The sequence below is a fragment of the Acidimicrobiia bacterium genome (assembly GCA_041676705.1).
Classification (GTDB): domain Bacteria; phylum Actinomycetota; class Acidimicrobiia; order Acidimicrobiales; family SKKL01; genus Actinomarinicola.
In genome coordinates this window covers 1-57,671 of record JBAYRL010000003.1, presented here as the reverse complement: position 1 = coordinate 57,671, position 57,671 = coordinate 1, and the positions used below count along the sequence as shown (strand labels likewise).

The window sequence follows — 57,671 nt, the reverse complement described above, 5'->3', positions numbered from 1 at the left end:
TGATTTCGCGTGAGCTAGACAAACTAGAACGCAACCTGGGCGGTATCCGTTCCATGGAACGACTGCCCGACATTATTTTCATTTTGGATACCAAGAAAGAACACATCGCAGTTACCGAAGCGAACCGACTTGGTATTCCCATTGTGGCAGTGGTTGACACCAACTGTGATCCAGATGTGATTCAGTACGTGATCCCCGGCAACGATGACGCCATTCGCTCCGGTGAGCTGATCTGTCGAGTGGTCGCCGATGCCGTCGGTGAAGGTCGCTTTATCCGTTCCCATAGCGGTGCCGACGAGGGCGCACCTCAAGCTCGACGTAGCCTTCGTGAAGAAGACGAAATTGCGGCACAACAGGCCGAAGCCCGTCGCCAAGCAGCACTAGCCGCAGCTGAGCGCGAGGCTCGTATCGCCGCTGCGGCTGTCGAAAAAACAACTGAAGCATCGGCTGAGCCTGCTTCTGAACCTGCCCCTGAAGCCCCAGCAACGGGCGAGACGACCGAGGAGTCGCAAGCTTAATGTCTAATTTCAGCGCTAAAGATGTACAGGCCCTTCGCCAGGCAACTGGTGCTGGGATGATGGATGCCAAAGCCGCTCTCACCGAGAACGATGGTGACTTCGAAGCCGCTACGAAATGGCTACGCGAAAAGGGTCTGGCCAAGGCAGCTACTCGCACCGATCGCGAGAACGACCAAGGTGCGGTGGCACTGGTCGAACGCAACGGCAATTTTGGCTTGGTTGAACTGAAATCTGAAACCGACTTTTCGGCCAAAGCTGATGACTTTGTCCAGGTTGCCGACGATCTAGCGGTCGCGGTAGCTGAGCGAGGCGAAGCGGCGGTAGCCGAGCACGCCGATGCTGTCGATCAGCTGACACTATCGAAAAAAGAGAATATTGCGGTCGGTAAGGTGGTGCAGTGGACCCCTGGTGATGGCACCATCATCGACTCTTATCTACATCGCCAAGACGGTCGCGGCGTAAATGCCGTATTGGTCGAAGTTCAAGGTGGAACCGTAGAGCTTGCTCATGATATTGCCGTCCATATTGCCTTTGCTAAGCCCAAGTTCCAAGCCCGCGAAGACGTTCCAGCCGAAGCGGTAGAGACCGAACGGGAAACTTTGGTGGGTATCACTAAGGCGGAAGGCAAACCCGAAGCGGCTATCGACAAGATTGTGGAAGGTCGTTTGAACGGTTGGTTCAAAGAGCGGGTGCTTCTTGAGCAAAGCTTTGTGAAAGATGAAAAGCTCACTGTTGCTCAGCTGCTAGAACAAGCTGGCGCAACACTAGTACGCTTTGAACAGGCCGTAATTAACGGTTAGACGCTTTATCCTCAGCCAAAGGAGCGAGAATGTCGCAGAATGCGGGACGTCCCGCTCGGTGGTCCCGGGTTGTTGTCAAAATCTCCGGGGAAGCATTTGCCGGGGGTGCCGAGTTCGGTATTGACGGCAATACTGCGAAACGCATCGCACAAATTTTGGTTGACGTAAAAGCAGAGTTTGACGTTGATATTGCCGTTGTCGTAGGCGGCGGCAATATCTGGCGTGGTATGACCGGCGCTGGTGCTGGCATGGACCGAGCCCAAGCCGACTACATGGGAATGTTAGCTACCGTCATGAACGCGCTAGCTCTCCAAGACGTGCTCGAGCAGCTAGGTTTGCCCACCCGAGTCCAGTCAGCCATACACATGCAACAGGTTGCAGAACCCTACATCCGCCGTAAGGCCATCCGACATTTAGAGAAGGGTCGGGTCGTCATTCTTGCTGGTGGAACGGGTAACCCCTTCTTCACCACCGACACGCCAGCGGCTTTGCGTGCCGTGGAAATTGGTGCCGGTGCGTTGCTCAAAGGCACCCATGGCGGCACCGATGGTATCTACACTGCCGACCCCAGGGTTGATCCGAGTGCTGTGCGGCTCGACGAGATTTCCTATCTCGATTTCATCCAGCAAGGTTTGCAAGCCATGGATCCAACCGCCATTACCTTGTGTATGGAGAACAATTTGCCAGTGGTTTATTTCGACCTTTTGGGTGAAGGAAATCTGAGATCCATACTCGCGGGCGAATCGATAGGTACTCTGGTTAGGTGATGTCTTGTGAGCGATGAACTTTTCGGTCTGGTACTCGATGAAGCCGATGAAAAAATGGCTAAGGCTATAAACCACGCGCGTTCTGAATTTTCAACCATTAGAACGGGCCGTGCCGCACCAGCCTTGGTTGAACGATTGGCAGTCGAAGCTTATGGCGAAGAAATGCAGCTAGTGCAACTTGCCAGTTTCACAGTTCCCGAGGCTCGCCAGTTAGTTATCACCCCGTTTGACAAAGCCAACCTAGGTCCCATCGAAAAAGCGATTCAACATTCCGATCTGGGATTAAGCCCGAGCAGTGACGGAAATTCACTGCGGCTTATGTTTCCCCCTCTCACTGAAGAGCGACGTAAGCAGTTGGTCAAGGTAGTGCGAAATATGGCTGAAGAGGGCCGAATCGCAGTGCGCAACCTACGCCGCGACGCTCGTAAAGAACTCGATACGCTCAAGCGCGACGGGGACATCTCTGAAGATGACTTGCAGCGGGCGGAAAAAGAGTTGGATCAGCGAACTCAGCGTCAAGAAGCCGAGATTGACAAAGCGCTTGAACTTAAAGTTTCCGAGCTGTTGGAAGTCTGACCTATCTAGCTAGCGGTATCGTACTGCTACGCACTAGGAGCTCCGAATATGGACGATCGCCCGCAATCAGAACGCAACGAAGAACCTTCTTCGGATGTGCAGGGCCACCACGAAGACCTCGAGTCGACGCCGCCTGGCGACGAAGCCACATCTTGGGGTGAGCCTGACAACGGCGATGATCTCAACAAGCCCGGCCAAGCGTCCGACGGGGGCGACCCGGCTGAAGGTTCGAACCGGTCGACCTCGGGAACCATTTTGCCTCACTGGACCGAGCCGGCCACCGGTGAAGTACCCAAGATTTTTGCTCGAGAATCCACTGACGACGATCCGTTAGCAGCGTGGTCTACCTTGGCCTCGGCACAGCCACGATGGCGTGACCAGGCTTCTGACTGGGATGATGACGAGCTTTCAATCTTGGCCGAAGGATTGCCAAGTATTGAACCTCACGGTGATCCAGGTGAAGCTCGAATGTTTTCTTTTGACGATTTAGCTGAAGGCGAACCGACTGCTGTGACCGGCGACGAGAACTACGAAACTTCACCGCAATACGACGAGTACTACGCCACAGAAACTGCCTACCGCGGCGATGAATACGCAGACTACGGTGATTATGGCGATTACGCTGATGCCCCGTCGTCTGGGCGCAACATGGGTCAGGCTGTCGGTGTTGGGGTAGCCCTGGCAGCGGTGGCGCTCGGTGCTTTTTATATGGGTCCCAAATATGCCATGGCGCTAGTGGCCGTGGTTCTGGTGTTCGCCGCCATGGAATTCTTCGCCGCTATACGAGAAGCTGGTTATCGACCGCCAGCGCTGGTCGGTGTGGCCGCGGCGGCTTTCATTCCACTAGCCGCTTATTGGCAGGGCGAGGCCGGTGTGGTGGTGGCGCTAACACTTACTCTCTGGGTGGGATTGTTGTGGTATTTAACCGATGTGGGCGGTGAACATGTTGTTCCTAACCTGGGCGTCACCCTCTTGGGGGTTATATACGTTGGCGTCTTTGGTTCCTTTGCGGCTCTGCTGTTGCGCGCTCCCCACGGCATTGGGCTTTTGGCGGCAGCCATTATCGGCACCGTCGCACACGATGTGGCTGGTCTCTTTGTAGGTCGGGCCATGGGACGTTCGCCCCTTAGTGCCGCGAGCCCAAATAAGACCTTAGAAGGTACCATTGGTGGAATGGTGGCAGCTTTGGTAGCCACCGTAGTTATCACCGGTCGTATCCATCCCTTTAACTCGTTTGGGCACGTGTTGGTTCTCGGCTTGGTGATTGCAGTGGTGGCCCCCTTAGGAGACCTGTGCGAATCGAGATTGAAGCGTGATCTTGGGATCAAAGATATGGGAAGTATCCTGCCAGGCCATGGCGGCCTACTCGATCGCTTCGACGCCTTACTCTTTGTTTTGCCAGCTACTTATTACGTGGCCCGAATCTTGCTCTAGTGAGCCCGAGGCGTGATGTCGACGCCGTCAAAAGTAGCAATTCTTGGTTCGACTGGTTCGATTGGTACTCAAACCCTCGACGTAATAAACAGCGCTCCAAACGATTATGAAGTTGTGGCCCTTAGTGCCCATTCTTCGGCGGAAGCCCTGGTGGCTCAGGCCCAACGTTATAAGCCGGCCCTGGTCGTTGTTTCCGATGAAGAAGTAGCTTCCAGAGTTCGCGGACAACTTCCCAGCCAAACTGAGATCATGCTGGGTACCGAAGGTTTCGCTGAAGCGGCCCGCTTATGTGATGTGGTGGTTAATGGTGTGGTGGGTTTTGCTGGTTTAGCGGCCACGATTGAGACGCTTCGAGCTGGCAAACGCTTGGCTTTAGCCAACAAGGAATCACTAATTGCGGGTGGACCTGTCGTTAGGGCGGTCGCCCAAACTCCGGGTGCCGAAATTGTGCCTGTTGATTCTGAACATGCCGCGGTGCATCAGTGTTTACGCTCAAGCGACCGGTCGGAGGCCTTAAGACGAATTGTGTTGACCGCTAGCGGTGGCCCTTTCCGGGGCTTTTCGGCCGAGCAGTTAGCGGCGGTTTCAGTTGAAGAAGCCCTAGCGCATCCGACTTGGTCAATGGGTCCGAAGATCACTATCGATTCCTCGACCATGATGAATAAAGGGCTAGAGGTGATCGAAGCTCACGAGCTTTTTGATGCTAGTTACGACCAGATAGAGGTCGTCATCCACCCTCAGTCCATCGTGCATTCAATGGTGGAATGGAGCGATGGCTCGACGATCGCACAAATATCCGAGCCCACCATGTGCTTACCGATTGCTTATGCTTTGGCCTATCCAGATCGTCACGATACGGCTTTTGGAGCCATGGATTGGCGTAACCCAACCACTCTAGAATTTTTCCCGCCAGATTTAACGGCGTTCCCAGCCCTCGGCCTTGCCTATGAAGCAGGTCGCGCGGGTGGAAGCATGCCAGCGTGGTTAAACGGCGCCAACGAAATAGCTGTCGCTGCATTTCTCGGTGGTTCAATTAGGTGGATAGACATAGTTGAGGTCTGTAAACGCGCCATGGCCCGGCATGATGGGGGAGAAGCTGATTCTCTCGAAGCTGTAGTCCATGCCGACCGACAAGCCCGCCACGCCGCCCACTCAGCGGTACAGGAGCTTTCATGACAAGCGAAACCCATTCTTCTAACAACCCGTCCGTGCCCAGTGATGAAGGCGACATGGTCGAAGTTCGCTCGAGTTGGTTACCACTAGTGGTGTTGGCGGCGGCCATTGCACTGCTTGGTGTATGGGCGGGGCTTTCAGCGGTCATTGTTGTGGCGGCCATTGTGGTCATGATCTTCCTCCACGAGCTGGGTCACTTTGTCACGGCCCGTGCAGCGGGCATGAAATGCACCGAGTTTTTCATTGGCTTTGGACCCACCATTTGGTCGTTCACCAGAGGTGAAACCACCTATGGGATCAAAGCCATACCGGCTGGTGCCTACGTGAAGGTCATTGGAATGACCAACTTGGAAGAGGTCGACCCGGCTGATGAGGCCCGTACCTACCGACAGAAGCCGTATTGGCGTCGCATGTCAGTGGCGTTGGCTGGTTCTGCCATGCACTTCGCCCTGGCGCTTTTGTGCTTGTTCGTGATTCTGGTGGGGTTTGGAGAATACCGGGACGAAGCCTGGACGGTTGGTCGCTTGGCAAGTATTGACGCTGGAGCGCCTAGTCCTGCCAGCCAAGCCGGTATTGCCCTTGGCGATCAGGTCGTGGCCATCGACGGCACTGATGTGGCGACCTTTGAAGAACTCCGTGATCAAATCTTGTCGCATAACCCGGGCGATGTGGTCACAGTTGAGGCCGTGAGCGGTACGCAAAGCCGCATGGTTTCCGTTGAGCTTGGTGATAACGGCGTTGGTGGTGCGTTTCTCGGAGTTGGCCCAGAATACGCATTGCAACCGGTTTCACCCGTCGAGGCGGTACCTCAAGCGGTGGGAGATTTTGGGCGTTACGCCTGGGAATCAACACGTTCGTTGGTCAGCTTCTTTTCGCCTTCGGGCCTGAAGAGTTTTGTGTCGATCGCCTTTAATGACACCAGTTCGGGCACTTCTAGCGAAGTGGTACCTGGTTCAACGAACAGCCCTGATGAAGTAGAAGGCCGGGTGATCTCTATCTATGGAGCGGCTCGAATCGGGGCCCAAGCCGCTGACACCGGTGTGGTGCCGTTGCTCGGGTTCTTGGCACTGATCAACATCTTCATTGGAATCTTCAACCTGGTCCCTCTCTTGCCACTCGATGGTGGACATGTGGCGGTGGCTACCTATGAACGCCTGCGCGAGCTAATTAGTCGACGACCCAATCGATACCATGCTGATGTGGGCAAACTTATGCCACTTACATATCTGGTGGTATTTGTGCTCATTAGCATCGGGTTGCTTTCTCTGTATCTCGATATCGCAAACCCCATTAACCTCAACTAGCAATCTCAAATGTAAAGGTACGATCCAATGGACGCTGGTTCAATTACCTTTCCGCGGCGCCAAACCCAACAGATCAAGGTGGGTTCGGTTCTCGTAGGTGGCGGGGCTCCCGTCACGGTTCAGTCGATGACCACCACCAAAACGGCTGACGTGGAAGGTACCCTGCAACAAATTTACGCTTTAGCTGCGGCGGGCTGCGATATCGTGCGCTGTACTTGCAATGAACCCGAAGCCGCTGAAGGTCTTGCACGCATAATTCCACGTTCGCCAGTACCGATTATTGCTGACATTCACCACCAATACCGCATGGCTTTAGCAGCCCTTGAAGCTGGTGTTCATGGTTTGCGTCTGAACCCGGGCAATATTCGTCGAGAAGAGCACATTAAGGCGGTGGCGCGTGAAGCTCGCGACCGCGGAGTGTCGATACGTATTGGGGTTAACGGCGGCTCATTAGACCCGGCACTGTATGAAAAATACGGTGGCCGTGTTACCCCCGAGGCCATGGTGGAATCGGCCATGATCGAGCTCGACTATTTCAATCAGGTTGATTTCAACGACGTCAAAATTTCGGTCAAAGCTTCGAATGTGCCGCTAATGATCGAGTCATACCGCCAATTGGCCGACGCGACCGATCATCCTTTGCACCTTGGTGTTACCGAGGCTGGACCACCACCGGCGGGCATTGTTAAAGCGACCGCTGGTATCGCCACCCTGTTGGCGGAAGGCATCGGCGACACGATTCGCTACTCGCTTACCGCCGATCCGGTGGAAGAAGTCAAAGCGGGCCGGGCGCTCTTGGAAGCGATGGGCTTACGTGAACGCAAAAACGTTGACTTGATTGCGTGTCCCAGCTGTGGCCGCGCCGAAGTCGACGTGATTAAAGTTGCGAACGATGCTTTGGCGGCGTTTGGTGAGCGGGAGATTCCGTTGCAAGTGGCGGTGATGGGTTGCGTAGTAAACGGACCGGGCGAGGCGCGCGACGCTGATTTGGGTATTGCGGCCGGACGTCATCGTGGTCATCTGTTCGTGAAGGGCCAAAACGTGGCGGTTGTGCCCGAAGACGAGATGGTCGATGCCTTGGTGGAGTGGGCCGAGTTCATTGTGGAGCACGGCACCGATGCCGCCTTGGCTCGTGTCGATACCGAAAAAGCGCAGCGTGAGGCCGAAGCGGACCGTAATGCGCTGATAGGCGAAAAGGGTCCCGATGTCAATGCCAGTGAGGCTCGGATCCAAACGATCCGTACTATCACTCGCTAATTAATTTCCACTGCTGGCAGTTCTTCGGTGTCAAAGCGGGGCTGATCATCTTCATCCCACGCTTGGGGGTCGAGAGTAGCTACAAGTACTGATGATTCAGCCGGATAGCTGGCGTAGGTTGATTGGTCTTCTGGCGCGATTGGTGCCCTCTTGGACATGCGATACATGGCGTAGGCCGCGATGGCAATGTGCACCCATGCTAAATACCAGAAATAGCCACTTGGCCCTACTTTGGCCATCGCCGCGGTTACCAAGATGGGGCCAGCTACCGAGCCGATACCGTTCACAAATATCAGCTGACTGCCAGCGCCAACCACATCTTCGGGTGCCATGAAATCGTTGGCGTGGGCGTTTGCTAACGAGTACAGCGGAAAAATGAATCCACCCATGGCAACCGCCAGAACATAAAGCATGGCACCGCTCGGGAAGACGATTCCTAGCATGCAGACCCCGGCCGAGAAGAAGGCGGTAATGGCGATCATCTTGCGGCGGTCCATTCGATCCGACAAGGCACCGATCGGCCATTGCAGCGCAGCTCCGCCAAGAATTATCAACATCATGAAGATTGAGGTCTGGGCCAACGTGAAACCAGCGAGCTGCGTGTAAATAACGCCGGCACCAAATACGGCACCAGCGGCAGCGCCAGCCACTAGGGAACCCACGACACCAAGTGGCGCGGCCGCATAAACCGAAGCTAACGACACCTTCTTTGGCTGGAATAATTGTGGTGAAGAAGTGGCTGAAAGTGAGGTCGGTACGAGCGACAACGAAAACAAAATTGAAACGATGAGGAAAAGGCGGGCGGTGGCCGGATCACCGATATTAAGTAGTAGTTGACCTGCGGCCATACCACCGTTGGCTACCACCAGATAGATGCTTAACACACTGCCTCGGCTTGAGTTGGTGATGTCGCTGTTGAGCCAGCTCTCAGCCACCACAAAAAGCCCGGCTAGACCAAAACCAGTGGCCAAGCGACCGACAATCCAGACACCGGGATGGACCACTAGCAGATGTACCAGCGCCGATGATGATGTGATGGCAGCTAGTGCTGCGAAGGTGCGGATGTGACCCACGTTGGCCACAAATCGAGGTGCTTGCTTGGAACCGATAAGGAACCCTAGGTAATACGAAGACATGACCACGCCGGTGGTGGTCGTGCTGAAGCCTTCGAGGGCGGAGCGCAGCCCCACCACACTGTGCAAAAGGCCAGAGCCGACCATGAGCAAGCCCATGCCTACGAACTAGGCCCATTTTTCGTTTACAGTGCGGCGCAGCTCGGTGGGTTGGTCAAATTCTGCGGACACGGCGAGGTCAGTTTGGTTCAACAACGGTGGTGAGCTCGGTTTCGGTTTGTGGGGGTTAGTGATTAATGAACGGGTACAGGTCTGGGCTGGCTATGGATAGGAAGTAGTGTGTAATGCACTATGGCTAGCCGTGTATTAACCGCCCAGGCTGAGGACTTCCCTCGCTGGTATCAAGATATCGTCCAGAAAGCAGAATTAGCAGAGAATGGGCCGGTGCGCGGCACAATGGTCATACGACCATATGGATACGCTCTTTGGGAGTTAATTCAACGCCAAGTCGATGATCGTATTAAGGCCGCTGGGGCTCAAAACGTTTCGTTTCCGCTCTTCATTCCCCAGTCATATTTCGAGCGAGAAGCCGAGCATGTAGAGGGTTTCAGCCCCGAGTTGGCGGTGGTAACCCATGCTGGCGGTAAAGAGCTAGAAGAACCGGTCGTGGTACGCCCGACCTCCGAAACGGTTTTTGGCGAATACATGGCGAAGTGGATGCAGAGCTATCGCGACTTACCCATGCTGTTGAACCAATGGGCCAACGTGGTGCGCTGGGAAATGAGACCACGGGTGTTCTTGCGCAGTACCGAATTCTTGTGGCAAGAAGGGCACACTGCTCATGCCAGCGAAGAAGACGCCCGAGAATACGCGGAAACAATACTTTATAACGTCTACCAAGATTTCATGGTGAAAGAGCTGGCCATGCCGGTAATCGTGGGCCGTAAAACGCGTCGTGAACGCTTCGCTGGGGCCACCAACACCATGACCCTTGAAGCTATGATGCGCGACGGCAAAGCCCTACAGATGGGTACGAGCCACGAGTTAGGTCAAAACTTCGCTCAAGCTTTCAACATGATGTTTTTGGATCAAAACGGGTCTCAACAGATGGCTTGGACCACCTCATGGGGGGTCTCAACTCGAATGTTGGGCGGACTCATTATGAGCCACGGTGATGACAACGGGCTGCGAATGCCACCAAATGTGGCCCCGATTCAGGTTGTGGTGGTGGTAGTTCGCGACGATGAAGCTTGCCAGAGTGTCGCATCGCAGCTTGTCGACGAGCTGAAGGTCCACGGGATTCGCGCTCGACTTGATGATTCGGTCTCGGTTTCATTTGGTCGGCGAGTAACCGAATGGGAGCTAAAGGGTGTGCCAGTACGCATAGAGGTTGGGCCCCGCGACCTTGCGGCTAACACGGTTAAAGTTATCCGGCGTGATCGTGATCAGGGCCAAGATGGTCGCGACGCAATGGTGAGTCCCACACAAGCATCGGGCCTCGTTGTGGAATGGTTGGAGCGGATCCAAGACGACTTATACACCGAAGCTGAGACGCGACGTAATAGCGCCATAGAAGAGGTCACTACGCTGGCCGAGGCTATTGAGGCCTCGAGAGTAGGTTTCGCCAAGGTGCCATGGTCGGTGTTGGGTGAAGATGGCGAAGATACTCTGGCAGAATCGGGTGTAACGGTGCGCTGTCTTATTCGCCCTGATGGGCGGCTACCTCGTTCGTCAGAAGAAGCCGATTTAGTAGCTGTGACAGCTAGGGCCTACTAGGGCTTCACTTGTTGGTCCCGCTCCGGGCTATACTGGCTAGTCGTTCTTGTACGCAAGTCGCACAAAGGCGTGGGCACTGCCCACGCCTTTGTTGTAATCGGTCACTTAAGGAGGTTCGTCGATGAGTAATATTGACCGCGTTCGGCCCATCGCCGAGCCCATTATCGCTGCCCGAGGCTTCTCGCTCTATGACATTGAGGCTCACGGGCCGGTCATACGAGTAACGGTCTCGTCACTTCGTGAAAACGAGAACCCAAGTATCGACGACCTGAGCAGTATCAGTCGTGAGTTGTCGCGGATGCTCGATGACGTCGACCCAATCGGTGCTAGCTACACCTTGGAAGTCTCAACTCCGGGTTTAGAACGAAAATTACGAACGCCAAGTCATTTCGCTGGCGCAGTTGGCGAAACCGTGAGCATTAAATTGCGCCACGCTATAGATGGTCAACGTCGGGTGAGAGGCACAATTGAAGAGACCAACGACACCACGGTTTGGCTTCAGCCCAGTGAGGCTGAGGCGAGCCTCGAAATACTTTTTGAAGATATTAATTCAGCCCGCACTGTTTTTGAGTGGGGCTCAACCGCCGCACCGGCCGCTTCATCCCGCGAGCAGGTAGCGCCCAATAGGAGGTCCACACCATGAGTAACCCTGAAATGATGGAGGCTCTTCAAGCGCTAGCTGCTGACAAAGGGATTTCGGTAGAAACCTTGTTCGCAGCGCTAGCCGACGCCTTAGAGTCGGCTTACAAGCGGATGCCCGATGCCCAGGAGTATGCCTGGGTAACGATCGATCCCAACACCTTCGAAATTCGTGTCATTGCCCAAGAGCTCGACGAAGACTATGTGCCCTTTGGGCCAGAAATGGATGTTACGCCAACCAACTTTGGTCGTATTGCGGCACAAACGGCGAAGCAGGTCATGTCACAGCGCATCCGTGAAGCGGAGCGCGAGCTCAAGTATGAGGAATACGCTGGCCGTGAGGGCGATATTGTTACCGGTATTGTCCAACAAAGCGACAATCGCTACACCCTTTTAGATTTGGGTCGGGTCGAGGCGTTGTTGCCACAGGCGGAACAAGTTCCCTACGAACGGCCTGAACCGAACTCACGTTTAAAGGCCTACATCGTTGAAGTGCGTAAAACCGCCAAAGGCCCACAGATCGTGGTGAGTCGAACCCACCCCGGCTTGATCAAGCGCCTTTTTGAGCTTGAAGTACCCGAAATTGCCGATGGGGTAGTAGAGATCAAGGCCTGTGCCCGCGAGCCCGGTCATCGCACTAAGATCGCCGTCTATTCCAATGACCCCAACGTCGACCCCGTTGGTGCGTGCGTTGGAGCCCAGGGAATTAGGGTTCGCATGGTGGTCAACGAACTACGAGGCGAAAAAATCGACATTGTGCCTTTTGCTGAAGACCAGCAAGACTTCGTTATGAAGGCACTTTCCCCAGCTAAGGTCAAAGAAGTTCACATCGACCAAGAGACCGGTACCGCCACAGTAATTGTTCCCGACTATCAGCTCTCCTTGGCCATTGGCAAGGAAGGACAAAACGCTCGTTTGGCTGCCCGGCTAACTGGTTGGCGGGTTGATATCAAAAGTGAAAGCCAGCTGCTCGAAGATGAAGCCTATGCTTCGGAAGAGTGGGCGGAAGGGGAGTGGGTGGTTGATGCGGAAACCGGTGAGCAGGTTTGGCGACCAGCTGAAGGTGGCCCCGCTTTGTCAGCCGAAGAATGGTCGGCCGGTGCCGGTGAAGACCACCCGTTGGCTGATGAAGGGCTACCCGTAGACCTCGACTTGGAAGGCGAGGACGACGGTTACGACTCACCTGAGGTTTACGAAGACACCGAAACTTCCGATCCGAATGAGATGGAGGCCGAGGAATAGGCCCGAAGCTTCGAACGTCACTGCGAACTTGCATTGGCTGTCGAAAGACCACCGAAAAATCTAATTTAGTACGGATTGTGCGGCTATCTGTGCGAAGTCTGGCCCTAGGCCCTACCCTAGGAGGACGTGGTGCTTGGCTTTGTGCCAATTCCGCGAACTGTGCCGTTCTAGCCGCTAAAAGAAGGTCCTTCGATCGGGCCTTTCGAGCACCTGTGTCAGATGCTGCAATAGAGCAGTTTCTGTCGGTGTTCGTGCGCGACGGTGTCGTGCGCGAGAATGAACATAGAACCTTGAGCACATTGAGCAACAACGAAGGGGCTGGATAGGACCTTGGCTGCAAAGATCCGCGTGTACGAACTAGCAAGAGAACTCGGGCTAACCAACAAAGAGACGCTCGATCTCTGCGACGCGCTTGGGGTCGGTGTGAAAAGCCATTCCTCTAGCCTCGTGGAAGCACAGGCTGACAGAGTTCGTCGTCGCGCTGAGCGTGACGGTCTTCTGAAGAAGAATGAAGAAGCCCCTGCTCAAGCTACGGCCGCTACCGAAACCACAACCTCTAAGGCTGAACCGGCAGCTCCGGCTGCCCCTAAAGCCGCCCCGGCCGCAAAAGCGCCGAAGACAGAATCCGCCACTGGCGCGGCCCAAAAGGTCGCCACAGCTGAAAGCACTACCGAGACGACCAAGACCACACCAACTCCGGTTGCTAAGACCGAGGCCGACGCAAAGAGCGAACCGGCACCTCCTGTCGCACCAGCGGCATCCTCTGTGCCGAGCCAAGCACCGAAGGCACCACCGGCGCCTAAAGTTGCACCGCCTCGGCCTGATCGCCCCGCGCCTAAAGGCGAATCTGGTGGTACCCCGCTAGTAACCTCCAGCGGTGGTGCTCCAAGTGCCCCCCGTCCTCCGGCACCCGAGCGGCGCACCCCGCCCAAGGCGCCTCCTGCGGCGCGTCCGGCCGGGCAAGCACCTCCAGCTCGACCTCCAATGCCACCGGCACCGCGACCAAGTGGTCCTCCTCCCGGAATGCCGCCCGGAGCACCAAGGCCACCGATGTCGGCTTCGGGTAAACCAATTCCACCTCCTCCCGGTCCTCCAGTATCGCGTTCGGGCAAGCCCATTCCGCCGCCTCCTGGTTTAGGCGGGCGCGGCCCAGCACCAGCACCAGCACGAGGTCGTGGTGGTCCTGGCCGCACCGGCGCACCCGGTGGTCCTGGGCCTTCTCGCACTTCGGCACCATCTGGTACCGGTCCCCAAGCTCCAAGCGGCGGTCGCCCCTCTATGCCCGGTTCGCCGCCTCCTGGTGGCGGACGCCCTGGTGGCCGTCCCGGCGGTGGTCCACCGACTCAAAGTCGTAGGCCGCCTCGTCGTCGTAAAGGCCGTCGTCGTCGTTCAAGTGACGAGCTTCAGCCGATGGATGCACCAACCTATACGCCTCAAGACGCCGCGGTGCCAACCGGCACGGTGGTGGTCGAGCGCGCTTCAAGCCCGCAAGATCTTGGTCCCAAGCTGAACCGTACCGCGGCTGACGTGGTGCGTTTCCTCATGCAACAAGGTGAGATGGTTACGGCCACTCAGTCGCTTAGCGATGAGATGATCGAGCTGTTCGCGGTTGAGGTCGGAGCCGATATTCGCCTGGTCGACCCGGGTGAAGAGCAAGAAGTCGAACTTCTCAAGATGTTAGAAGTCGATGTGCTTGAAGAAGCCGAAGCCGACGACGAAGATGCCCCATTGCGTTCGCCAGTCGTAACGGTGATGGGTCACGTTGACCACGGTAAAACCACTCTGCTTGACCGCATTCGTAATGCCAATGTGGTCTCAGGTGAAGCCGGTGGTATCACTCAGCACATTGGTGCCTACCAGGTAGAACGCCAAGGTCGTCTCCTCACCTTTATTGACACGCCTGGTCACGAAGCTTTCACGGCTATGCGAGCTCGTGGTGCCAACGCCACCGACATTGTCATTTTGGTGGTGGCGGCTGACGACGGTGTTATGCCTCAAACGCTTGAAGCATTGAGCCACGCTCGCGCGGCAGGTGTCCCCATTGTGGTCGCGATCACCAAGATTGACCGTGAAAACGCCGATCCCAATCGGATTATGCAGCAAATCTCAGAACATGATTTGGTGCCCGAATCTTGGGGTGGCGACACCATCGTGGTCGAAGTTTCTGCTCCACAGAATCTCGGAATCGACGAGCTGCTCGACAACCTTTTGGTCATTGCTGACCTGGAAGAGCTACGTGCTACTCCCGATGGCCGAGCCCGTGGCATTGTGCTTGAATCGCACCTCGATATTGGTCGCGGTGCGGTAGCTAGTGTCTTGGTACAGCGGGGCACTTTGCGAGTCGGCGATCCGCTGGTAGCGGGTGCTGCTTGGGGTCGGGTACGAGCGCTCATCAACGATCGCGGCGAACAAGTCAAAGAAGCTTTGCCGTCGACACCAGTCGAGGTTCTGGGCCTGTCGGATGTGGCCCAAGCTGGAGACGATTTCATCGTGGCACCCGACGAACGTCGTGCCGCCAAAGTGGCCGAAACGCGCGAGCATTGGCAGCGCTTGGCCAGCCAAGGTCGCGACGCCCACGCCATGAGTGGTGGTGCCCGACTGGAAGACATCTTCAGCCAAATTCAAGCCGGTGAAGTTGCCACCTTAAATCTCATTGTTAAGGCCGACGTAAACGGTTCTTTGGAAGCTTTGAGCGAAAGTTTGAAACGCTTAGAGCGTGATGAAGTGAAGCTTTCGTTTGTTCACCGTGGGGTTGGCGGCATTAGCCAATACGACATTCAGTTGGCAGCGGCTTCAAACGCCACCATCATCGGATTCAACGTTCGGCCCGATCGCAACGCTCGAGAACTTGCGGCCACCGAAGGCGTAGAAATTCGTACTTACGAAGTCATCTACAAGGCGTTGGAAGACATTGAGAACGCGGTGGTGGGCATGCTCGCTCCCGAGTTCGAAGAGGTCATCACCGGTGACGCCGAGGTTCGTGAAATCTTCCGGGTGCCGCGTATTGGTGCCGTGGCTGGTTGTTATGTAACCAACGGTGTTATCACCCGCGGTTCACTGGTGCGGTTCTTGCGTGAAGGTACCGTGATCTGGAAGGGCGAAATTTCGTCGCTGCGTCGCTTTAAAGATGATGTGCGTGAAGTTGCAGCCGGTTATGAATGCGGTATTGGTCTCTCCGACTTCCAAGACCTCAAACCTGGCGATGTAATTGAGACTTATGAAGAGCGAGAGATCGCCCGAACGTAAGTCGCTTTTGCCCTAGATTTCAAAGATTGGAAACATGCCGAACAAACGAAGCGGTGGCCGTCGGCGACCCAGCCCTAAACGGCACTATCCGCGCACTGCTCGTCTAAAGCAGCTGTTTTTAGAGATTCTGGCCCAGGAACTGGCTCGAATCGATGACCCCCGCCTTGAGCTGGTCTCATTTGTAGACGTGGAAGTAGACCCTGACCTGAATTGGTCAGTGGTTTATTTCTCGGGTCCAGCCGATATTGACGACGACAACTTTGACGCCGAAAACGCGGTGATTCGCGAGGCGCTAGATGAAAATCGGATTCGCCTACAAGGCGCAATAGCCGCTGAAGCACGTATTCGTCGCACTCCTGAGCTGCAATTCAAGGCCGACGAAGTAGCTGCTGGTGCGGCGCGCATTGAAAATATTTTGCGTTCACTACCCGAGCTCCAGGCGAATGATGACGATGATGATCCCCAAAGTGCGAGCGATTCCGAATCGCTGAATGACGTAGCGCAAGACGGTACGGCTCGAGCCTCTGGTGGCGACGTGGACGGTCAAGGCAACTAGCTGCGGTGGCACGACGCGCCAACACCAACGGTCCCGACGGCTTGGTGCTTATTGATAAATCTCCGGGGTGGACCTCCCATGATGTGGTGGCCAAACTACGAGGGGTCCTAGGCACTCGCAAGATCGGCCATGCGGGTACTCTCGACCCCGACGCCACCGGTCTTTTGGTGATCGGAGTGGGCCGGGCCACCCGTTTGCTGCGGTTTGCTACGTCGCTATCGAAAACCTATGAAGCTTACATTGCGTTGGGTGTGGAAACAACAACCTTGGACGCTTCTGGCGAGGTCGTAGCCACCCACGACATGAGCGATGTAACCCCAGAAGCCGTGCAGGAAGCGGCAGCACAACTGACCGGCGATATTTTGCAGGTGCCGCCAATGGTCTCGGCTATCAAGATCGAAGGTCAACGGTTGTATGAATTGGCCCGGGCCGGTGTTGAAGTTGAGCGCCAAGCACGGCCCGTTACGGTGAGTCGCTTTGATGTTTCGCCGTTGGCAGGCCAAGACCACGTTTATTACGCCGAAATAGATTGTTCTTCGGGAACCTACATCCGAACTTTAGCGGCTGACCTCGGACATCTATTAGGAGGCGGTGCTCACCTCCAATGGTTGCGTCGAAGCGCTATTGGCACATATAACGTGGACCAGGCTTCCGCCGTAGAAGCACCACAGTTATTGCCCATGGCCGAAGCGGTGCGTGGCATGAGCCAGTGGATCGTGAGTGATGAACAAGCGGCGCTGGTGAAGAACGGTCGAATGTTCCCTCTTGGTGACTTGGCCGAAATCGGGTCATCTCCGTGGGCAGTCTTCAGCTCAACCGGTGAACTATTAGCAGTTTATGAACCTACCGCCAACGGCATGGCCAAGCCCACGGTGGTGTTGGCGAGTTGAGCCGGCTTGGTTCCCAATTCTTCCCAATCTGGTATGGCAGGCACTTTGACCGGTAGCGTTCTGAGTGTGCAGTTGATCGACGAACGCGACACGAACGCGCCACGCCTAAGCCAAAGTGCGGTGACCATTGGGGTATTCGATGGCGTACATTTAGGGCACCAGCTCGTTATTGGCGAAACCAACCGGATTGCTACCGAACTCGGTGTGCCAAGCGTGGTAATAACCTTTGAACCACATCCGGCCTCGGTGGTACGTCCCGAATTTGCGCCCCTCATGTTGGCCACCTTCGAGCAACGGCTCGAACTCCTTGGAGACGCTGGAGCCGATTACGTTTACGTAGTGCATTTCGACCATGAACGTGCTCAGGAAGCGGCCCCCGATTTCGTGGATGAAGTCCTGGTTAACCGCCTCGGTGCCAAAGCGGTAGTGGTGGGCGAGGATTTCCGATTCGGTCATAACCGTGGGGGCAGTGTGGCGTTGCTCGAAGAGATGGGCCAAAGCCGTGGCTTTGTAGCTAAAGGCTTAAAACTGGTGGCCGATGACGGCCAAGAGTCCAACGACACAACCTCAATTTCTTCAACCGTGATCCGCAAAGCCATTGCCAACACCCAGGTTGAAGTGGCTGCTGCGATGCTTGGACGTAACTATGAACTTCGTGGAACCGTAGAACGCGGTGATGCCCGTGGGCGCGACCTGGGTTTCCCCACCGCCAACATTGCGGTACCGCATTCCATGTGCATTCCCGGCGATGGAATTTATGCCGGCTATTACGTTCGACCTGATGGTGCTAGGCACATGGCGGCTATCAGTCTTGGCCGTCGACCTACCTTTTATGAAACGGCCTCAGTCTCGCTGCTCGAAGCGTACCTATTAGATTTTAGTGGCGACCTGTACGGCGAAGAAGGCCACGTTGAGTTCGTAAAATTCTTACGTCCTGAACTGAAATTTGATTCGATCGAAGCGCTCATTGATCAAATGCGCCTTGATGTCGATGCCACACGTGAATTGCTTCGTGCCAAGGAGGACGCAAGCTGACTACCGCCGAAATGGAAGAGACCGAAGAGCCGCTCGAGCCCCTCACTCTTAGCGAACTGCTCGACCTAAAAGAGGACGAAGCCGACTGTTTTCTTGCCATTACCCCAGCTGAAGGACCACCGAGGCTCTTTGGCGGACAGGTGGCGGCACAATCGCTGCGAGCGGCTACCCTAACCGTTGAAGACGACCGTTTTGTGCATTCTCTGCACTCGTATTTCGTACGGCCTGGCCGACCAGGTGTTCCATTGCGGTTGGTGGTGGAACGTATACGGAACGGTCGGTCGTTTTCAACCCGACGTGTTACGGCTATGCAACATGATGAAGCTATCTTCGTGCTTGAAGCTTCGTTCCACGTAACCGAAGACGGTTTTGACTGGCATTTACCGGCACCTAAGCCCGAATTTGGCCCCGATGAGGCCAAACCTCGCGACATGTTCGGCGGCCACAACCGTAAGTTCCGGTCCCGAGCTTCGATGATGTTCGATATCCGTCCCCTCTACCCGGCCGAAGATTTCGCGATTCACCCTGCCTGGGTGCGTGTCGCCGAGCCATTCGGCGATGACCCGGCTATGCATGCTTGTGGCCTAACCTACGTATCAGATATGGCTATTGTCCGTGCTGCTATCGCCCCTGGAGCACCACTTAGCTGGGGCGGAGCCAGTCTCGACCATGCAGTGTGGTTTCATCGACCGGTTCGTGTGGATGATTGGCTTTTGTTCTCGGCTGAGCCGGTTACCAACTTTGGGGCGCGAGGGTTAGCTAAAGGCACTTTCCACAATGCTGACGGTGTGCTTGTGGCATCAATTGCCCAAGAGTGTTTATTGCGCTCAACCGGCGCACCACCACCTCCCTGAGCGAGAGTCAGCCCACCTCCGAATTTTCTAATTATTCCGAATCTCTGAGAGGAACCACTGATGGCACAAAACCACCCAGTACGTACCGACGATGAACTTCGTAGTGAAGTCACGGCTTGGATACGTGAAAACCTACCCAGTGATTGGGTAGCCGGAATCGACAACAATGACGATGAGCTCTTCGAACGCGGCAAAGCAAGCCTCAATGAACGCGAGTTTCTACGGGCGATTGGTAAAGCCGGTTGGGCAATGCCGGAATGGGAAGTCCAGTATTCGGGTGCTGGGTTAAATGCCCATCAAGCTTCGATTGTGGAAGATGTTAAAGACGAGTACCGAGTCCCTCGTTCCTACAACATTTTGGGCTTTGGCTTAGCGGCACCCACGCTTCGGCAATGGGGCACAGAAGAGCAGCTGCAGTTCTTTTTGTCGGGTATGGCCCAGGGTGATTGGTGGTGTCAACTGTTTTCCGAGCCTGGCAACGGTTCTGACGTGGCCGGTTTGGCGGCACGGGCCGAACGCGATGGTGATGAGTGGATTGTCAATGGCCAAAAAGTTTGGACTTCGGGCGCACAAATTTCGAAATATGGCATGCTAATTGCTCGGACCAACCCCGATGCTCCAAAGCACACCGGTATCAGTTACTTCGTGCTGGATATGGAAGCGCCCGGTGTGGAAGTACGTCCGCTGCGACAAATTACCGGCGATGCCGAGTTCAATGAAGTTTTCTTGAGCGATGTTCGCATTCCCGACAAATGGCGAATCGGCCCAGAAGGCCAAGGCTGGTCGGTTGCCCAAACCACCCTTTTGAATGAGCGAGTGGCACTTTCAGGGGCTTTTGGGGGTGCTGCCAGAAGGCGTCGTGCCGCCGAAGCATCCCAGAAGAGCTCGACCAACACCGGCACTTCCACCGAAACTCAAATACGTGTTGGTGGCTTAACCGGTGGTGCGGTAATCGAAGCACTCATTCGCTTGGCAAAGGCCAACGGTCAGTGGGAAAATCCAGTGATTCGAGATCGAATCATAAATCTCTACATCACCGGACGAGTGAGTGCCATGAACATTGCTCGCGCTGCTGCCGCCCGTAAAGCTGGCGGTCAACCCGGTCCTGAAGGTTCGATCGCGAAGCTCTTCGGCACCGAATTCAACATGGCGGCACAAGTGTTGTCGGCCGACTTGATGACTGGCCCAATGGCTTGGGAAGAAGGCGACGCTGAAGCGGCGCTTAGGGCCCGTTCATTCTTAAGGTCTCGTGGAAATTCCATTGAAGGCGGGACCTCGGAAATTCAACGTAACATCATCGGTGATCGGGTTCTAGGGCTTCCCCGTGAGCCTGACGCCTCGAAGGGTGTGCCATGGAAAGACGTTCCTAGGAACTAGGTTCATGGCTTAGCGTTGATTCTGGTTATTAGTTCGCTCTATTGGTCCGCATGGCGTTGATCGAAAACTGTTTTGGAACGTTTTGATTCCCGGCGAATCAAAAGAACGATCACGCCAAGGGCCAACACAATAGAGCCCATCACCAAATATTGTTCCCAGCCGCCACGGTCGCTTGAAGACTTGGGTGAATGCCCCGAATTGGGACGTGGCAAAATGCCCAAATCGCCGCCTTGCCCGTTATCGATCTCGGTAGTGCTGGTCAGATCGTTTTGGGTTATAACTTGAGCGCTAACCGCTGGCGTTGCCGCCGAGGCGGCCGTGGGTACTAGCAGGTTGAAGGTCACTGCCAATGCCAAGGCCAAGGCCCCCGCACCAAAAATTAAGCTGATTTTGCGCGGCTTGACCGCGGGTTGAATCCACACAGAATGTATCTTGACACGATTTCGGAGAATTCCCACATCAGCCCCCGCTAACAGTGCCCAGCGGATCTGCAACCTGGGCCATTGCGTCGGGGTTATCGAGCCATCCTTGGGGTAGGACGAGTCGTTTCATAGCGTCGGTACGACCCCGAGGGGCACTAATTCCGCTCGGTAGAATTTCAGTTCGTGGGTCGAGCGAGGCGCACATTTGTTGGACATCTTCGAGGGTTTCAAGGTTGTTGGTGCGTTGGCGGACGCTGGCACCAACTGGATAGCCCGCCAAATACCAAGAGATGTGTTTCCGCATTCGGTGAACTGCGTAACGTTCCTGTTCGTACCATTCGATCATCAACTCGAGGTGGCGTAACAACATGGCGCTAACCTCGCCAAGCGGCGGTGGGCCTTGCGCCTTTTCACCCCTAAACACTCGGGCCAAATCTTCAAAAAGCCACGGTCTTCCTAAGCAACCCCGACCGATCACAACCCCATCGCAGCTGGTTTGGTTCATCATTTCAATGGCGTCGTCGGCTTGCCAAATATCACCGTTGCCAAGTACAGGTACGCTGGCATCTACCTCTTCGCGCAAGAGTCCAATCGCCTCCCAACGGGCCAAACCCGAGTAGCCCGCAATGGCAGTCCGAGCGTGTAACGCGATGGCCGCCACCCCAGCCTCGGCCGCGATCTTGCCAGCCTCAAGGTAGGTGAGGCGTTGGTCGTCTAGGCCCATTCTCATCTTGATAGTGAGTGGAACTTCCCCTGCATTGCGCACGGCTTCGGCTACTACCGCGGCGAAAAGGTTACGCTTATACGGCAGCGCAGCACCACCGCCGTTGCGGGTCACTTTGGCCACCGGACAACCAAAGTTAAGGTCGATATGGTCAATCGGCAGCTCGTTAACCAGCCGTTTTACTGCTTCGCCCATAACCTTGGGGTCAGATCCAAAAAGCTGGATCGAACGAATGCGTTCTTGGGGATGATGAGCCGCCATTTGCCAAGAACGCACACCGCTCTCCACCAGGCCCCGAGCTGTCACCATTTCTGAAACGTACAAGCCGCCACCGTACGAGGCGCAAAGCAAGCGATATGGGGCGTCGGTGATACCAGCCATCGGCGCGAGTACAACTGGTTGGGCCAAACTAAGCGATCCTAGACGCACTCTAATATCATGCGACGTGGCTATGCTCTTCGCATAACTGTGGCCGACTGGGGAATGGATGAAAGCTACGACCACCACTGCTAAACGCCTCTTTCAATTGGCAGCAGCAGTGGTCTTACTAGGGGGTGCCGCGGCTTTCGCGTGGTTCAACTACGCGTGGAGCGACCAGGCCAACGAGATAGCGAGCTTTACGCAACTGCCTCCTAGAAGCGGGCTCCCGGTTGAGGTTGCACATGCCGGTGAGTACACCATTTGGGCTGGCGCTGCATGCAGTGGTTATTGCCAAGTTCCACCCAAAGAAGAACTGCTGGAACTGATGGTACTTGGCTTTGAAGGCCCTGAAGGAATGATTCGGCCCGAGCCATTTCCGGGTGAATTGAAGTATCGCGTCAGTGGAACACGCTTTGGTCAAGCGGCTTGGACCATTAATTTCCCCGAAGCCGGTACCTACACCCTGGAGCGACGAAACCTGGGCGTTTCGGCGACCCAGTTACTGCTTGGGGAAGGCCATGGGTTGTCCTCGTCAATTACTAAGGGTGTTTGGATCATTGTTGGCGTCACGGCCGCGGTTAGTGTCTCTTTGGCAGTAGCAGCTCTGGCTGTGCGGCGTAAAGCCATGGCTCAGATGATTGCTCAGGTTGTCGGTAGGTGAGGTAACACCAATCGCTCTACATATTTAGCGATTACATCAACCTCGATGTTCACTGGGCTGCCAACGGGTTTATGGCCGAGAGTGGTTACTTCGGCGGTGTGTGGAATGATGGCGGCCGTAATTGCGTCGCCTAGTACTTCCACAATGGTAAGGCTGACCCCATCGATGGTGATTGAGCCTTTTGCTACGCAGTACCGCAGCAGCTCGGCGGGCACCGAAACTTTCAGTTCCGGTGGCGTTTCGAGCATCTTACCCACCCCATCGACGTGGCCTTGGACGATGTGCCCGCCTAGGTGATCTCCAACACGGGCCGCGGTTTCAAAGTTGATGGGGTCACCTTCATGAAACGATGCCAATGACGTCTTGGCGAGCGTTTCTTCGGAAACGTCGGCATCCCACCAATCATCGCCAAAATCGACCACTGTTAAACAACAGCCATTAACAGCTATTGAATCGCCGAGTGCCACACCTTCGAGCACGTTGGTAGCCCCAAAACGGTAACGCAAACCTTGGCGGTGTATGAACGTGCCCAGCTCTTGCACTAATCCTGTGAACAATTAAACACTCCTGCTTTTACATTGGAAGCGTAGCCTCCAATTCGGGCGGGTCTAAAGATGGTTTTGGTTCGTCTGGCTGCTAAGGTTTAACAGCCGCAGAATTCTGTGTTCTAGCGCGCATCCGCTTCAGTTCTCGCCCAGCGGTTCCAGAAGCCGGGTCTTTAGTCCCATATCGAATAGGATTTCATCTAAGTGGCTGACCTACACCAATTGCCCAACAAGTCGGAAACCATCGCTAACCACCGGTTGCACGACACCGACACGGGCTCTCCAGAAGTCCAGATTGCTATTCTGACTGATCGTATTAATCATCTAAACGAACACCTTAAGTTGCATAAGAAAGACCACCACAGTCGTCGTGGCCTGTTGCAGTTGGTAGGTCGCCGTAAGCGTCTGTTGTCTTACGTGCGTAAGAACGACGTCGAGCGTTACCGTGAAATCATTGCTAAACACGGTTTGCGCCGCTAATCACACTGTGCTCGGGCGACCCTAAGTGGTCGCCCGATTCGTATAAGGCACCCACTTCTGGGGGCCTGCCTAATTGAAATGAATTGTTCCGGCCAGCTGCCAGTTGTGGATCTCTCAAAACTGTTGGGGGCTTCTCATCTGGGAACTGGTCGTCAAACGGGGGAGTGTCCCCCACAAGGAGAATAAATAGAGATGGCTGATCCCATCGTCGCAAGTGGTGCTATTTCGGGCACCGACAAAGAAATAACTCTGGAAACGGGCCTTTTGGCACCACAAAGCCAGGGTGCGGTTGTAGCCACCTTAGGTGGCACCAAGATTCTTGTTACCGCTAACGCTGAAAAGTCCACCCGTGAGGGCATCGATTTCTTCCCACTCACGGTCGACATCGAAGAAAAGCGCTATGCCGCTGGCCTTATCCCCGGTTCCGTCTTCCGCAAAGAGGGCCGACCTTCTGATGAAGCGATTCTTACCTGTCGCCTGATTGACCGCCCGCTGCGCCCGTCATTCGCCGAGGGGTACCGCAACGAAACCCAGATTATTGGCACAGTTCTAGGTGTTGACATGGAGAACCCGCACGACGTGCTGGCCATCAACGCCGCTAGTGCCGCCCTCATGATCTCGGGCATTCCTTTTGAAGGCCCAATTGGTGCCGTTCGAGTGGCCTACACCATTGATGGCCAGTGGATTCCGCACCCCACCTATGCCGAGGGTGATGCCTCCACCTTTGAACTGGTTGTGGCAGGTCGCGAAACATCCGACGGTTCTGATATTGCCGTCATGATGGTTGAGGCTGGCGGTACCGAAAATGCTTGGAACTATTACCAAGATGGTGCGCCGAAGGTCACCGAAGAAGTGATCGCGGAAGGTTTGCAAGCTTCAAAAACCTGGATTCGGGAATCGATAGCGCTGCAGCGTGAGTTTGTGGCTAAAGCCGGAGTGCGAGAAGCCCTCCCGTTTGAGGCAGCCGCCGATTTTGGTGCAGATGTAGAAGCACGTGTTGCCGAGCTTGGCACCGACAAGTTGCGTGAAGCCAACAGCATTGCCGATAAGACACAACGTAACGACGCCAATGATGCTATTTCCGCCGAAATTCATGAGGCTTTGGCGCAAGAGTTTGAAGGCCGTGCCAAAGAAGTTTCATCGGCCATTCGAGCCTTGTCGAAGAAGGTTATTCGTCAACGAATAGTCGATGAAGGCGTTCGTATCGACGGTCGCGGACCTAAAGATATCCGTTCTATTTCGGCCCAAGTGGCGTTGTTGCCAACCGCCCATGGTTCTGGTTTGTTCCAGCGTGGTGAAACCCAGGTACTCAATGTGTTAACCCTGGGCACCCCACGCATGGCCATGGATATCACCTATAAAGACAGTCTTAACCCAACCGTTAAGAAGCGCTATATGCACCACTACACCATGCCACCATTCTCCAATGGAGAAACTGGCCGGGTGGGTGGCACCAAGCGTCGTGAAGTAGGGCATGGTCTTTTAGCCGAGCGTGCCTTATTGCCGGTAGTGCCGAGTGAAGAAGAGTTCCCGTACGCCCTTCGTTTGGTATCCGAGGTCCTTTCTTCCAACGGCTCTACCTCTATGGCTTCGGTTTGTGCTTCGTCGCTTTCACTTATGGATGGCGGTGTGCCCATTAAGGCGGCCGTAGCCGGAATCGCCATGGGCCTAGTCTTCGAAGACGGCAAGTACACCACGCTCACCGATATTTTGGGTGCGGAAGACGCCTTTGGCGATATGGACTTCAAGATCGCTGGTCCTGCCGATTTCGTTACTGCTCTACAGCTCGATACCAAGATTGACGGCATCCCCGCCGACGTTCTGGCGGCGGCCTTGAACCAAGCTCGTGAAGCTCGCCTTCATATTCTTGAAGAAATGGCTAAAGCCATTGCCGAGCCCCGCGACGATGTTGGCCCAACGGCACCAAAGATCATCAGCTTCGAAATCCCAATGGACAAGATCGGTGAAGTGATTGGGCCCAAGGGCAAGGTCATCAACGCCATCCAACAAGAAACTGGTGCTGACATCAGCGTGGATGACGATGGCAAGGTCGGCATCGTTTCGATTGCTTCTTCCAATGGGGAAGTAGTTCGGGAAGCCGAAAACCGAATCAAGCTGATTCTCGATCCACCCACGGCACAGGTTGGCGTGCATTACCCGGGCACCGTCGTGAATATCACCAAGTTCGGTGCGTTCATCAACATTTTGCCCGGCCGCGACGGTCTTCTACATATTTCTAAGATCGGTAACGGTAAACGCATTGACCGAGTAGAAGATGTGCTTGAGCTTGGCGAATCTATTCAGGTTGTAGTGGAAGAAGTAGATTCCCAAGGCAAGGTCTCACTTTCGTTGGCCCAAGGTGACGCCGAAGGTGAAGCTGCTTCGGTGATCGACGTTGATGAAGTAAGCCCAGCTGGTGCTGAGGGTGCAAACGGCTCCGAGAATTCCGGTGGCGACAACTCTGGCGATTCGCGAGAGTATGTTTCTTTCGAAGAAGAGTTCGAAGCCGGACTTGCCAACGATTTCGGTGACCTTGGTCCTGGCCCCTCTCGCTCGGGTGCGCCTGGTCGCGGACCTCGTGGCCGTGGTCGAGGCGGTAACCGCCGCTAAGGCTGAGAGAAACTAAGAGCGTAATGACGAAGCAGCTACGGGTTGGTGTGCTGGGTGCCGCCGGACGGATGGGCCGAACAGTTTGTGAAGCTGTTCTGGCCGATCCAACTCTTGTCTTAGCAGCCGCCGCCGACCCTAGCGCTTCGGTCATCGAAGTTGACCCCAACCTTGGGGTTGACCCAGAGACAACGCTTGTTTGTAGCACCACAGACGAACTTTTGTCGGCTGATGTGAGCGTGGTCGTCGACTTCACTCACATCGATGCCGCTCGCATGAATTTGCGGGCATTGGCCGCGGCAGGTGTTCACGCTGTGGTTGGCACCAGTGGCTTCAGCGAGTCTGATTACGAAACTTTTGGGGCTCTTTTCACGCAAAGTAACTGCGTGATCGTGCCTAATTTCGCTATCGGCGCCGTTTTGATGATGCGCTTTGCCGAGCTGGCGGCACCTTTTTTCGAAACCGGTGAAATCATCGAACTTCACCACAACCAAAAAATTGATGCCCCTTCAGGAACCGCAGTTGCCACCGCTAATCGTATGGCGGCCGTGCAACCAAATTGGGCGGCTGACCCCACCACGAAACAGACCATTGAAGGCGCACGAGGCGCCGCCGCCGCTGGTGGTATTCCGGTGCATTCGCTTCGCCTTGCGGGTTTGGTGGCCCATCAAGAAGTGATTTTGGGCACTGCCGGTCAAACCCTAACTATCCGCCACGATTCGTTAGATCGCTCGTCGTTTATGCCCGGTGTGGTTTTGGCCATCAAAGCGATCGGTGAGCATCCCGGTCTGACGGTTGGCCTCGACGCTCTGCTGGGGATTTAACCGCCAAAAATCTTGTGCCAACCGGCCTATGTTTATAGACGATAGGCGCTCGATTAGGGATTAGGCGTCGCTTTCGGTGTCGCGATCGTTGGTATCGAAGTGACCGTGCTCGTTGGTCACCCGATCCGAGTGGGGCTCATAGGGAGCACTCACGACACCGCCTGACGGCTCGCTCGACCCCAGTTCATCAGCCAATTTGGTGATACCGGTGAGCTCGCCTCCGTCCCGTTTGCGTTCGCTAAAGAATGTGAAAGCAACGGCTGCGATGCTCAACGCCAGCAGTGGCAAGCGGTATTTCGCAATTTGCACTAAGAGCCAATCGAGAGGTCCTGAGAACACGTTCCCAAGCACCCGAATGGCATAAAGTCGTGCAACGGTACCAGCAATATTGGCAGTGGCAAACACCCAAGGGCGCATCTTCGCCGCGCCAGCGAACAGGCAAATCCAGTTGTTGGGCATAGCGAAAACAAGCGGGACGCCAAAGTTTTTGAAATGTTTCTCGGCCCAGCGCAAACTTCCGCCCAAGGTGTTGGTATTGCGTTCTACCCAGCGCACGGCCGAATCACCATAGAACCAACCCAAGACATAAAACAGGGGATCGCTGATAATTAGGCGCAGGAACCCCACCAGGTAGAACTCAAGTGCCCCTAACTGGTTGGTCACTAACGCTAAGTTGCGGTTACGAGCGTTTAGGGTGATTAACAACAGCGGGTGTTTGTCCACCAAGGTGGGCGCTAGTGCATCACCGATATTGGCCAAGATCACCAGCACCACTAGCGGGGCGGACAAGAGCCAAAGTAACGTGCGGCTGGGTTGAGGTTGTGGCTGAGAGCTGTGGTGTTTGCTAGTTACCAAGACTTTCGATTCTGCCACGTTTAGTGCGCTAAGCGAATCCGGCGCGAATTCGTCGTAGCGTCTACTGTGTAAGAACCGTCACATTTATTCAAGTCCTTTGGGGGAACCATGCAAGGTCTTATGCAGGCAAGCCAGCTCACCATGGCACTTATGTTTGAGCGTGCCGAAAAGTATTTTCCCGAAAAGGAAATCGTGACTGCGTTGCCGACTGGCACCGTTCGCATCACCTATGGCGAATGGGCTGACCGCACCAGGCGCTTAGGAGGGGTGCTCGATGACCTGAACATTGGTCCCGATGCCCGGGTAGGTACTTTCGCCTGGAATACGCAACGCCACCTAGAACTATATTTTGCAGCACCGTGTTCTGGCCGGGTGGCGCACACGCTGAATATTCGTCTTTTCCCCGACCAGATGACCTACATCGTCAACCATGCCGAAGACGAGGTTATTTTCGCCGATCTGTCGTTAATGGGACTGCTGGCACCGCTGTTGCCCACCTTCACCACGGTCAAGCATTTGGTGATTATGAATGATACCGGCGGAGAGCTACCAACCTACGACGGTGATATCGAGGTTCACGACTATGAAGAGCTCTTGGCCAAAGCCAAGCCGGTGGAATGGAATGTGGCCGATGAAAATCAGGCTTCATCAATGTGCTACACCAGCGGCACCACCGGGAACCCGAAAGGTGCGCTCTATTCGCATCGATCGGTGTACCTGCACACCCTAACGGCAATGGCCGCCGACGCCATTGGTATTTGTGAGCGTGATGTTGTGCTGCCGGTAGTGCCCATGTTCCATGCCAACGCCTGGGGCCTAGCACACGCTGCGGTGACCACCGGTGCCAAAGTTGTCATGCCCGGACCAGACTTGTCGCCTAAAGGCATAGTCAATCTTATTGAAGCCGAACGCGTTACTCTGGCGGCCGGGGTGCCCACTATTTGGATGGGCGTACTGAACGAAATCGATGGTCGCGACGTCTCTTCATTGCGTGCCATCCCTTGTGGTGGTTCCGCGGTGCCGAAGGCACTTTCAGAAGCATTCCGGGCCAAACTTGGTATGCCCATTTTGCAAGCTTGGGGTATGACAGAAACCAGTCCTGTGGCCTCAATTTGCAACCTCAAGTCGTCCATGGATGACCTTTCGGAAGACGAGAAGGCCGACATCCGTACCTCCATTGGCCCGATCGTGTTTGGTCTGCAGGCCCGAATCGCCGACCCTGATAGTCATGAAGAGCTGGCCTGGGACGGCGAAACCTCGGGTGAATTGCAGGTTAAGGGACCCTGGGTGATCAGTTCGTATTACAACGATGATCGCTCTAGCGAGTCGTTCACTCCCGAAGGTTGGTTAAAGACCGGTGATGTAGCCACCATCGATGAAGAGGGTTACATACGCCTAGTTGATCGCACGAAAGACGTCATCAAATCGGGTGGTGAGTGGATTAGCTCGGTTGAGCTTGAAAATGAGCTCATGGCGCATCCTTCGGTAGCTGAGGCAGCCGTCATTGGCGTTCGTCATGAACGCTGGCAAGAACGGCCGCTCGCCTGTGTGGTGGTACGTGAAGGGGCTTCGGTAACCAAAGACGAGCTAATGGAATTTCTTACGCCGCGGGTTGCCAAGTGGTGGTTGCCTGATGACATTCAATTCATCGAGGAGATTCCTAAGACCTCGGTTGGCAAATTCTCAAAGAAGGATTTGCGCAGCCGTTTTGCCGACTACAAGTTACCCACCGACGCCTAGGGCGACCGAGCGCCTATGGTGCTATTTGTGCTCTTCGCTGCATCTAACGTCGAGGGAGACTTGCTTATATGACCGAGGATAAATCCCGTACCAAAAATGATACGGGGCTTGCGTCGTTGCGTTCGCGGTCAGAAGCAGAAACAGCTCTCGAGATGATGGCCACGACCAGAGCGATTCGGCGTTATAGGCAAGATCCAATCCCCGATGAAGACCTGGCAAAGATCATGTTCGCGGCCACTCGAGCACCATCGGGTTCAAATAGGCAGAGTTTTCGGTTTCTGGTGTTACGTGACGGCCCGAACGCCACTGCCGCCAAGGCATTATTGGGCGCTGCTTTTCGAAAGGGCTGGGGTGAAAAACGCCGCAGTGACGGTTATGAATCTGGTAGTGGTGCCCTAGACAATTCGCCTAAGGCCCGAACGGCCCGAGCCATGGAGCATTTTGTAAACCACTTCGAGCAAACTCCGGTGGTGGTGCTGGCTCTCATGGTGGGCCGCGACGGGCATCTTCGTGATGGAGCGTCGGTTTATCCGGCTTGCCAAAATCTGTTGCTAGCAGCACGGGCGCTTGGCTATGGCGGCGTTTTGACCATGTGGCACTACATGGTGGAAGGGGAATTACGTGAGCTACTGGGAATTCCACCCGAAGTATTCATAATGGCCACGATTCCTCTAGGCGTTCCACAAGGTAAACACGGTCCGGTGAGACGACAGCCAGTAAAGCGGCTGGTGTTTGATGATGCTTGGGAAGCTGAGGCTAGCTGGGCGGATGAGCCCGAAGGAACCAGGCACACCCAGGCCGGACCACCGAAAGTTACTAACGAAAAAGATTCTGGCAGCACGTGACACAAACGCCCAACAACGCGGACAACACGGGCGGCCTCGAAGCGTGGGGATTGACTCCCGAAATTCGCAGCGCAGCCGACGAGATACTTGCTGAGGCGCGTGAACGGGCCCATCGTGGTGCCGACTTGGGTCGTGTGGTACGCCATGACGGTGTAGCGCTGCGGATCGTTACCGCCGAAGGCATCGCACAATATCCAACCCGCAAAAGCATGGGTGCCGCTGTTGTCGGTGACTGGGTAGTGGTGGTCGACGGAGTTGTAGAACAAATTCTTCCCCGCTATTCGCTGTTGCGACGCCGTGACGAGGAACGTGACACCGAACAACGTCTTGCCGCCAACGTTGATCTGGTGTTGATGGTCTGCGGTCTCGATCGGCCACTATCGACACCGCGAATTCAGCGGGCCACTATGTTGGCGCATGAAGCCGGGATTCCGGCCATGGTGGTGTTGACGAAGGTCGATCTAGCTGAAAACCTGGCGGCTGCCGAAGCACAGATGGCATACGATTTCCCCGATGTGGCAATGGTCGCCATTGACTCGGTTTCGGGCCACGGCATTGACGAGTTAGCTAAAGAGCTAGCGGGCAAGAGTGTGGTCTTGGTAGGTGAGTCAGGAGCTGGGAAATCTAGCCTTACAAACGCCTTGAGCGGTTTAGCCCTAACCGCCGTCGGTGAAGTTCGTTCGAAAGACTCCAAAGGGCGACACACCACCACCTGGCGCGAGCTGCACCCACTGCCCAATGGCACCGTGATCGTTGATTCACCTGGGATTCGTTCCATCGGTATCTGGGCCGAGCCCGAAGCTGTCTCGGTGGCCTTTCCCGACATAGAAGCGTTGGCCGAACAATGCCGTTTCAGCAACTGCACTCATACCAGCGAACCTGACTGCGCTGTGCAACTCGCCATTGCCTCGGGTGAACTCGACGAACGGCGCTTGGCCGCGTGGCGTGAGGTTCTAAGCTCGCAAGAGCGAGGTTGGGACTAGCGGCTGAGTAGTTCTTCTCGGCCTGACCTAACCTAGGAAACGTGTATCGGTTCGTTTTAAAACCACGATGGATTCTGTCGCACCTATTTGTGTTGCTAATCGTGGCGGGTTGTTTGATTGCAGGGTTTTGGCAGCTAGGTCGCTGGCACGAAAAGCGAGACCTTATTCATCGCTATAAGGAACTCAGCGCCGTACCGATGGTCCCGGTGGGTGAATTGATTTCAATGGAGTCAACTCCGCAACAAATTCAAGAACTGACGCTACGTCAGGTTCAGGTACGTGGCCATTACCTAGCTGACGAACAAGTAACCGTACGAAATCGTACCTACGAAGGGGCCCCCGGATTTTATGTATTGACTCCACTCTTGATGCCCTCGGGAGAAGCCGTGGTAATCAACCGTGGATGGGTACCGTATTCCATTGGCGAAACGGCCGAGGCAATGCAGGCTGCGGCCCCTCCAAAGGGCGAAGTAGTGGTGGAAGGAACTGTGACCGCCACTCAATCTAAAGGCGCCTTTGGGGCCACCGACCCCGCCGAAGGTCACCTGCGAGAACTCGCCCGAGCCGATATTGCGCGCATTGCACACCAAGTAGACGCCCCAGTGTTGCCCGCTTATGTAACACTTGAGGCACAATCGCCCGCCCCCGGCGATGTTCCGGTGATGGTCGAAGCTGCGCCACCAAATGAAGGCCCACACCGCGATTACGCCGTGCAATGGTTCATTTTCACCTCAATCGCGTTGGGTGGCTACCCATTAATTTTGCGCAAGGTTGCCCGAGAACGCGCCGCAGGACAAAAAGGTTCTGCTCTGCGGCCAAAACGCTCGAAGCTGGTACCGGTCGACGATTAGCCGCTTGCTCAGCGTCTTTGCCCAAAGGCGAGGACTGATAAGCTGGGGCCGATCTAGAATGTTCGTGCCGATTGGTTGAGGGCTGCGACATTTGCTCAACTTGTCAGCCCAGAGGAAAGAATTGTGCAAGGAGTACCAATGGCCCGTTTTGGACGCGTGCTGACCGCCATGATCACGCCGTTCACCCCTGAGGGTGCTCTCGATCGTGCCGGTGCCGCTGAACTTGCCAAGTGGCTTATTGCGCAAGGCAACGATGGCCTAGTGGTAGCCGGAACTACGGGCGAAAGCCCTACCTTGTCGACCTCAGAACATTTGGACCTCATTCAGATCGTTCGTGAGGCGGTTCCCGAGGCCGTGGTGGTGGCCGGGGTTGGCTCCAATGACACCAACTATGTCACCACCATGATTAAAGACGTTAACGACATGGGGGTGGACGGCTACCTAACTGTCACGCCTTATTACAACAGGCCCTCACAAGCGGGGATAGCGGCACATTTCGCAGCGCAGGCTGAAGCCACCGATCTACCTCTCATGCTTTATGACATTCCGGTGCGTTCGGGGCGCAAAATAGATACCGCCACCATTCTTTCGTTGGCTTCCCAACATCCAAACATCGTGGCGTTGAAAGACGCGGCTGGTGCCCCTGGCGCTACTGCTCATCTCCTTTCCGAAGCACCTGATGGGTTCGAGGTTTACAGCGGGGATGACAGCTTAACTCTGCCTCTCTTGGCCGTCGGAGCGACAGGCGTGGTTGGCGTTGCTACTCACTGGTTGGCTTCAACCATGAGGGAGATGATTGAGGCCTTTCTGGGCGGAAACGTTAAGTTGGCGCGCCAACTGAACGCCGCAATGATTCCCTCATTTAATTTTGAAGCTTCCGAGCTAGCGCCAAACCCGGTACCTACTAAGGCCGTGCTCCGGGCCTTAGGTCAGCCGAGTGGCTTTTGTCGACTACCAATGGGTCCCGAGCCCGATGGTTTAGCCAGCCAAGCTCAAGCACTTCTAGCCAGCCTTTAATAACTAAATCATTTAGGTAAGGAACATATTTATGCCAGAGTCGGTTCGCGTCAGCTTTTTTGGGGGGCTGGGTGACATTGGAAGAAACTGCGCTGGAATCGAGGTCGACGGTCGAATTCTTTTGATTGATTGCGGTTTAATGTTCCCCAACCTAGACATGTTGGGTGTCGATCTTGTGCTCCCCGACTTTACTTACCTGCGAGAAAACGCCGACCGAATTGAGGGCTGTATTGCCACCCATGGCCACGAAGATCATGTGGGAGGCCTTTCGTTCTTGTTGCGTGACGCAAAATTCCCAATTTACGGTTCACCGTTAACATTGGGGATTGCCGGTAATCGCATTAACGAGGCCGGTCTACTCGATCGCACCGAGCTGATACCGGTTTACGACGGCGAACGACGCCAAATCGGTCCTTTCGACGTTGAATTTATTCCGGTGACTCACTCGGTTCCGCACGCTTTCGCGACCGCTATTCACACACCGCAAGGCACAATTTTGCACTCCGGTGACTTCAAGCTCGATTTGAATCCGGTTGATGGCCGTCGCACCGATTTAGCCAGGATGGGACAGATCGCTAAGGAATCTGGTGTGCGGTTGTTGCTCGCCGATTCCACCAATGCTGAAGAGGCCGGTCACTCTCGTTCCGAATCGTCAATTGGTGAAGTTCTGATGAGCTTGTTTCAAGCCCATGAAGGACGCCGCATTATCACGGCTAGTTTTGCCAGCCACATCCATCGGGTACAACAGATCGCCAATGCGGCACTGGCTACTGGTCGCACCATTGCGACCGTTGGTCTTTCCATGCAAAAGAATTTTCGCTTGGCTCGTGATCTTGGGTTGCTCGACATTCCAGATCGTTCGATTCGAGACATTAAAGAGGTCGAAGACCTTGACCCTGGCCAGGTCTGTATCATCTCCACTGGTAGTCAAGGTGAACCAATGTCGGCGTTGGCCAGAATGGCTACCGGTGATAGCAAGTGGCTTCAAATAACTGCCAATGACACTGTGATTTTGTCGTCACACCCGATTCCCGGCAACGAAATGAACGTGTCGCGGGTGATTGATGGCCTAGTACGTTTGGGTGCAGAAGTGGTGCATTCGGGTATCAGCGACGTCCATGCCACAGGTCATGCGAAAGCCGAAGAGCTGAAATTGTTTCATTCGGTTATTAGCCCCGAGTGGTTCATTCCGGTTCATGGTGAATACCGTCACCTGCGCGCACATGCCCGTCTAGCTGCTGAAATGGGCTTGAGCGATGACCGAATTTTGGTCTGTGAAGACGGTGATTCCGTCCTTTTAACCAACGATGGAATTATTCGAACCGATCCGGTACCGGCACGTTATTTGTATGTAGATGGCATCGTTGGCGACATCAACCACGGTGTGCTTCGAGATCGTCAAGTGCTAGCTGAAGAAGGCGTGGTAGTGGTGGTGGTCTCGGTTGATGTCGAATCCCGCGTAATTCTTACTGGCCCGGAAGTGATCACTCGTGGTTGGGTCCACGCCGATGAAGCCGAAGAACTCTTGGACGAAGCCGCGGAGGAAGCGAAGGCCGCAATTCTTGAGGTACTGACCGCCGAACAACCCGATGCCGAAGCTATAGCCCGCGTGGCGCGCCGAAGCGTGGGCCGTTTCGTCAATAACACCACCAAACGGCGACCAATGATCGTGCCGCTGGTGATGGAGCCCTAGCCGTTATCGTGGTTTCCTAAGCCCCGATGCTTGACCTGGGCGTCTTGGAGCGCAAACATGGGTATCGGGTGGAGCCCGTATTTTAACCGCGCCCGAGGTTTTAGTGGCTACTCGCACCAACCCCCGATCAACCTCCAAAACCCGAACGACGAAACGTTCGACAACCTCGCCGCGCAACCGCTCGGCGTTTGCACGGGCTTTCGAAGGGCGAGCGTTCGACACCTGGGGCATAGTGCTGGTCGCTCTAGGCGTACTAAGTGCCCTTGGAATGTACGGCAACCTTACCGGCGCTGCCGGACGGGCAATAGCAGGCATGGCCGGTGGCACGCTTGGCCTAGTTGGTTACACCGTTCCAATGTTCTTAGCCGTTGGTGGTGTGGCACTTATTGGCTACGCCCGCAATTACAACCAGAGTAATAATTCTCCAGCCCGAATTGTGGTGGGTCTAGTTATAGCTGTGGTGGGGGTAACCGGATTACTGCATCTATATTTAGGCCAGCCTGGTCTGGTTGACGGAGTTGATGGCTTAAGCCAAGCCGGGGGGTTGGTAGGCCTGGCCAGCGGTGGACTTACCCAGGCGGTGGCATCTTTGGTTGGAGCCACCCTTGTTCTGGGCACCACCATCACCATCGGTGTACTAGTGGCCACCCACACAACGGCGGCCTCGTTAGCCACCATGATTGGCAGCGGCTTTAAACGTGCCGGTGGTGGGGTAGCCAAATTAGGACATCAGGTTATGGGCGATGGTATCGGAGCTGATGAGACCGTCGATACGACCTCTGTTCCTCGTGGTTGGGGTGATTCGAGTCCCACCTTGGTCGTTGGTGGTGAGGCCCAAGTAGACCCGACCGTGGTAAACGACCTCGAAACGCACCATTCTCAGGCTTCGGCGGAGCTTGTCAACATCTCCGGTGATAATTCCACGGCCTTGTTCGACCAAGATGTCCACCTTGAGCGGGGCGCTAGCTCGGTTGATGATCGTGAGGACGGGGATTCCCCCCAAATTGCACAACAGCGCAACCTTGTGCCGATTACCGGCGGAGGTAATTTGGGGTCTGTTGACCTGACTCAAGTCGACATGTCATCAACGTCGGCATGGGAACTGCCTCCACCTAACGTGTTACAAAAAGCAGACGCCCATGTGGTGGATCGTGAAGCTGTAGAACGTACTGGTCGAGTTCTTGAACAGGCGTTAGCTGAACATGGGGTGGAGACACGTTTGATCGGCATGGTGGTTGGTCCTACCGTCACCCGCTACGAACTGGAACTGGGTGCCGGGGTGAAGGTGGCCAGGGTGACCAGCCTCCATAAAGATATTGCGTACGCTATGGCCTCGGCGGACGTTCGAATCTTGGCCCCTATCCCAGGTCGGCAGGCCATCGGCGTCGAGGTGCCGAACGCTAAACGTGAAATCGTGGCCCTTGGCGACCTGCTCAGCTCGGCCGAGGCCAAGAAGGCAAAACACCCGCTGGAAGTAGCGATTGGACGCGACATAAACGGCGTTTCGGTGATGGCGAATTTGGCTCAAATGCCCCACGTACTTATCGCTGGTGCAACTGGTGCTGGTAAGTCGTCGTGCATCAACTCGATCATTACCTCCATGCTCATGCGTTCAACCCCCGATGAAGTACGTATGATTTTGATCGACCCCAAACGCGTTGAGCTAACCCAATATTCGAAGCTGCCCCACTTGCTCACCGAGGTGGTGACCGACCCCAAGAAGGCGGCTAATGCCTTGGATTGGGCGGTGCGAGAAATGGACCGTCGATATGAAGTGCTTGAGGCCGTTGGCGTTCGTGATATCACCGGCTACAACAAGGCTTACGATCGAGGTGAACTTACCAGCGCCCCCGGAGCGGGCGAGGTGGGCCTTGACGGCACAGTAGCTGAATACGAGCGCCTGCCATTTATTGTGATAGTGGTCGACGAGCTGAACGATCTGATGATGGTGGCAGCACGCGATGTTGAGGCCAGCATTTGTCGCATCGCGCAAAAGGCTCGAGCGGTTGGCATCCACCTGGTACTAGCGACGCAGCGCCCTTCGGTAAACGTGATTACCGGCCTGATTAAAGCCAATATTCCTTCCCGTATCGCGTTCGCGGTTTCGTCTTTGGCGGACAGTCGCGTGATCCTTGATCAAGCTGGAGCGGAACGCCTTATCGGTAAGGGTGACATGTTAATGGTGACCGCCAACTCGAGTGCTGCCCATCGGGTTCAAGGTGCTTGGGTGACGGAGGAAGAAGTTCGTGACGTTGCGGATGCCTGGTTAAGCCAAGCTCCAGCTGTGGTTTATACCGAAGATGTCCAGGGTGAAGCTGAAGAGCCCTCGGCGGCTGGGGCGTTGCTCCCTGGCGGCACCTCGGGCGATGAAGATGATGATGAACTGTTACTTCAAGCCATCGAGCTAATCGTTCGTAGTCAGTTGGGCTCCACATCGATGCTGCAGCGCAAGCTAAGGGTTGGTTTCGCTCGCGCTGGTCGTTTAATGGATTTGCTAGAACAACGTGGCATAGTAGGCCCCTCCGAAGGTTCGAAACCACGCACGGTGCTCATGACCCCTGAAGAGCTCGACTCGGTACTGCCGGGGGTTTAGCCACGCCCGAGACCCCCAAGATGAAGATCGAAGTAGTTGTGCTAGTAGCATAGAGCCTTAATGCCCCGCACTTATTGGGTCGAGACTCTCGGCTGCCCCAAAAACCAGGTTGATTCAGACAAACTCGTTGGAACCCTAGTGGCCGACGGTCTTTCCGCGGCTGCCTCGCCAGCCGAGGCCGACCTAGTTGTGGTGAATACCTGCGCCTTTATCGAAGATGCGCGTCGCGAATCGATTGACACGGTCTTGTCACTCTCTGATGCGCGCCGCCAGGGCGCCGAAATTGTTGTTACCGGCTGCATGGCCGAACGTTACGGTGACGAACTGGCAGCGGCACTTCCCGAGGTCAACGCCGTTAGCGGTTTTGGTGTGCCGGTGAGCCTCGGTCCAACTCGCAAGGCACCCGCTTTCGATCTTTTGAATCTACCCCGACCTCCAAGTCAGTCACCCTGGGCATACCTGAAGGTGGCTGAGGGCTGTGATCGGGCCTGCGGATTTTGTGCTATTCCAAGCTTTCGCGGTCCACAGCGTTCTCGCACGGTCGAGTCGATTATGGCTGAAGTCGACCAGCTTGATGCTCAAGAGATTGTGTTAGTAGCTCAAGACCTTGCGGCTTTTGGTCGTGATCAGGGTATAGGAGAGCGCCGGATTGTGCCTCTCGTTGAGGCCCTTAGGGAGCGGGTGCCTCGAGTCAGGTTGTTATATCTGTACCCGGCCGATTTAACCGAAGCTCTAATCGAGGTGATCGGTTCGTCTTCGGTTCCCTATTTTGATTTGAGCTTGCAACACGTTTCACCACCGCTCATGCGACGTATGCGGCGTTGGGGTAACGGCGAGAAATTCTTGGAGCGAATTTCGTTCATTCGTCGCCATTATCCAGACGCCGTTTTTCGGTCGAATTTTATTGTGGGTTATCCGGGTGAAACTGAAGAAGACCACGACGCTTTGTTGGCATTCATTGAAGAAGCTCAGCTTGATTGGTGTGGTTTCTTCTCATATTCACGTGAAGAAGGCACCTACGCCGCATCTTTACCGGAAGTTGTCGATTCGGCTTTGGTGGCAGAACGCTTGGGAGAGCTTTCCGAGCTGCAGGATTCGATTACTGCTCAGGCTCGAACCGCTTTGATCGGCCGAACTATTGAGGTGCTCGTTGACGAGCCTGGTGTTGGTCGCAGTCACCGCGAAGCGCCCGAAATTGATGGCATTGTCAGCATTCCGAGCGACTTAGCGGTGGGCCAGTTTTATAGGGTCGTGGTTACCGATTCGTTAGGGCCCGACCTCGAAGCTTTGGGTGGAGTATCCTAACTTGGGAACCAGCACGAGGAGCCGGGGTGAGTGATACTGCGTTTGGCCCGACAGCTTTAGCCACGCCTGCCAATTATGTGACCATTGGTCGCATCTTGTTGTCGCCATTGTTCTTGGTGGTGCTAACTGATCGTGGGCCTAGCTGGTTGGCTTTTGCCCTGTGGACCGGTCTGTGTTTTTCTGATGGTGTTGACGGTTACTTAGCCCGCAAACATGGCACCACCCGTTCTGGTGCTTTTCTCGATCCACTGGCCGACAAGGTTTTGGTTCTGGGGGCACTGATAGCGCTGGTGGCCATTGGGCGTTTTATCTGGCTTCCGGTGGTGCTAATCGCGGCTCGAGAGATCGCGATCAGTATGTTTCGTTCCTTTTGGGCACGCCGTGGCGTGTCGATTCCGGCACGTTCTTCGGCCAAGTTCAAGACCGTGGTTCAACAATTCGCCGTGGCTTTTGCGGTTTTCCCACCCCTGGGCGATAACCCGGCGTGGGTGGCCGACATCACTTTATGGGCCGCCGTCGCCTTAACTCTCGTTACCGGTGCTCAATATTTTTATGATGGCAGCCGTTTAGGTGGTAGCGAAGCCATCCCTTCCTAAACCCGGACGAGCTTGGTCAGGCACGATAATGTTGCCCCATGCGTTGTGAAATAGTCGCCATCGGAACCGAGCTGTTGCTGGGCCAAATTGTTGATACCAACTCTTCATGGATTGGAGAGCAGCTGGCATTGGCCGGAATCGACAGTCTATTTCAAACCAAGGTGGGCGATAATCACGAGCGTATGGTTGACACCATTCGCTTGGCACTCAGCCGGGCCGATGCTGTTATTTGCTGTGGCGGATTGGGCCCCACCCAAGACGACATTACGCGTGAAGTGATAGCTGACATTATGGGCGTAGAGCTGGTCTTTGACGAGGCGATCGAGGCACGTATTCGCCAGATGTTTGGCTCGCGAGGCCGTATGATGCCTGAAAACAACCTGCGCCAAGCCATGGTTCCAAACGGCGCTTCTACCATTGCGCAACAACCTGGCACGGCGCCGGGGTTAGTTTGCCCGATCCCAGAGGGCAACGAGTTCGCAGGCAAGATTATTTACGCCGTGCCTGGGGTGCCGTCGGAAATGGAAGAGATGGTTCTAGGCACTATTGTGCCTGACCTGCGGGAACGCTCTGGTTCAACCGCTGTGATCAAGAGTCGAACGTTACGCACGTGGGGTCAGTCAGAGTCGGGTCTAGCTGAAATGTTGGCTGATGAAATCGTGCGTCTGGATGCTGAACCTTCGGCCACGATTGCTTTTTTGGCTAGCGGCATCGAAGGCATCAAAGTTCGAATCACCACTAAGGCCGACACCGAAGAAGAAGCAGCGGCGTTACTGCGGGCCGAAGAAGAAATTGTTCGCGATATTGTGGGCGACATCGTTTTTGGTGTTGACGATGAAACCATGGAACATGCTGTGGTACAGCTACTTGGCGAGCGCGGTTTAACCCTTGCCGTGGCGGAATCGGTAACCGGCGGCCTCATTGCCTCCCGAATTGTGAATGTTTCGGGTGCCAGCGAGGTTTTCCGCGGTGGGGTAGTGGCCTATGCCTCAGAAGTTAAATATTCAGTGCTCGGTGTGCCCGAAGGTCCGGTGGTGACCGAAGAAGCAGCCATGGCCATGGCTGATGGAGTTCGCAAGCGTCTTGATGCCGATGTGGGAATCGCTATAACCGGAGTGGCGGGCCCCGGTTTACAGGAAGGCTTGCCCCCTGGCACCGTGTTTTTCGGCTTGGCTTTAGGCGATGATATTGAGGGCCGACCAATGCGGATGCCAGGCGATCGGGAACGCATTCGTGCGTTTTCTACCATTGGGCTGCTCGACTGGCTGCGTCGGCGTTTGCTCAACCTGGCTTAAAACGTGAACTTGTGATACCGGCCGTTGCCGCGTAGATGATTACCGGCGGTTTGTACCCTTTGCTGCTTAGCGTGGCTATGTATGCCCAGGTTGCGACGGTAATGGTTGAGTGTTGCATTGCCAAGGTCTGAAAGTTGGGTCTTGGTCTACCCTCCGGCTGGCAGCAGTGGCTTCGTTCTATGCTTGGGACATGAAGTTTTCATTCTGGATTAATAACGCCAACCCGTGGAGCGAGATTCTGGCCACTGCCAGCCATGCAAGTGACACTGGTTGGGATGGGCTCTGGGTAGCTGACCATTTCATGTCAAACGACGAAGCTGCCAGCGGTCCCATGCACGAAGCGTGGTCGGCTATTGCTGGTTTGTCGGCCGTAGTTTCTAAACTGCGCCTGGGGGTTTTGGTCTCGGGCAACACCTATCGTCATCCAGCTGTTTTGGCGAAAGCGGTGGCCACTATTGACCACATTAACGATGGTCGGACGGTGTTGGGGGTTGGCGCTGGCTGGCAACAAAATGAGCATGAAAAGTATGGAATTGAGTTGCCTCCGGTTAAAGAACGTCTCGACCGTTTTGAAGAGGCTTGTGCCGTATTAACCGGCTTGTTACGTGATGAGCGCACCACGTTTAACGGAGAGTATTACCAGCTTGATGATGCTCCGCTAGAGCCAAAGCCAGTGGGTAATGTGCCGTTGTTAATAGGTGGGGGTGGCGAGAAACGCACCATGAGAATCGCGGCTCAATATGCCGATGAGTGGAACGTGTGGGGTACGCCCGAGCTGCTACAACACAAGAATCAGGTGCTCAATCGGCACTGTGAAGATTTGGGCCGCGATCCAGCCGCCATCACTCGGTCGGCCCAAGGCTTGTTATTCCTTTTCGACAATGCGGAAGAGTCGGCCAAAATGCGGGCACGCGATCTGGGCAGGCCGATGTTGGTTGGTACGCCCAGTGAATTAGTTGAGGTGGTCGCTAGCTACCGTGAGGCTGGTGTAGATGAGCTAATCATCCCCGATTTCAACCTTCCCCAAGGCGCCCAAAAACGTGAAATTATGGACACCTTGATCGAAGAAGTTTTCCCCGCCTTTCGCTAAAGCACTTAAGCGTCGTCCTCGGGTATGAGATTGAGCGAAGCTGAGTTCATGCAGAAGCGTTCACCGGTCGGAGCGGGGCCATCGTTGAAGACGTGACCCAGGTGTGAACCACAACGAGCACAGTTGGCCTCAACCCTAACCATTCCGTGGCTGCGATCTTCCACTAAGGTCACTCGATCTGGCGAAATAGGCTGCCAGAAACTAGGCCAGCCAGTACCTGATTCGTATTTGGTTGATGATTCAAATAGCGGGAGATCGCAAACTACGCAGTGGTAGCTGCCTTGTTGTTTTTCATCCCAGTAGATACCTGTGAAAGCTATCTCAGTGCCAGAACGGCGGGTAATTTCAAACTGTTCAGGGCTTAGGCGGGCGCGAAGCTCGTCTTCGTCTACGTGAATGGGGGTTACATCGGTGGCATCACTCATAGTGCCCATGGTGTCAGCTGATGATCACAATTCAACCTGCAGCAGCCAAAATCTCGCCTTTCCAAAACTTTTTTGGCCAAATAGTAGATCGTACGACCGTTCGAAACTACAATGGTGGCAGTTGGGTCAGCAAGGTCTTAAAACTAAAGATTTTGTCCGGCTCGTCACAAAATGTCATAGCCCATCTTTAAGGTTTGAACATCGGGCTCGTCACCACCGTGACAGCCCCGTAAAACAAGTTTCACAGCAACGGGAGATTTCCGGTGGATAAAGACAAAGCACTAGCCATGGCCATGGGCCAAATTGAAAAGCAGTATGGCAAAGGCTCCGTCATGAAAATGGGCGAAAAGGGTTCAATGGCGGTAGAGGTAGTCTCTACTGGCTCCATCGCGCTCGACTTAGCCTTAGGTGTAGGGGGTTTACCTAGGGGCCGGGTGACTGAGATTTACGGTCCCGAGTCATCAGGTAAGTCAACCTTGGCTATGCATGTGGTGGCTGAAGCCCAGCGTAATGGTGGTATCTGTGCCTACATAGATGCTGAACACGCGATGGATCCTGTATATGCCGCTCGTATCGGGGTCGACGTTGACGAGCTGTTAATCTCACAGCCCGATACCGGTGAACAAGCACTTGAAATTACCGACATGTTGGTGCGCTCGGGTGCTATCGATGTCATTGTTATCGATTCGGTGGCTGCTCTAACCCCAAGGGCTGAAATCGAAGGTGAAATGGGCGACAGCCATGTCGGTCTACAGGCTCGCCTTATGTCGCAGGCCCTTCGGAAGCTCACTGCCAACCTCAATAAAACTCACACCGTCTGCATCTTTATTAACCAATTGCGCGAAAAGATTGGTGTGATGTTCGGTTCGCCCGAAACTACCCCTGGTGGTCGGGCTCTTAAGTTCTACTCTTCGGTCCGTATCGACATCCGCCGTATTGAGGCCATCAAAGATGGTGTCGAGGTGGTTGGTAACCGCACTCGTACCAAGGTGGTTAAAAACAAGGTGGCCCCACCTTTCCGCCAAGCCGAGTTCGACATTATGTACGGCTTAGGCATAAGCCGTGAAGGTTCGATGCTCGATGTGGGCGTCGATTTGGGTCTTATTAAGAAGTCGGGGGCTTGGTATACCTACGAAGGTGAGCAACTCGGCCAAGGCCGTGAGAACGCTAAAGCATTCTTGCAAGATAACCCCGAAATTATGGTTGAGATTTCAGAACGGGTTCGTGAACAGGTAGGCATTGGTGATGAAGAGCCAGAAGGTGAACTAGCCCCGGTTAGCGAACTGCGCTCAAACGTTGATGAATAGCCATTGAATTGGCCTAACCTGGCTGTGTGACTCGCACCTATAGCATCCGTACATTCGGATGCCAGATGAACGAACATGATTCCGAACGAATTGCCGGACTGCTGGAAGCCGATGGCATGCTTCCAGCGGCTTCCGATGAAGAAGCCGACGTAATCGTTCTAAACACTTGTACCGTGCGTGAAAATGCCGACAACAAGTTGTACGGAACCCTTGGTCATCTGAAGTCTCTCAAAGCACAACGTCCTGGTATGGAGATTGTGGTGGCGGGCTGTCTCGCCCAAAAAGATCGCGAGCAAATCCAAGCGCGTGCCCCGTTCGTCGACGTTGTGTTTGGAACTCACAACGTGCATCGCGCCGTCGAGTTGTTACACACTTCACGGGTTTCAGGGCCAATAACCGAGATTTGGGAAGAAGCCGCCTTCGATGAGGCCGAGGCTTTTCCATCGGCATTGCCCGTAAAGCGTGAAGTCGACTATTCGGCCTGGGTCACAATCCAGGTTGGTTGCGACAATAGTTGTGCCTTTTGCATTGTGCCCGCGGTGCGTGGGGTGGAAGCGAGCCGCTCGTTTGGCGAGTTAGTCAATGAAGTAGAACGCTTGGCCGCCGATGGAGTCACCGAGGTCACTTTGTTGGGCCAAAACGTAAACTCCTACGGGCGCGACTTAACACTTAAGTTCCGTAATGAACCAGCAGACGAAACAGAAGCAAAAGCGGCAACTGGCGAAGCTTGGGTGGCTGAGGGAGCGAAGCGGGTTCGTCCGCTCTTTGGCGATCTTCTCCGAAGTGTTGGCGAAGTTGATGGTATCCACAGGGTTCGTTTCACTAGTCCACACCCTAAAGATTTTCGTCCGGAAACCTTGCAGGCTATGGCCGAGGTGCCAAGTGTCTGTGAGCATTTGCATTTGCCCTTGCAGGCCGGTTCTGATCGTGTTCTGGCCGCCATGCATCGGGGCTACACCGCCGACCGATACCTTGAAAAACTAGCTTTGGCCCGTGCCACCATCGATGATTTGGCAGTCACTACTGACATCATTGTTGGTTTCCCCGGCGAAACCGAAGATGATTTCGTTCACACACTAGAAGTAGTTGCGGAAGCCGAGTACGACTCGGCATACACCTTCATTTTCTCTCCTCGTGAAGGCACTGAAGCTGCTGGTATGCAAGATCTATTCCTGCCACACGAGCTATGTGTCGAGCGTTTCGAGCGACTTCGTGCCGTGGTCGAGCGCGCAGCTATGCGTAAGCACCAGGCTCGAATCGGACGAATCGAAGAAGTGGTGGTTGAAGGACCTTCAAAACGCAACCCCGAGGTTCTGACTGGTCGTACCCGACAAAACAAACTGGTGCATTTCCCAAGTGAAAAGCCTCTGCGCGTTGGTACCTACGCCTCGGTGCTTGTTACCGATGCTGCCGCTCATCATCTCCGCGGCGAGCTACAAGAGGTACTGATGGTGCCGAAGCATCGTACCAAGATTCCGGTTGTGGCCGGGTAGGGCCTGTCACTAATGAGTGTTAGTTCATTGCTGGCCGAGCTGCCATCTGGGTTACAGCGCGAATTAAAGGACGCTGAGCTTGTTCCAGTTGAAGTTGGGGTATCGGGTGCTCACGTGGTTGAGGTTCGAAGGAATGGCCTTACCCAAAGCTACCTAAAGCTTCGTCAACAAAACTCTTCAGCACCGCCCTTGCGAGCTGAATATGAACGCCTTTTGTGGCTAGAAGGTCGAATAAAGGTCCCACGGGTTCAAGAGTACGGCTCAGATGAGGTTGCCGAATGGATGGTCACTTCGGCCTTACCGGGCGTCAACGGTGTTAGTGCCGAAATCGCTGGTGATGCCGAGGGTCTAGTTCGACGTTTTGGCGAAGCGTTAAAGCTCTTTCATGTTGGGTTAGACGTAGCCGCCTGCAAATTCGTAGCCAGCACTGATTCGCTTCTCGCAACAGCGCGCCACAGGGTTGAATCTGGGACTGTAGATACCGATGAGTTTCAAAGCGTCAACACTGGCGTCGAGCCCGAAGAACTACTGAGCTACTTGGAGGGTGCCCAGCCCACAAGTGGTGACCTGGTCGTCCTTCATGGCGACTTCTCAATGCCGAATGTGATCTTTAATCAGCCTGAACCACCCGGATACGTTGATCTAGGTCTGTGCGGAATAGGTGACCCGTATCTTGATCTGGCGGTCGGTGCGCGTAGCGTGGCACGTAATCTTGGTGGCGCCGCCGTTGGGTTGTTTTTTGAAGGTTATGGCATCGAGTGGCCTGATCTGGCACGACTCGACTTCTATGTAAACCTTCAAGACCTTCTCTAGTGCTTTCACGGTCATAATTACATGAATGTGAACGGCATCGGCATGATTCCACCCCCGCTTGCCATTGTGGGAACCACTGCTTCGGGCAAATCGGCCTTAGCGATGGCCTTGGCGCGTCGACGACCCGATATCGAAATCGTCTCGGTCGATTCCATGCAGGTTTACCGTGGCATGGATATTGGCACTGCCAAAGCGTCGGCCGCCGATCAAGCCGAAGTGCCCCACCATGGTCTCGACCTTGTTGAACCTTGGCAAGACTTCACCCTCACCCAATTTCAATCTGAGGTCAACGCAGCCATTTATGATGTGGCTAGACGAAATAAGCGAGCATTGTTGGTGGGTGGTACTGGTTTATACCTACGTTCGGTGATCGATGACTTGACGATCCCGCCTCGTTTCCCGGAGGTGTTAGCGGAGCTCGAAGCCGAGGCCGACACCTTGGCATTGCATCAGCGGTTGATGGTCCTTGATCCGTTGGCGGCTAGTCGAATGGAGCCAAATAATCGTCGGCGAATCCTGCGAGCATTAGAGGTGTGTGTTGGCAGCGGTCAGCCTTTTTCAAGTTTTGGACCCGGCCTTGAAAACTATCCGGCCACATCTTTTGTACTGGTTGGAATCAAGCGAGAGCGTGCTTGGCTAGATGAGCGTATCGCCAGTCGTTATCAACAACAGATGGCGGCAGGATTCCTGGATGAGGTTACCCAGCTCTTGTCGCACCCAAGAGGCTGGTCGCGTACCGCGAGCCAAGCTTTGGGATACAAAGAACTTGCTGGTTTTATAACTGGTGAAACTACCTTGGATGATGCGCTAGAGCTGGCCATTCGACGCACCCGACAGTTTGCCCGACGTCAGGAACGCTGGTTTCGACGCGACCCACGCATTATCTGGCTCAATACGCGAGATGGCGCGAACGATGAAACCGCTACCATTGGTGAGAGTGAGCAGCTTCTGTCGTCGCTACTTCAAATTTGGGATAACCAAACCAACCGTTAAGGGGTGTTCATCGCGCAATACATCACCGCAGCACTAGTTAAACCAATGATTCTTTCCAAACACAATGTTCTCGCGCTTCACAAGGTGGTGCGATGAGCTTTGCTGAAGAAGTTGGTCGCGTTGGTTACATTGAGCGTACTTTCCGCGAAAAAATCGTGTTGGTGGGTGTGACTTGGCCCCACGGCAACGATGATGAAACCAACGCTTCGCTCGATGAATTGGCGCTCTTGGTCGATACCGCTGGGGCGGATGAAGTCGCCCGGGTAATCCAGCGTCGCACCACTGCCGATCCGGCCACCTATGTGGGCAAAGGCAAGGTCGAAGAAATTTTGGTGATTGCCAACGCGGTGGATGCCGACACGGTGGTCTTTGACGATGAAATCACCCCAGCGCAACAAGGTAATTTAGAAAAGCTTTTGGGGCGCTCGGCCATCGACCGTACCGCTGTAATTCTCGATATTTTTGCTCAAAACGCGCATACCGTCGAAGGTAAGGCGCAGGTGCAGCTGGCATTACTGCGGTATCGCCTACCCCGTTTACGAGGCAAGGGGCTATCGCTGTCACAACAAGCCGGTGGCATTGGTGCCCGTCGCGGCCCAGGTGAAACCCAACTTGAGGTAGACCGTCGTCGTGTCGATCGGCTGATCCACAAACTCGAACGTGATTTGGTTGAAATCGAACGTCACCGGCACAATCAGCGAAAAGCACGGCAGCGTTCTCCATTCCACCAAGTGTCAATCGTCGGCTACACCAACGCTGGCAAGTCGACACTGTTGAACCACCTCACCGAAGCTGACGTCTTGGTAGAAGACCGGCTCTTTGCCACCCTTGATCCCACTACCCGGCGTTTGCAGCTGCCAGGCGGTGAAGCCATTTTGCTTACCGACACCGTGGGGTTTGTTAAAAAGCTGCCTCACCAGTTGGTTGAGGCGTTTAAGTCGACTTTGGAGATCGTGAGTGAAGCTGACCTGCTAATCCATCTGGTTGACGCCACCGCGCCCGACATCGCTGCGAATATTGACGCGGTGCGGTCGGTGCTGTTTGAAATCGGGGCTGATCGGGTGCCAGAAATACTGGTCATCAACAAAATTGACGCCGTCTCCGATCTTGATTTCATTAGACGTCATTACCCCGATGCTGTCGCTATTTCGGCCCAAACGGGCGAGGGCATACCAGAGTTCTTGCTGGCTCTTGGTGATCGGCTGCGGGCCTTAACTCAACTGGTGGAGTTGATGGTTCCCTTCGACCGTGGCGACGTGTTGGCTCGACTTCACCGTGAAGGTGAGGTCTTGAGTGAAAGCACCGAAGAGCATGGTATGCGGATGCGAGTACGTTTAGACGATTCGGCCACTGCTCAGCTGAGTGAGTTTTTGGTCGAATAGGTTTCGATGAGGGCTATGCTGAGCGAGCTCAGCATAGCCCTAACAGCTCGGTGAAATAGTTGTCATCTGTTGATGCTGTGTCACCATGGCTTGGTCGGTTTAGTGATTTTTTAAAGGATGTTGCGCTGATGGCAACAAACGCAGCTTTCGTACCACCGCCATATCCTCATGATCGCTTAGCGTCATTAGCGGAAATCGCCAGCAGTCACAACGGCGGCATGGTCGATTTGTCGATCGGTACCCCTTCTGATCCGCCACCATCCTTCGTGGCTGATGTCCTGGCCAAGACCAATGCGGTACGCGGTTATCCGCCTCCCGCGGGCACGATCGAAATGAGAGAAGCCGCCAGTGCGTGGTTAGCTCGTCGCTTTGGAGCTCGCGTTGATGCCGACCTTATTGGCCCATGTATCGGCACTAAAGAACTAGTGGCTGGTTTGCCTCATTGGCTACGTCTGCGCCAACCCCAAAAAGACACCGTTTTGTACCCTGAAATTAGCTATCCCACCTACGCCATGGGTGCGCAGTTAGCGGGTTGTCGTGCGTTGCCAGTTCCGGTCAATGAAAACTGGCAGCTCGACTTAGCAGCCATTTCTCCTAGCGACATCGAGCGGGCTTTGGCACTTTGGGTAAATACCCCCGCTAACCCCACTGGCGGGCTTGATGACCTTTCTGCGGTGGTGCAGTGGGGTCATGATCACGGTGTGTTGGTGCTTTCTGATGAGTGCTATGCCGAGTTCACTTGGGATGGAGCGCCCCAAAGCGTGCTCAGCCATACGAGCCAAGGTGTGCTGGCGGTTCATTCCCTTTCGAAACGGTCGAATCTGGCGGGCTTGCGGGTGGGTTTTTATACCGGTGACCCGGAGGTAACCGTTTATCTCCAAGAACTGCGTAAGCATGCTGGGTTTATGTTGCCCGGCCCAACACAAGAAGTGGCTGCGGTCGTTTACGGCGATGATGATCATGTGGAGGCGCAACGCCGAATCTATTGGCAGCGCTTAGTGTGGGGTGCGAAGGTTTTTGGTGAGGCTTATAACATCTCTGTTGCACTGCCCGGTGGAGGGTTTTATTTGTGGGTAGCCGCGCCCAATGGTGACGACTGGGGCTTTGCAAAGCGCCTGGCTACCGATGCTGGTGTACTGGTTAGCCCCGGCGAGTTTTATGGCCCCGCTGCGAGCGGTTATGTGCGCATAGCCTTGGTGCAACCACAAGAGCAATTAGACTTAGTGCAAGAACGCCTGGCAGCCAACATGCCGCCAAGCTAGACCCAGTATGTGGTTACGTTAGGCGTTCCCATCGGCTAGTCGCTGGGTTAGGGCAGCCCCTTTAGCCCGAGCAGCGGCGCTGAGGTCTTGTTGGAACTGCACCATCTTGTGGCGAATTTCGGGGTTAGAGATAGCCAGCATTCGCAGCGCCAACAATCCGGCGTTTCTTGCGCCTCCGATGGAAACGGTGGCCACCGGTACGCCGGCTGGCATTTGCACAATGGAGAGCAACGAATCCATCCCGTCTAGGTACTGGAGTGGAACAGGCACCCCGATTACCGGCAGTGGTGTTACCGAAGCCAACATTCCCGGCAGGTGAGCGGCTCCACCAGCACCGGCAATAATCACCTCAAGTCCACTATCGGCAGCTTGGATGCCAAATTCAATCATGGTGGTGGCCATACGGTGAGCAGAAAGCACTCTAACCATTGGTTCCACCCCAAATTCCCTAAGAATTTCCACCGCTTGTCCCATGGTTGGGTAGTCGGAATCGCTTCCCATTACAACGGCCACTGTCATATTTTTTGCTCCAGATTTTGATGACTACGAAGAAATTACACGCATCTGGCCAATTGCTTTACGGCAGAGGGACTGCGTCACCCAGAAAACCGACGGCTCGGCGTGCTCGAGCCTGGGCATCTTCTAGCGAATCGGACATCGTGGTGACGTGGCCAATCTTGCGACCTGGCTTTGGTTCTTTGCCATAGAGGTGCACATGAGCGCCGCTGATGCCCAGGGCCTGTGGTAGCTGTTGTCGTGGGTCAAGACCAGTCGAATGCCCAAGAATATTGCAGCTCACCACATAAGGGGCGCGACAACTAGTTGCACCGAGAGGTAAATCGGCGACCGCTCGCAAATGGTTTTCAAACTGTGATGTTATTGCGCCTTCGATACTCCAGTGGCCTGAGTTGTGTGGGCGTGTGGCGACTTCGTTAATGGTGATATTGGTGCCATCGAAAAATAGTTCAACCGCTGTCAAGCCGACGGCATCTACGACTTGCGCTGCTGCCACGCTGACTCTAACCGCCTCGGCTGCTATTTCTGGTGACACCACCGCTGGCGTAATGGTCTCGCGGCAAATGCCCGACACTTGCACCGTTTCGGTAACCGGATAGGTAACTGACATTCCATTGGCACCGCGCACCACAATGACCGCTAGCTCTTTAACCAGAGGAACGATCTCTTCCACGATCAGTTCGGGGAACGCGGTTGTCTCATTGGAGAATTCTTCCAGCAGCGCCGTAGCCTCAGCTTCGCTGTTAACCAGCCAAACACCTCGGCCGTCATAGCCACCACGAGCTGTTTTTATTACACCTTGCCAACCCAGTTCCGCTAAGGCCGTTTTTGCTTCGCCGGGATGATTGACAATCGAGTGTTTAGGCAAGGGGAGCGAAGCTTGGGCAAATAGACGACGCTGATGAGCTTTGTCGGTCGCGAATTTGAGTGCTGCTGATGAAGGCCGAACGTGGGCTGATTGTTCTGCTTCGATCTGTGCTATTGCTTCAAGGTTCACCAGTTCGTGGTCGACGGTGATGACCTCAGCACCGGCGGCAAAACCGATTAGGTCACGAGCAGAATGTGGTGAACCTATGGTGACCCGGGGGCTAATGAGGGCTGCCGAATCATCGGCGTGAGCCGCGAGTACCGAGAGATCAACCCCAAGCGGAATGGACGCCTGATGGGACATTCTGGCTAATTGGCCCGCACCCACCATTCCAATATGCAAAGAAATATTTGTTTCTGGGGTGTTGGGGTTGGGCTCAATTAGATGTGAAGACATTGCCTTTTAGCGTCGCGCAATTGGGTTACAGACGTCGCATTACAGTGACAACGCGACCGAAGACCCTTACCTCACTGGGATCGAATTCCATGGGAGAAAGCTGCGCATTCGCGGGCAAGAGGAAGACCCGACCATTTCTGGTGGTCCATGTTTTTACGGTGGCTTCTTCCCCTGGAATGCCGGTCACCACAATGTCGCCGTTGTTGACCGTGCTTTCCGAGCGCACCACCACGTAGTCGCCGTCGAGAATGCCAGCGTCGATCATTGAATCGCCCCGCACCCTCAACATAAAAAGCTCGCCTTCACCGGTAAAATCGGTGGGCACGGGGATCAGTTCTTCGATGTTTTGTTCGGCTAATACGTCGGTACCGGCAGCTACATCACCGACGAGGGGCACTCGGCGCATAGGCCGTTCATCGAATTCATCGCTTGAATCGCCCGATTCTAAAAGTACGATGGCACGAGTTTTTGCTTCGTCGCGACGGATGTAGCCCAAACGCTCAAGGGAAGACAGGTGTGAGTGAACACTTGACGGTGATTTAAGACCAAGGATTTTGCCGATTTCGCGAACCGATGGTGGATACCCATGAGTAGTAGTGAACTCTTCAACTGTTTCAAGAACTTGGCGCTGACGTGGTGTCAGCCGATCAACAATCATTCAATTGCCTCTCAGGAATGAGTTGTATTAGGCCCATCGGGCGAGCGTCTAATTAACATCATAACACAGAAAATGTCATCAAGAAACGATTGTTCGACTTTTTCTTGACACGAACGGTTGTTCCGACCATGATGGAAACGTACAAACGTTCCGAATGTGTGTTCTGGTTTGTCCGCCTCTATTTATAGCTCAATTTTCTTCAGGTGGTGCGGCAATGGTGGCAATTACTCAAAGTCAAGATTTTCAGGTTCGTCACTTCAGCAATGTTTCGACCCCAGCGGCGCCCGCCTCGCCCGCGGCGGCAACCACAGCTCCTGGTGCAACGCCGGAACTCGTTAGTAGGGCAGCGATTGTTGCGGCAAGTGTGATGGTGGTGGCGGCGCTCTTACTGGCGGGTCTTATCGGGGTGTATGGTGGGCGGTTGGTTGATGCCAATCGAGGCATTCCCCAAGTAGTGCAGGTCGGGGTGCAAGGCGATTAGAGCTGTGTGCTAATGCGGCTTGTACGCCCCGTAAGCGCTAGCGTTTGGGGTGTGAAGTGCCCATCGTGTGGCAGGTTAGAAGATAAAGTTGTCGATTCGCGCCAGGCTGATGATGGCGTGTCAATCAGGCGAAGACGTCAATGCCTAGCTTGCAACCGTCGTTTCACCACTTTTGAAAGGGTTGAAGAGCAGCCACTGATGGTGCTAAAGCGGTCCGGGCAGCGGGTGCCGTTCGATCCCAACAAAATTATTACTGGTGTGCAAGCAGCCGCTAAGTCGCGACCAGTTTCCGCCGACGATCTAACATCCTTGGCTCAAAAAGTAGAAGATTCGCTGCGTTTAGCCGGTAACGAAACCACCAGTGAAGCCATCGGCCTGGCGGTGTTAAGTCAGCTTCGTGAGCTCGATCATGTGGCGTATCTGCGCTTTGCCAGTGTTTACAAAGGTTTCGAAGGCCCAGCCGATTTTGAACGTGAGGCTGCTGTGCTTACGAAATCAACGGCACCAAAATCTCGTGAGGGCGAGGCGTAAGTTCGGTTTCGGTGCGAGAAGCCCAATGGTGGTCCGGCACCAAGCTGGTGTTTCAGTGTTGGCGAAGGTACCGAAGTACTAGCTCTGAGCCAAACACCGCCATGCGGTCGAGTCGGTAGTGACGTAAGGGCAAATCGATGGTGGACACTGCCGCTCGTTTTGAGTGGCCAGCTACGAGATAAGGCGAGATTGTGATGCACCACTCGTCAATTAGGTCGGATTGCAGCAAAAGCCCATTTACAATCGGCCCACCTTCAACCAAAATCACCGAAGCACCGAAACGAGAACCTAGCGCGTGAATGGCTTCAGCTAGGTCGAGTAGTTCGTCGCCGGTTGGCACGGGATGTGCCACCTGCGCCAGTGCTGCTTGGCGATCTTCGTCTACAGCTCGAGAGGTAATGACGATAGGTTCTTCTCCTTGACGGGCCTTGGCGAAAAACGGCAGTGAAATGTCAACATCGCCATGATTGGAGAGAGTCGCAATAAGAGGACGCAGCGCTTTGTTAGCCCGTTGGCGGGTTTGAATTTCCTCTTCGGTTAGTTTTGCCGGTCGATAGTTCTCGGCAGTAACCGTGTGACTGCCAGCCAATATCACATCAGCGCACGAGCGAAGGGCATGGAATGCAGCCTTGTCGCCCGGCCCAGTGAGTTCTCCTGAAACGCCCCCTACTGCGGTGGCCCCATCCATCGATGTGACCATATTTACTACAACCCAGGGCTTTTGACGGCTGCCGGGGCGGTGCTCGCTGCGAACTAATTTGGCCAGCGAACTAGCGTCGAGGGAGGTGTTCACCACCGGGGCAGAACTAGTGGTGGCTATAAGCGTTTCGTCCATCGGGTGCTCCTCGGTAAATACAAATATGTGGCTGTGGATGGGTTGTGCACAACCACTTAGAAATCCACCGCTTATACACAGGTTATTCCCTCTTACTATCAACAGGGTCCATGGCTTACCCTTACGAGGTAAGCCACTAGTAATGGGTCAGGCGGCAAAGCATCGAGATTCTCAAGGCGTTCGGCCCGGGTATCTCTTGGGCTAAAGCGCATGGCGAAGTAGCTGCAAATGCGCTGCGGTCTAAACCTGTCTGACCCGTTGCTTTGTTTACGTTTGCTCGGAGCAGCCGTGCTGGTGAGTTATTAGGTCTAGGTGCAGATTGAGCAGATAAAAATCTTAAAAGAGGTTGACCCCGGGTAGAATTACAGTAATGTAAGTACCCAACATGTTGTGCCTGCTTAGGTATTAGGGCCTATTCGGCACAACATCTAGTTTTGGCGGGAAACGTAACAATTGCGCTAGAAGCTACCTCTCAGAACCCAAATTCTCTCCAGTTAACAACGATCTCACCAAAGGAAACCAGCGAATGACACTCGCCCCAGAGCAAGCAGGTATCGGCATTCGCCGGTATTACACCACTCCTGAAGTTCACCCTTATGACATGGTGCAGTGGGAGCGGCGTGATAGCCGCATAACCAACTTCATGGACGGTTCGGTGGCGTTTGAACAACTCGGTGTTGAGTTCCCAATCACGTGGTCGCTAAATGCCACCAACATCGTGGCCCAAAAGTATTTCCGGGGCACCTTGGGCACACCCGAACGCGAAAGCTCGCTGAAGCAAGTCGCTGACCGTGTGGTTGATACCATTACCGCCTGGGGTGTTGAAGGTGGCTACTTCGTCGATGATGATGAGGCAGAGTCGTTCCGGGCTGAGCTTAAGTATCTAGTTGTTAACCAAATGGCAGCGTTTAACTCGCCAGTTTGGTTCAACATTGGAGTGAAGGGTGTTCCCCAGCAGGCCAGCGCCTGTTTCATTCTTTCAGTGGAAGACACTATGCCTTCCATCCTCAATTGGTATGTGGAAGAGGGCACTATCTTCCGGGGTGGTTCGGGCGCTGGTGTAAACCTTTCAAAGATCCGTTCTTCACACGAACATCTTCGTGGCGGCGGTACTGCTTCTGGTCCGGTTAGCTTTATGCGCGGGGCCGATGCTTCTGCTGGCACCATCAAGTCGGGCGGCAAAACCCGTCGTGCCGCCAAGATGGTCATTCTCGACGTCTCACATCCCGACGTTGAAGAATTTATTTGGGTCAAAGCTAAAGAAGAACTGAAGATCAAGGCTTTGGCTGAAGCCGGTTTCGATATGAGCCTTGACGGCGTTGACATGAACTCGGTGCAATACCAAAACGCCAACAACTCGGTTCGAGTAACCGATGAGTTCATGGAAGCCGTGGTTAATGACGGCGATTGGGATTTACGTTCGGTTACCACCGGTGAAGTTCTGCGTACGGTTAAGGCCCGCGATCTTATGCGCCAATTGTCTACGGCAGCTTGGGAGTGCGCTGATCCTGGTATGCAATTTGATACCACGATTAACCGCTGGCACACGGCCGCTAACACCGACCGTATCAATGCCTCAAACCCATGCTCGGAATATATGCACATCGATAACTCGGCTTGTAACTTGGCGAGTTTGAACTTGTTGAAGTTCCACTCTGAGTCTGACGGTTTCGATATCGAAGGTTTCAAGGCCGCTGTTGGCGTGGTGTTCACCGCCCAGGAGATTTTGGTTGGTCGGGCTGATTACCCCACCGAGAAGATCGCCGAGAACAGCCGCAAGTTCCGCCAGCTAGGTATTGGCTATGCCAACTTGGGGGCGCTACTTATGGCTATCGGTCATGGTTATGACAGTGACGCCGGTCGTGCTTGGGCTGCTTCGCTCACTTCACTGATGACGGGTCATGCTTATGCCTCCTCCGCACGTACCGCAGCTCGCATGGGTCCATTCGCAGGATTTGCCGAGAACCGTGAACCAATGTTGCGAGTGCTCAATATGCATCGCGAGGCCCATGGTGACATCGATAATTCCTTGGTGCCCACTGATTTGGTAGAAGCTGGTCGCTCGGCGTGGGAAGAGGCCTGTGAGACGGCTGAAATTCACGGGGTGCGTAACTCTCAAGCTTCGGTGTTGGCTCCAACGGGCACCATTGGTTTGATGATGGATTGCGACACTACTGGTGTTGAGCCCGATTTAAGCTTGTTCAAAATGAAGAAGCTGGTGGGTGGCGGCATGATGTCAATCATCAACCAAACCATTCCACGCGCTTTGAGAAACCTGGGTTACTCTGAGACTGAGCAAAGCGACATTCTGGCCTACCTGGACGAGCACAAGACCATCCTCGGAGCACCTCATCTTAAGGCCGAGCACATTGGGGTCTTTGCTACCTCAATGGGTGACAACGTGATTCACTATCGCGGTCACATCCACATGATGGGTGCCATTCAGCCTTTCATCTCGGGTGCGATTTCAAAGACGGTGAACCTGCCAGAAGAGGCCACCATTGAAGAGGTAGAGCAGCTTCATATCGAGGCCTGGCGTCTTGGCATCAAAGCTATTGCTATCTATCGCGACAACTGCAAGAACGGCCAGCCGCTATCGACGGTGAAGAAGGCGGCTCCTGAATCGACTCCGGTTGAAATTGTGGAGAAAGTGGTAGAGAAGGTTGTGCACGTTCCGGTGCGCGAGAAACTGCCACGCACCCGTGTTTCAAAGACCTTCGAGTTTAGGGTTGCCGACCTGAAAGGTTTCGTGACGGTTGGTGAATACACCGACGGCCGTCCCGGCGAGATCTTTGTGCGGGTTTCGAAGCAGGGTTCCACCTTGGCGGGCATTATGGACGCCTTTGCTATCTCGCTTTCACACGGTTTGCAGTACGGTGTGCCGATTCGGGCGTTCATCGAGGCGTTCACTGGCATGCGGTTTGAACCTGCCGGTATGACCGACGATCCTGATATTCGTATCGCTTCTAGCTTGATGGACTATTTGTTCCGCCGCTTGGCGCTTGAGTATCTAACTTACGACGAGCGGGCCGAGCTGGGCATCTTCAGTGTGGGTGAGCGTTCACAGCCCACGCTGCCCGGTCTTGAGGTGGTCGATACGGTGCAGGGTTCCGATGTGGCACCTGATCCGGTGAGCGTGCGTTCGGCTTCCGAACTTGAAGCGCAACTGGCTCGTGAACAACAGACCCAGGCAGCGTCCGCACCACAGACGATTTCGCATAGCCCCGATGCGCCTATCTGCATGATGTGCGGAGTGCGTATGCAGCGTTCGGGTTCCTGCCACGCTTGCCCCAGCTGCGGAAACACCAGCGGCTGCTCGTAAATCCGGGACATGTAAGGGTGGCCCCCCGGTTTTTGTCTAGGTACCTGGTTATCTCTGCAGGTACCTAGACACTTCCGGGTCGCCACTCAAAATCAGGAGCACTTCAGTCCTGCGTAGAATAAAGGGTTCCTATCGCACACTTTTGGCTCTGCGTTTGGTATGGAGCGAAGGCATTCGGGTCTAGTAGATGTGGGTAGCAAAACAAGTGAGGGGAGACCTTGGTGGTTTCCCCTCACTTGTTTTGTTAGTGGTTGCTTGTGTTTAGCGGCCGCTGTTTAGCAGGTGGTTTAGTTCTGCTGAGTTGATGAAGAACGCTATTAGGTTCT

At 54.8% G+C, this 57,671-nt stretch carries 52 protein-coding genes and 1 pseudogene (1 of these 53 running past the window's edge); 42 read left to right on the top strand and 11 right to left on the bottom strand.

Going from position 1 to position 57,671, the window contains the following annotated elements; genetic code table 11:
- The 8 genes in view from rpsB to ispG are tightly spaced (at most 54 nt apart) and all read left to right on the top strand, a layout consistent with a single transcriptional unit that may run on beyond the window.
- Positions 1 to 518 carry the 3' portion of a 30S ribosomal protein S2 gene (rpsB, locus tag WC184_06275; GenBank protein MFA7477483.1) on the top strand. 412 nt of this gene lie to the left of the window's left edge, so only the last 518 of its 930 coding nucleotides appear in the window; its start codon lies beyond the left edge, outside the window; it ends in the stop codon at positions 516 to 518.
- Positions 518 to 1,318, top strand: coding sequence for a translation elongation factor Ts (gene tsf, locus WC184_06270; GenBank protein ID MFA7477482.1), 801 nt, complete (start codon positions 518 to 520; stop codon positions 1,316 to 1,318). The genes rpsB and tsf overlap by 1 nt, the downstream gene beginning before the upstream one ends.
- Before the next feature lie 29 nt (positions 1,319 to 1,347).
- Positions 1,348 to 2,085: a UMP kinase gene (gene pyrH, locus WC184_06265; protein MFA7477481.1), complete on the top strand. Its 738-nt coding sequence runs from the start codon at positions 1,348 to 1,350 to the stop codon at positions 2,083 to 2,085.
- A 54-nt stretch (positions 2,086 to 2,139) separates the two neighbouring features.
- Positions 2,140 to 2,661, top strand: coding sequence for a ribosome recycling factor (gene frr, locus WC184_06260; GenBank protein MFA7477480.1), 522 nt, complete (start codon positions 2,140 to 2,142; stop codon positions 2,659 to 2,661).
- A 48-nt stretch (positions 2,662 to 2,709) separates the two neighbouring features.
- Positions 2,710 to 4,095 carry a phosphatidate cytidylyltransferase gene (locus WC184_06255; protein MFA7477479.1) on the top strand — a complete coding sequence of 462 codons (1,386 nt, stop codon included), beginning with the start codon at positions 2,710 to 2,712 and terminating at the stop codon, positions 4,093 to 4,095.
- Between the two features lie 15 nt (positions 4,096 to 4,110).
- Entirely contained in the window at positions 4,111 to 5,271 is a 1,161-nt protein-coding gene (dxr, locus tag WC184_06250) for a 1-deoxy-D-xylulose-5-phosphate reductoisomerase (protein ID MFA7477478.1), read from the top strand.
- Positions 5,268 to 6,572 carry a site-2 protease family protein gene (locus tag WC184_06245; GenBank protein MFA7477477.1) on the top strand — a complete coding sequence of 435 codons (1,305 nt, stop codon included), beginning with the start codon at positions 5,268 to 5,270 and terminating at the stop codon, positions 6,570 to 6,572. Before dxr ends, WC184_06245 begins: the two co-directional genes overlap by 4 nt.
- Before the next feature lie 27 nt (positions 6,573 to 6,599).
- Entirely contained in the window at positions 6,600 to 7,829 is a 1,230-nt protein-coding gene (ispG, locus tag WC184_06240) for a flavodoxin-dependent (E)-4-hydroxy-3-methylbut-2-enyl-diphosphate synthase (GenBank protein MFA7477476.1), read from the top strand.
- On the opposite strand, the gene WC184_06235 is transcribed toward ispG, so the two are convergent.
- Positions 7,826 to 9,061 carry an MFS transporter gene (locus WC184_06235; GenBank protein MFA7477475.1) on the bottom strand — a complete coding sequence of 412 codons (1,236 nt, stop codon included), beginning with the start codon at positions 9,059 to 9,061 and terminating at the stop codon, positions 7,826 to 7,828. The genes ispG and WC184_06235 overlap by 4 nt on opposite strands.
- A gap of 192 nt (positions 9,062 to 9,253) precedes the next feature.
- Between WC184_06235 and proS the strand changes: the two genes are divergently transcribed.
- The 4 genes and pseudogenes from proS to WC184_06215 all read left to right on the top strand — a co-directional run bounded on the left by proS (position 9,254) and on the right by WC184_06215 (position 13,012).
- Positions 9,254 to 10,678 (top strand): proline--tRNA ligase, encoded by a 1,425-nt coding sequence (proS, locus tag WC184_06230; protein MFA7477474.1) that lies wholly within the window; start codon positions 9,254 to 9,256, stop codon positions 10,676 to 10,678.
- Between the two features lie 121 nt (positions 10,679 to 10,799).
- The gene (rimP, locus tag WC184_06225) at positions 10,800 to 11,321 is read left to right on the top strand and encodes a ribosome maturation factor RimP (protein MFA7477473.1); all 522 of its coding nucleotides are present in this window, start codon (positions 10,800 to 10,802) and stop codon (positions 11,319 to 11,321) included.
- Entirely contained in the window at positions 11,318 to 12,559 is a 1,242-nt protein-coding gene (gene nusA, locus WC184_06220) for a transcription termination factor NusA (GenBank protein ID MFA7477472.1), read from the top strand. Before rimP ends, nusA begins: the two co-directional genes overlap by 4 nt.
- Positions 12,560 to 12,907: 348 nt before the next feature.
- Positions 12,908 to 13,012 (top strand): annotated as a pseudogene (locus WC184_06215) (hypothetical protein).
- A gap of 71 nt (positions 13,013 to 13,083) precedes the next feature.
- On the opposite strand, the gene WC184_06210 reads toward WC184_06215, so the two are convergent.
- Positions 13,084 to 13,785 (bottom strand): hypothetical protein, encoded by a 702-nt coding sequence (locus WC184_06210; protein MFA7477471.1) that lies wholly within the window; start codon positions 13,783 to 13,785, stop codon positions 13,084 to 13,086.
- A 52-nt stretch (positions 13,786 to 13,837) separates the two neighbouring features.
- On the opposite strand from WC184_06210, the gene infB reads away from it, so the two are divergent.
- The 6 genes from infB to WC184_06180 are packed head-to-tail and all read left to right on the top strand — an operon-like array spanning position 13,838 to position 20,517.
- On the top strand, positions 13,838 to 15,805 hold the full coding sequence (gene infB / locus WC184_06205; protein MFA7477470.1) for a translation initiation factor IF-2: 1,968 nt from the start codon (positions 13,838 to 13,840) through the stop codon (positions 15,803 to 15,805).
- A 34-nt stretch (positions 15,806 to 15,839) separates the two neighbouring features.
- Entirely contained in the window at positions 15,840 to 16,361 is a 522-nt protein-coding gene (locus tag WC184_06200) for a ribosome-binding factor A (protein MFA7477469.1), read from the top strand.
- Between the two features lie 5 nt (positions 16,362 to 16,366).
- On the top strand, positions 16,367 to 17,251 hold the full coding sequence (gene truB / locus WC184_06195; protein ID MFA7477468.1) for a tRNA pseudouridine(55) synthase TruB: 885 nt from the start codon (positions 16,367 to 16,369) through the stop codon (positions 17,249 to 17,251).
- A gap of 33 nt (positions 17,252 to 17,284) precedes the next feature.
- On the top strand, positions 17,285 to 18,286 hold the full coding sequence (locus tag WC184_06190) for a bifunctional riboflavin kinase/FAD synthetase (GenBank protein MFA7477467.1): 1,002 nt from the start codon (positions 17,285 to 17,287) through the stop codon (positions 18,284 to 18,286).
- 11 nt (positions 18,287 to 18,297) lie between these two features.
- Positions 18,298 to 19,140, top strand: coding sequence for an acyl-CoA thioesterase domain-containing protein (locus WC184_06185; GenBank protein ID MFA7477466.1), 843 nt, complete (start codon positions 18,298 to 18,300; stop codon positions 19,138 to 19,140).
- Positions 19,141 to 19,200: 60 nt separating this feature from the next.
- Entirely contained in the window at positions 19,201 to 20,517 is a 1,317-nt protein-coding gene (locus WC184_06180) for an acyl-CoA dehydrogenase family protein (GenBank protein MFA7477465.1), read from the top strand.
- Positions 20,518 to 20,555: 38 nt separating this feature from the next.
- Here WC184_06180 and WC184_06175 read toward each other — a convergent pair whose 3' ends face one another.
- Positions 20,556 to 20,939, bottom strand: a complete 384-nt coding sequence (locus WC184_06175; protein ID MFA7477464.1) for a hypothetical protein — start codon at positions 20,937 to 20,939, stop codon at positions 20,556 to 20,558.
- A 37-nt stretch (positions 20,940 to 20,976) separates the two neighbouring features.
- Positions 20,977 to 22,071 (bottom strand): tRNA dihydrouridine synthase DusB, encoded by a 1,095-nt coding sequence (gene dusB, locus WC184_06170; GenBank protein ID MFA7477463.1) that lies wholly within the window; start codon positions 22,069 to 22,071, stop codon positions 20,977 to 20,979.
- Positions 22,072 to 22,150: 79 nt separating this feature from the next.
- On the opposite strand from dusB, the gene WC184_06165 reads away from it, so the two are divergent.
- Complete coding sequence (locus WC184_06165; protein MFA7477462.1) at positions 22,151 to 22,744, top strand: hypothetical protein; 594 nt, start codon at positions 22,151 to 22,153, stop codon at positions 22,742 to 22,744.
- On the opposite strand, the gene WC184_06160 is transcribed toward WC184_06165, so the two are convergent.
- Positions 22,726 to 23,301 (bottom strand): riboflavin synthase, encoded by a 576-nt coding sequence (locus WC184_06160; GenBank protein MFA7477461.1) that lies wholly within the window; start codon positions 23,299 to 23,301, stop codon positions 22,726 to 22,728. The two genes, WC184_06165 and WC184_06160, sit on opposite strands and share 19 nt — an antisense overlap.
- Positions 23,302 to 23,511: 210 nt before the next feature.
- Between WC184_06160 and rpsO the strand changes: the two genes are divergently transcribed.
- The 3 genes from rpsO (at position 23,512) to dapB (ending at position 27,200) form a co-directional block, all read left to right on the top strand.
- Complete coding sequence (gene rpsO, locus WC184_06155; GenBank protein ID MFA7477460.1) at positions 23,512 to 23,769, top strand: 30S ribosomal protein S15; 258 nt, start codon at positions 23,512 to 23,514, stop codon at positions 23,767 to 23,769.
- 192 nt (positions 23,770 to 23,961) lie between these two features.
- Positions 23,962 to 26,379, top strand: coding sequence for a polyribonucleotide nucleotidyltransferase (locus tag WC184_06150; protein MFA7477459.1), 2,418 nt, complete (start codon positions 23,962 to 23,964; stop codon positions 26,377 to 26,379).
- A 23-nt stretch (positions 26,380 to 26,402) separates the two neighbouring features.
- A complete protein-coding gene (gene dapB, locus WC184_06145) occupies positions 26,403 to 27,200 on the top strand; it encodes a 4-hydroxy-tetrahydrodipicolinate reductase (protein ID MFA7477458.1) in 798 nt (265 codons plus the stop codon).
- A gap of 60 nt (positions 27,201 to 27,260) precedes the next feature.
- On the opposite strand, the gene WC184_06140 is transcribed toward dapB, so the two are convergent.
- Positions 27,261 to 27,989, bottom strand: coding sequence for a hypothetical protein (locus tag WC184_06140; protein MFA7477457.1), 729 nt, complete (start codon positions 27,987 to 27,989; stop codon positions 27,261 to 27,263).
- Between the two features lie 174 nt (positions 27,990 to 28,163).
- Between WC184_06140 and WC184_06135 the strand changes: the two genes are divergently transcribed.
- The 11 genes from WC184_06135 to WC184_06085 all read left to right on the top strand — a co-directional run bounded on the left by WC184_06135 (position 28,164) and on the right by WC184_06085 (position 42,063).
- On the top strand, positions 28,164 to 29,795 hold the full coding sequence (locus WC184_06135; protein MFA7477456.1) for a long-chain fatty acid--CoA ligase: 1,632 nt from the start codon (positions 28,164 to 28,166) through the stop codon (positions 29,793 to 29,795).
- 68 nt (positions 29,796 to 29,863) lie between these two features.
- Positions 29,864 to 30,640 (top strand): nitroreductase family protein, encoded by a 777-nt coding sequence (locus tag WC184_06130; GenBank protein ID MFA7477455.1) that lies wholly within the window; start codon positions 29,864 to 29,866, stop codon positions 30,638 to 30,640.
- Entirely contained in the window at positions 30,637 to 31,623 is a 987-nt protein-coding gene (gene rsgA, locus WC184_06125) for a ribosome small subunit-dependent GTPase A (GenBank protein MFA7477454.1), read from the top strand. The genes WC184_06130 and rsgA overlap by 4 nt, the downstream gene beginning before the upstream one ends.
- 41 nt (positions 31,624 to 31,664) lie before the next feature.
- Entirely contained in the window at positions 31,665 to 32,474 is an 810-nt protein-coding gene (locus WC184_06120; GenBank protein MFA7477453.1) for an SURF1 family protein, read from the top strand.
- 138 nt (positions 32,475 to 32,612) lie between these two features.
- A complete protein-coding gene (gene dapA, locus WC184_06115) occupies positions 32,613 to 33,491 on the top strand; it encodes a 4-hydroxy-tetrahydrodipicolinate synthase (protein MFA7477452.1) in 879 nt (292 codons plus the stop codon).
- 31 nt (positions 33,492 to 33,522) lie between these two features.
- Positions 33,523 to 35,184, top strand: coding sequence for a ribonuclease J (locus WC184_06110; GenBank protein ID MFA7477451.1), 1,662 nt, complete (start codon positions 33,523 to 33,525; stop codon positions 35,182 to 35,184).
- Between the two features lie 103 nt (positions 35,185 to 35,287).
- A complete protein-coding gene (locus tag WC184_06105) occupies positions 35,288 to 37,777 on the top strand; it encodes a DNA translocase FtsK (GenBank protein MFA7477450.1) in 2,490 nt (829 codons plus the stop codon).
- Positions 37,778 to 37,837: 60 nt separating this feature from the next.
- Positions 37,838 to 39,082 (top strand): 30S ribosomal protein S12 methylthiotransferase RimO, encoded by a 1,245-nt coding sequence (gene rimO, locus WC184_06100; GenBank protein MFA7477449.1) that lies wholly within the window; start codon positions 37,838 to 37,840, stop codon positions 39,080 to 39,082.
- Positions 39,083 to 39,108: 26 nt separating this feature from the next.
- Positions 39,109 to 39,678 carry a CDP-diacylglycerol--glycerol-3-phosphate 3-phosphatidyltransferase gene (gene pgsA / locus WC184_06095; GenBank protein ID MFA7477448.1) on the top strand — a complete coding sequence of 190 codons (570 nt, stop codon included), beginning with the start codon at positions 39,109 to 39,111 and terminating at the stop codon, positions 39,676 to 39,678.
- A gap of 38 nt (positions 39,679 to 39,716) precedes the next feature.
- Positions 39,717 to 40,973 carry a competence/damage-inducible protein A gene (locus tag WC184_06090; GenBank protein ID MFA7477447.1) on the top strand — a complete coding sequence of 419 codons (1,257 nt, stop codon included), beginning with the start codon at positions 39,717 to 39,719 and terminating at the stop codon, positions 40,971 to 40,973.
- 190 nt (positions 40,974 to 41,163) lie between these two features.
- Positions 41,164 to 42,063, top strand: coding sequence for an LLM class F420-dependent oxidoreductase (locus WC184_06085; protein ID MFA7477446.1), 900 nt, complete (start codon positions 41,164 to 41,166; stop codon positions 42,061 to 42,063).
- A 5-nt stretch (positions 42,064 to 42,068) separates the two neighbouring features.
- Here the strand turns inward: WC184_06085 and msrB are convergent, their stop codons facing one another.
- Positions 42,069 to 42,488 (bottom strand): peptide-methionine (R)-S-oxide reductase MsrB, encoded by a 420-nt coding sequence (gene msrB / locus WC184_06080; protein ID MFA7477445.1) that lies wholly within the window; start codon positions 42,486 to 42,488, stop codon positions 42,069 to 42,071.
- Between the two features lie 263 nt (positions 42,489 to 42,751).
- Between msrB and recA the strand changes: the two genes are divergently transcribed.
- The 6 genes from recA (at position 42,752) to WC184_06050 (ending at position 49,738) form a co-directional block, all read left to right on the top strand.
- Positions 42,752 to 43,795: a recombinase RecA gene (recA, locus tag WC184_06075; GenBank protein ID MFA7477444.1), complete on the top strand. Its 1,044-nt coding sequence runs from the start codon at positions 42,752 to 42,754 to the stop codon at positions 43,793 to 43,795.
- Positions 43,796 to 43,821: 26 nt separating this feature from the next.
- On the top strand, positions 43,822 to 45,288 hold the full coding sequence (locus tag WC184_06070; protein ID MFA7477443.1) for a MiaB/RimO family radical SAM methylthiotransferase: 1,467 nt from the start codon (positions 43,822 to 43,824) through the stop codon (positions 45,286 to 45,288).
- 12 nt (positions 45,289 to 45,300) lie between these two features.
- Positions 45,301 to 46,101, top strand: a complete 801-nt coding sequence (locus WC184_06065) for an APH(3') family aminoglycoside O-phosphotransferase (protein MFA7477442.1) — start codon at positions 45,301 to 45,303, stop codon at positions 46,099 to 46,101.
- Positions 46,102 to 46,122: 21 nt separating this feature from the next.
- The gene (gene miaA / locus WC184_06060) at positions 46,123 to 47,094 is read left to right on the top strand and encodes a tRNA (adenosine(37)-N6)-dimethylallyltransferase MiaA (protein MFA7477441.1); all 972 of its coding nucleotides are present in this window, start codon (positions 46,123 to 46,125) and stop codon (positions 47,092 to 47,094) included.
- A gap of 92 nt (positions 47,095 to 47,186) precedes the next feature.
- Entirely contained in the window at positions 47,187 to 48,476 is a 1,290-nt protein-coding gene (gene hflX, locus WC184_06055; GenBank protein MFA7477440.1) for a GTPase HflX, read from the top strand.
- Between the two features lie 128 nt (positions 48,477 to 48,604).
- A complete protein-coding gene (locus WC184_06050; protein ID MFA7477439.1) occupies positions 48,605 to 49,738 on the top strand; it encodes an aminotransferase class I/II-fold pyridoxal phosphate-dependent enzyme in 1,134 nt (377 codons plus the stop codon).
- 18 nt (positions 49,739 to 49,756) lie between these two features.
- Here the strand turns inward: WC184_06050 and purE are convergent, their stop codons facing one another.
- From purE to lexA, 3 genes are read right to left on the bottom strand one after another with little or no spacing between them, the layout of a single operon-like run.
- Entirely contained in the window at positions 49,757 to 50,257 is a 501-nt protein-coding gene (purE, locus tag WC184_06045) for a 5-(carboxyamino)imidazole ribonucleotide mutase (GenBank protein MFA7477438.1), read from the bottom strand.
- A 58-nt stretch (positions 50,258 to 50,315) separates the two neighbouring features.
- Positions 50,316 to 51,518 carry a 5-(carboxyamino)imidazole ribonucleotide synthase gene (locus tag WC184_06040; protein MFA7477437.1) on the bottom strand — a complete coding sequence of 401 codons (1,203 nt, stop codon included), beginning with the start codon at positions 51,516 to 51,518 and terminating at the stop codon, positions 50,316 to 50,318.
- A 25-nt stretch (positions 51,519 to 51,543) separates the two neighbouring features.
- Positions 51,544 to 52,176: a transcriptional repressor LexA gene (gene lexA / locus WC184_06035; GenBank protein MFA7477436.1), complete on the bottom strand. Its 633-nt coding sequence runs from the start codon at positions 52,174 to 52,176 to the stop codon at positions 51,544 to 51,546.
- A gap of 214 nt (positions 52,177 to 52,390) precedes the next feature.
- Here lexA and WC184_06030 point away from each other — a divergent pair, with 214 nt between their 5' ends.
- A complete protein-coding gene (locus WC184_06030) occupies positions 52,391 to 52,657 on the top strand; it encodes a hypothetical protein (GenBank protein ID MFA7477435.1) in 267 nt (88 codons plus the stop codon).
- A 51-nt stretch (positions 52,658 to 52,708) separates the two neighbouring features.
- Positions 52,709 to 53,188, top strand: a complete 480-nt coding sequence (gene nrdR / locus WC184_06025) for a transcriptional regulator NrdR (protein ID MFA7477434.1) — start codon at positions 52,709 to 52,711, stop codon at positions 53,186 to 53,188.
- 52 nt (positions 53,189 to 53,240) lie between these two features.
- On the opposite strand, the gene WC184_06020 is transcribed toward nrdR, so the two are convergent.
- Positions 53,241 to 54,023 carry a dihydrofolate reductase family protein gene (locus WC184_06020; protein MFA7477433.1) on the bottom strand — a complete coding sequence of 261 codons (783 nt, stop codon included), beginning with the start codon at positions 54,021 to 54,023 and terminating at the stop codon, positions 53,241 to 53,243.
- Between the two features lie 526 nt (positions 54,024 to 54,549).
- On the opposite strand from WC184_06020, the gene WC184_06015 reads away from it, so the two are divergent.
- Entirely contained in the window at positions 54,550 to 57,345 is a 2,796-nt protein-coding gene (locus tag WC184_06015) for a vitamin B12-dependent ribonucleotide reductase (protein MFA7477432.1), read from the top strand.
- The last annotated feature ends 326 nt before the right edge of the window (positions 57,346 to 57,671 follow it).

Coding starts and splice junctions, on each gene's coding strand:
- tsf (MFA7477482.1), top strand. CDS start 518: ATGTCTAATTTCAGCGCTAAAGATGTACAGGCCCTTCGCCAGGCAACT.
- pyrH (MFA7477481.1), top strand. CDS start 1,348: ATGTCGCAGAATGCGGGACGTCCCGCTCGGTGGTCCCGGGTTGTTGTC.
- frr (MFA7477480.1), top strand. CDS start 2,140: ATGGCTAAGGCTATAAACCACGCGCGTTCTGAATTTTCAACCATTAGA.
- WC184_06255 (MFA7477479.1), top strand. CDS start 2,710: ATGGACGATCGCCCGCAATCAGAACGCAACGAAGAACCTTCTTCGGAT.
- dxr (MFA7477478.1), top strand. CDS start 4,111: ATGTCGACGCCGTCAAAAGTAGCAATTCTTGGTTCGACTGGTTCGATT.
- WC184_06245 (MFA7477477.1), top strand. CDS start 5,268: ATGACAAGCGAAACCCATTCTTCTAACAACCCGTCCGTGCCCAGTGAT.
- ispG (MFA7477476.1), top strand. CDS start 6,600: ATGGACGCTGGTTCAATTACCTTTCCGCGGCGCCAAACCCAACAGATC.
- WC184_06235 (MFA7477475.1), bottom strand. CDS start 9,061: ATGGGCTTGCTCATGGTCGGCTCTGGCCTTTTGCACAGTGTGGTGGGG.
- proS (MFA7477474.1), top strand. CDS start 9,254: ATGGCTAGCCGTGTATTAACCGCCCAGGCTGAGGACTTCCCTCGCTGG.
- rimP (MFA7477473.1), top strand. CDS start 10,800: ATGAGTAATATTGACCGCGTTCGGCCCATCGCCGAGCCCATTATCGCT.
- nusA (MFA7477472.1), top strand. CDS start 11,318: ATGAGTAACCCTGAAATGATGGAGGCTCTTCAAGCGCTAGCTGCTGAC.
- infB (MFA7477470.1), top strand. CDS start 13,838: ATGCCCGGTTCGCCGCCTCCTGGTGGCGGACGCCCTGGTGGCCGTCCC.
- WC184_06200 (MFA7477469.1), top strand. CDS start 15,840: ATGCCGAACAAACGAAGCGGTGGCCGTCGGCGACCCAGCCCTAAACGG.
- WC184_06190 (MFA7477467.1), top strand. CDS start 17,285: ATGGCAGGCACTTTGACCGGTAGCGTTCTGAGTGTGCAGTTGATCGAC.
- WC184_06185 (MFA7477466.1), top strand. CDS start 18,298: ATGGAAGAGACCGAAGAGCCGCTCGAGCCCCTCACTCTTAGCGAACTG.
- WC184_06180 (MFA7477465.1), top strand. CDS start 19,201: ATGGCACAAAACCACCCAGTACGTACCGACGATGAACTTCGTAGTGAA.
- WC184_06165 (MFA7477462.1), top strand. CDS start 22,151: ATGAAAGCTACGACCACCACTGCTAAACGCCTCTTTCAATTGGCAGCA.
- WC184_06150 (MFA7477459.1), top strand. CDS start 23,962: ATGGCTGATCCCATCGTCGCAAGTGGTGCTATTTCGGGCACCGACAAA.
- dapB (MFA7477458.1), top strand. CDS start 26,403: ATGACGAAGCAGCTACGGGTTGGTGTGCTGGGTGCCGCCGGACGGATG.
- WC184_06135 (MFA7477456.1), top strand. CDS start 28,164: ATGCAAGGTCTTATGCAGGCAAGCCAGCTCACCATGGCACTTATGTTT.
- WC184_06130 (MFA7477455.1), top strand. CDS start 29,864: ATGACCGAGGATAAATCCCGTACCAAAAATGATACGGGGCTTGCGTCG.
- dapA (MFA7477452.1), top strand. CDS start 32,613: ATGGCCCGTTTTGGACGCGTGCTGACCGCCATGATCACGCCGTTCACC.
- WC184_06110 (MFA7477451.1), top strand. CDS start 33,523: ATGCCAGAGTCGGTTCGCGTCAGCTTTTTTGGGGGGCTGGGTGACATT.
- rimO (MFA7477449.1), top strand. CDS start 37,838: ATGCCCCGCACTTATTGGGTCGAGACTCTCGGCTGCCCCAAAAACCAG.
- WC184_06090 (MFA7477447.1), top strand. CDS start 39,717: ATGCGTTGTGAAATAGTCGCCATCGGAACCGAGCTGTTGCTGGGCCAA.
- WC184_06085 (MFA7477446.1), top strand. CDS start 41,164: ATGAAGTTTTCATTCTGGATTAATAACGCCAACCCGTGGAGCGAGATT.
- msrB (MFA7477445.1), bottom strand. CDS start 42,488: ATGAGTGATGCCACCGATGTAACCCCCATTCACGTAGACGAAGACGAG.
- WC184_06065 (MFA7477442.1), top strand. CDS start 45,301: ATGAGTGTTAGTTCATTGCTGGCCGAGCTGCCATCTGGGTTACAGCGC.
- miaA (MFA7477441.1), top strand. CDS start 46,123: ATGAATGTGAACGGCATCGGCATGATTCCACCCCCGCTTGCCATTGTG.
- hflX (MFA7477440.1), top strand. CDS start 47,187: ATGAGCTTTGCTGAAGAAGTTGGTCGCGTTGGTTACATTGAGCGTACT.
- WC184_06050 (MFA7477439.1), top strand. CDS start 48,605: ATGGCAACAAACGCAGCTTTCGTACCACCGCCATATCCTCATGATCGC.
- purE (MFA7477438.1), bottom strand. CDS start 50,257: ATGACAGTGGCCGTTGTAATGGGAAGCGATTCCGACTACCCAACCATG.
- WC184_06040 (MFA7477437.1), bottom strand. CDS start 51,518: ATGTCTTCACATCTAATTGAGCCCAACCCCAACACCCCAGAAACAAAT.
- lexA (MFA7477436.1), bottom strand. CDS start 52,176: ATGATTGTTGATCGGCTGACACCACGTCAGCGCCAAGTTCTTGAAACA.
- WC184_06030 (MFA7477435.1), top strand. CDS start 52,391: ATGGTGGCAATTACTCAAAGTCAAGATTTTCAGGTTCGTCACTTCAGC.
- WC184_06020 (MFA7477433.1), bottom strand. CDS start 54,023: ATGGACGAAACGCTTATAGCCACCACTAGTTCTGCCCCGGTGGTGAAC.
- WC184_06015 (MFA7477432.1), top strand. CDS start 54,550: ATGACACTCGCCCCAGAGCAAGCAGGTATCGGCATTCGCCGGTATTAC.